This is a genomic window from Winogradskyella litoriviva, from assembly GCF_013249065.1.
GTDB lineage: Bacteria > Bacteroidota > Bacteroidia > Flavobacteriales > Flavobacteriaceae > Winogradskyella > Winogradskyella litoriviva.
Map to the genome: position 1 here is coordinate 461,370 of NZ_JABRWQ010000004.1, position 57,671 is coordinate 519,040.

The following is a 57,671-nucleotide window of genomic DNA, read 5'->3' on the forward strand; positions in this document are numbered from 1 at the left end:
TTTTGCTGTTGTTTAACTTGGTTAATCAATAATTGGTTTTTTCGTTTCTGAAACACAACAAAAAACAACACAAAAGCCGTAACCAATGTTAACGTAATAAAAATAACATAAGAAATTAATGCTATTTCTTCGTTACTAATTGTTTTCTGATATGCAGAGGATAAAGAAATCCAAAAGTATAACATGAGTATAATAATATATTTGCGATAAACAGGTAAAAATATCTAAAATCTAAAAAATCTTTATTGATTGCGTACAAATAGCCATCAAAAATAAATAAAGGACTTACACATAAAAACCATAATAAAATACCTGTACTCAAATAGAAAATTGGTGACTTATAGAAATACAATATTTTATCACTGTTTAACAATTCAAAATAATAGAGCATTACAAAAATAAAAACGGCAAATGTTTGCATTAAAAAATCATATGGTAATGACATTTTAAAAAAATTGCCACTAATAGCAAAATACAATATCGTTGAACAACTAATAAAAACAACTACAAAAACGATAATTTTTTGAGAAACTTTACTTTTGAGTATCCTATTAAAAAAAAGACCCAAAAAAAATATTGTTGAAAAATTATAAATATTATAAAGCCAAGTATTTCTACATAACTCACTATTTTTTATCCAAATAAAAATTTCATTATCGTAATTATTTAGCAAGATGTAACCATACATTCCAAAAGTTTCAACAAAAACAATTACCCAGAGAAACCAAATAAAAGGTTGAACTCTGTTGTCTTTTGTCTTTAAATAGTAGAACGAACCCGACAAAGCCGCAATAAGCTCCATGAGATGAAAAACAAAATCATCAAAACCCATTAATAAACGTTTAAAATACTTTATTGCGGATAATTTGCTCCTGGTGGTTTTCCGTGACCGCCATTATTTAATCCGTCAGAATTAGTTAAATCTCCTCCACCTCCTTGAAATGAAAAGATACTTCCTTTAGATTTTGCATCATATCCTGTTGGTACAAAAAGCAATGTTGTTAAACCAGGAATAGAATCTACAGTTGGATGTGCACCAATATATAGACGTAATCCATCCATAGTTTTCTGATTATCTGCAGCTTGCTGTTTTGCGTACGCTATATAATCTTCTATAACCTCTAATTTAAACCAAGACGATCTATTATCTTCAATTTTAAGAGGGTTAAATAATGAATCATTTATAAGTTTATATCTTTCATTATAAGCTTGAGTCATTGTTTTAATTTTCGCTGGAGATATTATACCAGATGGAGGCTTAACCATTGGAGGTTCTTCAATCGTTCTTAAATCATTCTGAGTATAAAAATACATAACGGTAGCACCCAAAATGATACCTAGGACAAGTAATACAAAATTTTTCATATTTATCTAAATTTAGTTAATAGCTAATGTAAATTATTGATTTTATTTAACATATGGAATTTTTAATCAAAGGTTTTCTTACAATTTTAACCTTTTAGCCTGATTCTTAAAGCATTACCAGTAGCTTTCTGACTTAAGACATTCACAGAGTTTTCTGTTAATTGAAAAATTCTTGGATATCCACCTGTTGTTTGACAATCTCTCATTAAAACAATCAGCTGACCAGATGGTGTTAATTGAACCGTTCCTGGCAAAACTGGCGCTGTTAAAATTGGTGCTAAATTATTTTTAAACTCAGGTATTAATTGATATGCCATTCGATTATTGTATTTAGAAATCTTAAAATCTTGTTTACATATCAATAGTTGTTGTTCTTTTGATAAATTATGAAACTCTGGACCTCTGCTGGCTTCTAAAATATCAGTTTTAAAATGTGAAGAATTATATTTGAGCTTTGCGTTTTTTTGATTGACAATATTAGAAGAACTTGAGTACTCTATAATATCATTTTTAGCAATTTTTACAGTTGTTGTAATCTCTTTTGCCATGCTTCTACTTCCTAATACAAAATCTGACAACAATCCACCTTTTACGGCAAGATACGTTCTAAATCCACCTTCAGCATGTCTAAAAGAAATAATGTCATTAGCCTTAACTAAAATTGATTTAAACATTTCAATGGCATTTCCGTTTAACACTGGTCGCATATTTGCACCTGTAATGACAATTGTGGTAGGTTTTAAAAATTGAAGTTCAGCACCAATCATAGTCATCTCTAAAACAGCACAATCTATATCATTCCCTAAAAGTCTGTTTGCAAATTCACCTGAATAACTATCCATAACACCAGAAACAGGCACACCAAAATTACGATATCCATAACGTCCTTGATCTTGCACTGTAGAGTAAAATCCTGCTTTTAATACTTTAATCATTAATTAAAAGTGTTTTTGCATCAAACCTTGAATGTGCTATTTCATTTTGAATTTCTAAATATTTAGATTTTGAAATAGCATGAAACTTTACTTTATCACCAGCTTTAATATAACAAGGTGGATTCTGTTTTGGGTTAAATAATTCTATAGGAGAATTACCAATAATATGCCATCCTCCAGGACTGTCTTGAGGGTAAATTCCTGTTTGTTCTCCACCTATCGCAACCGAGCCTTTTTTAACGTTAAGATTAGGTGTTTCTTTACGATTTAAATGTAAGCTAGAATCAAGTCCACCCAAGTATAAAAATCCAGGTAAAAATCCGATAAAAAAAACAGTATAAATAGGTGCCGTGTGACGCTTAATAATTTCAAGTTTTGAAAGCTTTTTTTCTCTAGAATATTTCTCTAAATCTACACCAAATTCAGCATCATAACACACAGGAATTTTAAAAGTAAGAGATTCTAAATAGTTAGTTTCTAACAAGCCTAGATATAATTGTTTTAAGTCTATAAACCTATCATTGACATTATCAATAGTAAAATCATAAATTACTAATAATGAATTATATCCAGTTATTATCTCAACAATTAATTTACTATAATTAAGTTGGATTTTATTTTTAAAATTCAGTATATCTTTTAACATAAAATCATCAATAATCGCTGGCCATTCTATTAAAATAGAACGTTCACTATACTGCGAATATCGAAGTTTATATTCCAAAAAAAGTTATCGAATTTTAATATTATTAATTTCTAAATTAGTCGCTAAATAGCTTAAAATTTCTAGTGCATTTTCGGTGTCACCATGTACGCAAATCGTTGTTGCTTTTAACATCACATCTACTCTATTTATAGACGTTATTTTTTGATGTTTTATAATACCTAAAACATGATTCAAAGCTGCTTCTTTTGAATGCAATATAGCATTGCTTTTTTGACGTGAAACCAAAGACAAATCATCATTGTAATTTCGGTCTGCAAAAGCCTCATAAGCCACTTTAATCCCTTCCCTTTTTGCCTGTTTTGCTATTACAGAATTAAAAGGTGCATATAACTTTATAGGTAAAGCTAATTCTTTAACTACATCAATAATCACTTTTGCTGTAACTTTATCTTTTGCCGCCAAATTATATAATGCTCCATGAGGCTTAATATGATGCAAGAGCAAACCTTCTGTTTCAACAATTGATTTTAATTTTAAAACTTGACACAATAGACTTTTAAACAATGTATTGTCTGACATTTCCATAATATGTCTGCCAAAATTATCTTTATCAGGAAAAGAAGGATGCGCTCCTATTTTAACCTTGTATTGTTTTGCAAGTTTAATGGTATTAATCATGCTTACCTCATCGCCTACATGTCCACCACAAGCTATATTACAAGAAGATAGAAATGGCATTAAATCGTTTTCATTCCCAATTCCCTCTCCAACATCCGCATTTATATCAATGGTATAATTATCCATATTACAACAAATTAAACACGCTTAATATCCCTTTTAAGCCTAAAAAGATTGTGATTACTAAAATAATAAGCCCTAAGAGATTCTGAAGTTTAGTATTTTTATAAGTTCCTAAAACTGATGATTTATTCATTATCCAAAGTAAAAAACCAGCTATAATAGGCAGTAATAAGCCATTTGCTACTTGTGCAAATTGTATAATCTCAATAGATTTAAAACCACTACTAGAAAAAATAACACCTAATAACACAATTGATATCCAAACCGCTTTAAATTTTTTAGATTTTAAATCAGCATCCCAACCCAAGCAACCACTCGTTACAAAGGACGCAGCTAAAGGAGCTGTAATTGCACTTGTTATTCCGGCTGCAAATAATCCTATTGCTAAAAAGTATTTTGCAAAACGACCAAACAACGGTTCTAATCCTAATGCTAAATCCGACGCATTTTCAATAGTTTCTTTCTGTATAGCTGAGGCTGCAATGATGATACACATTGAAACAATTCCTCCTAAAACAACAGCAACTAAAGTATCCTTTTTAGCGAGTTTTAAATCTGTCTTGTCACTCCACTTTGTTTTTGCCAAAGAAGCATGCAAAAAAATATTATATGGCACTACCGTTGTGCCTATAAGAGCTATAACAGATAAAACACTACCAACAGGTGCTTTAGGGATAAAAACACCTTTAACAATTTCTATAAAATTAGGTTTGGTAATAATAGCTGTAGCTATAAATGCAAAACTCATTAATATCACTAAAAACACGAAGATTTTTTCTAGCATTTTATAACTTCCTATGTAAAGTAAAATAAAGGCTATTGCTCCAATAATTAAACTCATCACATTGAGTTTTAGGCGTCCTATTTCCCACACTATACTGCCAACAATAGCTTCCACACCTAAGGCGCCTCCACTAATGTTTCCGGCTTCGTATGCAGCATTTCCAATTACAATTGCACTTAGTATTAGTAAAATTGCCAACACCTTAACAACAGGATGTTTTATTTCTTCTCTAATAATTTCAGACAATCCTTTTTGAGCCACTATACCTAATCTAGCTGCCATTTCTTGTAATACAATAGTTGCAAAAATAGACAATGCCATAGCCCACAAAAGAGCATAGCCAAAATTAACACCTGCTAAAGTGCAAACTGTTACTGTACCAGGACCAATAAATGCAGCAGCAATTAATGGACCTGGACCAATATTTTTAAAAAACTTTGTTATCATTTACCAATGGAATTCAATGCATAAATAGCAAAACTCCCTAACCAATGACCACCTTCATAACTATCACCAACAATACTTGGTAAAGAATAATTGATGTGTTTATTAGCTAAGTTTTTTAAATGTTTAAACTCAGGTAAATCTTGTGCTATATAATTTAAGCTCCATGCTCTAGAAAAATTTACGCCATCTAGATGTACTAGCTTGCCATCGGTTCTGTCTGAAACTTCGCCTACCGACCAATCAAAAGTTTCATCATTTAGTTCTGGTAAAAAATCGTTAATCCATACATTAAAATCAGCATGGTCTAAGACGCGCTTCATTAAAGCAGCCTCCTCCAAACAAGGAGATAGAAAATCGAAGCCACTTGGCTCCCATTCTATCGGACAATTTTGGTCATCTTCAAAAAAATATTTTGCACGTTTTGTTATTAACATAGCCAATTCTTCATTATTAACAGTTATAGCATAATCATACGCAAAACTCATCCCAAAAGCTGTATTAGGATGTTCACCAACACGAATAGGATATTTTAATTTTGGTAAAAACTCAATATACTTCCCAACAATTAAATCTGTTAATGGCTGTAAGTTAGCTTCTAACTCTTTAGCAACTGCACTATCCCAAGTATGTAACTCTTCGGCTAGTTTTAACAACCAAGCCCAACCGTATGTTCTTTCGAAAGACTTATTGTGTTCACCCTTAAAATACAACAATTCCTGAGTTATGTTTTCTTTTGAAATATTATACAGAAGCTTTTGTTGTATTTCAGCTTTATTCTCCAAATTTGGAAACTGTTTTAAAAGCGACACTAAACTCCAATGCCCATGAACAGCAGAATGCCAATCGAAACATCCATAAAACGCAGGATGTAGTTGGCTAGGTGTTTTTAAATCAGATACATTACCAATGGTTTGATTGAGTTTATTTGGATATTCTGTATTAATACAGTTAATAGGTAATTGTGCTAAATGATTTGCTTGTTGTAGGTTTAAAACCGGAACCTCAACAGCCTCTACAATAGCACTATCTTTTAATTTGCCTTTTTTTTCCTCAGATGTGTTACAACTTAATAATATGAATGTAAGAATAAAAATAATACAGTATTTGGTCATAAAAATAGCTTTAGTATCTAGTAAAAATACAATAATATACTAGATGACAATTAATATGAAAACCAAAGTAAGAAATATAACTCTAGAACATATTTGCTACAGCGTAACCTGTTATTTTCAAAACTGAATAAGGTATTTTTAAATTTAAAACTTATATCGCAATCCAAACAATGCTCTAAATTGGGTGTTTTTAAAGGATTGGTTGATATTATCTACTGGTTTTTCGAAATAATTATAACTAGGCTCTAAAAACAGAATTGTTTTTTTCGCCAAGCTATACGAAATAGTAGAGTTCATTGTTGCTCCAAAAATGGTGCTATTTGCACCTAAACTCTCTCCTATCCGTTCATTATCAATAAAAACTCTATTATCTGTTAAAAAATTTACATTGCCACCAAAACCAACTGATAAATCAATTTTTTTAGCCTTCAATAAATTATATGAAAATTCTAAAGGCACCTGAACATATCCAAATTGCTGCTGTAAAGTACCCTCTTCTGAAAATCCTTCTATTGTAGACGTATCGTTAAAAGACGTCTCTGTTAATAAAAATAATATGTCCGGATTATTTACAATACTAAGAGCATTACCTCCTGAAAAAGAAACACTTGTACTTGTGTAGTTAATATTACTTATTTTTTGACCTAATATATTCTTACCAATCCCAGATTTTACAACAAGTCTATTTGATAAAGCATAACCGACCTTTAGAGCATATACAAAGTCATTTTGAGATGCTGTATTTATTGATGTATTCTGAATAGACGACTCAGAACTAGTATTCGCCAAACCTCCCAAAACTTCTACGGACCATTTTAAGTTCTTATTTACAGCTTGCGTACTATCATTTACATTTTCGTTTTCAGCTATAATTGCAGTACTTAAATCTAAAACACCTGTATTATTAACCTTACTTGCAGAATCATTACTCACAATTATTTTTTCTTTCTTAAATTTAATTAGAGCTTTATTCTTTATTTCTAATTCGTTATTAATCTTGTCATCCGCTTCTTTAATAACATTTTTATTTATTGCGTTTTTAGAATATTTGTTAGTGAACTTGTAGATTTCATTAACATCGTTTCCATTTTTTAAATCAAGCACATTCTTTAATTCTCCGGTATTATCTTCTTCGATTTGCAATAATTGATTATTAGTGCTAGTAAGTTGATTTTGATTTTTATTAAATTTTGATTTTTTATTTCCCTCTGTTAATAGCCTCTTAAACTTTTCATTACTTAATGTTTCTTTCTCAACGCTAAGTTGCTCTGTTAAAGAATCCTTATTAGTATTATTATATGTTGTACTTACCGCAGTTTTAATTGTTTCTTGATTTGATCTAATAGGTTCTTCACTCTCAATAGATTGTTCTACATCTGTAATTATGTTTATAGAATTACGATCATTTTCAAACAAATTTGTAAAAAAATACCCAATAAAAAGAACTAATACCGCAGCTGAAGAACCCCAAAAAATCAATAAACGCCTTTTCTTTTTTTCAGGATGTAGTTTAGCCTCAATATTATCCCACAACTCCTCAGGAGGTGCTTTGGAGAACCCTTCTAGTTCGCTATATAAATCTTCTATATCATCTTTCTTCATGATGCGTTCTTATTTAATTCTTCATTAATTTTTGTCCTCAGCATACTTTTAGCCCTACTTAACAAGGATTTTGAGGTTCCTGCTGCCATATTTAATTTATTAGCTATAGCTTTATGACTATAACCTTCAAAAACATAGAGGTTAAATATCATTCTGTAATTATCTGGTAATTGCTGTATATGCTTTAAAAGCTTATCGTGAGAGACCATAAGACAAGGCTCTTCTATTTTGTCCTCCACAGAATTGTTTAGGTTAGAATTTTCAATTGCTACGTGTAATCGACGTTGTTTTTTTCTTAAAACCTCTAAAGCTTCATTTACAAAAATACGTTTTGCCCAACCTTCAAAACTTCCTTCAAATTTATATTGATTTATCTTTTGAAACAGAATAATAAAGGCGTCTTGAAAAACATCGTCTGCCTCTGTTTTATTCTTCATATATTTTAGACAAATTCCGTACAATACTGGAGATAGTAACGTATATAATTCACGTTGCCCTTTCCTATCATTCTTAACACATTTTTTAATGATTATTTGTAGTTCTTTATCCAAATTGATACTAATCTATAGACTTATGATGATTTTTAAATTATAATTCACATAATTAAACTACTGAAGATATTAGCTAATATAAAGGCGATATACCTTTTAAATTTAATGTTACTTTATTTTAGAACTGAATTGTACTAATCAGCTCTAAACCAAAGTTATCAACATAATTATATTGATAAATAACATTTTCTCCTACTGCAATTAAGTGAGATGGTAATGGTATTACATCTTTAGTTGTAGATTCATAAGTGTTTTCTAAAACTATTTGGTTTGGGTTTTGAGCATTAAAAACATTTAGACCATCGTCATTACACACATATAATATCTGATCTTTTATCCCTAAACCATATGGACTAGATAAAAAGTAAGTAGAATGTTCTGTAGGCATAGTTATATCTGTAATATCGATTACATTAATTTGATCTTCTATTGCACCACATGGATTTCCTCCTCTTATGGTTATATAAGCAGTATAATCTTCTGCAACTACAGGATCACAGCCTGTACCATGCGTAAAAGATGACAAATAAGTTGGATTTAGCTCATCTACCAAACTAACAATATGCATACCATCAGTTGCACCAATAAATAAATTTTCTTTTAGAATAAAGGTAGTTTCTAACACACCACCAAACCAGCCACCTAGCCAAGTCTCAGATACTAGAGAAATAGAATTATAATCAGAAATATCAAAAGTATTTAACTTATAATCATCTAACGTGTATAATGCGTCATTAAAAATCTGAAACTTTGCATAAGATCCTCCTGTACCAATATTTACACCTGCATTAAATGCAAGAGCATCACTTTCAAAAATTGAAATTGTACTCCAGTAAATCTCTAAATCATTCTCCACCTCAGCTCTTTCCATATAAACTGTAGTATATTCTGATATAAACTCATTCTCGTTTGACGGGTAAGTATTATACTGATAATACATAGAATCTTCTGGAAATTCAGGGTTAAACAATAACATATCCTCCTCCACATTAACAATTTGTATATCAGTTATATTACTAATATCAAACACTACTAAATCCATAAAATTGTCTGCATACAGAATATCATTTTTTATAGAAATATCATGCACGCCTTCTAATTGTATAAAGGCAATATTTTGTGGAGATACAGGGTTTTGATTATTAAATACGTGAATTCCAGAATTCTGAGCGATATAAAAAAGGAAATCATCATAGACATATATTTTACCATCAGAATTTGTAGGTTGAGCACTCATTATCGCAATTGAGTTACGCACTTCTGTTTTAGACTTAACAACAGGCACTGTTACAGCAACAGGATCTATAAGCTCGTTATTATCGTCATCTGTATTACAATTTGTGAGTTGTAAACATAAAATTACAACTAGTACTAAGGGTAAAATTTTGTTTTTCATGATTATTGTTTATTAATAAGATGAAAAAAACACAAAAGGTTGCAGTAAATTGAAAAAAAATTAACCCAACCAACCTTCTCTATCTAAACTTCTGTATTGTATCGCTTCACTAATGTGGCTTCCCAAAATATCTTTAGACCCTTCTAAATCTGCAATTGTACGCGAAACTTTAAGAATTCTATCGTATGCTCTTGCGGATAAATTTAGGCGTTCCATAGCTGATTTTAATAATTGAAGAGACGTTTCTTCTAATTTACAATATTTTCTAATTTGTTTAGTATTCATTTGCGCATTGTAATGAATATTTTCTAAATCCTTAAAACGTTCCGTTTGTTTTTCTCTAGCTTTAGTAACTCGTTTTCTTATGTCCACTGAAGACTCTGCATACTGTTCATCTGCTAGTTTTTCAAATGGTACAGGCGTTACTTCTATATGGATATCAATACGATCTAATAACGGCCCAGAAATTTTACCCATATAACGTTGCATTTCCGCAGGAGAAGAGGTTATCGGTGCATCTGGATCATTAAAATAACCACTAGGACTTGGATTCATGCTTGCCACTAACATGAATGACGATGGATAAGTAACCGTGAATTTTGCTCTAGAAATAGTGACTTCCCTATCTTCTAAAGGTTGACGCATTACTTCCAAGACTTCGCGTTTAAATTCTGGTAATTCATCTAAAAACAAAACACCATTATGAGATAAGGAGATTTCACCTGGTTGCGGATAACTTCCACCTCCAACAAGTGCTACGTTGCTTATTGTGTGGTGAGGACTTCTAAATGGACGTTGTGCCATTAGCCCTGCATGTGCTTTTACGCGACCAACAACAGAATGAATCTTAGTGGTTTCTAACGCCTCATGTAAGGTCATTGGTGGCAAAATACTTGGTAATCGTTTTGCTAGCATCGTTTTACCAGAACCTGGTGGACCAATTAAAATAATATTATGTCCTCCTGCGGCTGCAATTTCCATACAACGCTTTATAGATTCTTGCCCTTTTACATCTGCAAAATCAAATTCTGGGAAATCGAGATTTTTATAAAATTCTTCTCTAGTATTAATGATAGTTTGCTCCAAAGGTTCACCATTATCAAAATGATTAATGACCTGCATAATGTTCTCTACACCAAAAACCTTTAAATCATCAACTATCGCGGCTTCTTTTGCATTCTGAATTGGTAGAATAATATGTTTAAAACCTTCTTCTCTTGCTTTAACTGCTATTGGCAAAGCACCTTTAAATGGCTGTAAGCTTCCATCTAAGGATAATTCTCCCATAATAAGGTAATCCTCTAAATTTTCAGCTTTAATTTGATTTGATGCGGACAAAATTCCTATAGCTAAAGTCAAATCATACGCAGAACCTTCTTTACGCAAATCGGCAGGTGCCATATTAATAGTAATCTTTTTACCTGGAATTCTGTAACCGTTATTCTGAAGTGCTGCTGCTATTCTGTAATTACTTTCTTTGATAGCATTATCTGGAAGTCCGACTAAATGATAACCAACACCTTTATCTACATTAACTTCAACAGTGATGGTTGAAGCTTCCACACCAAAAACGGCACTGGCAAAAACTTTTTTAAGCATGAATTGTTATTTCTTTAAAAATAGAAATAATTCGTTTATAAAAAAATTGAAATACAGAAATTACCTGATAACCAGTTAAATCACAACAGTAATTACCGTATTGACGATAGTTTTAATAATTTTATTTTTTAAATGACCCAATCGTAGTTTTGAAACACCAGCTTGATAAAGTGCGTTTAAAATTAATAAATCTTTTTGGCTTCCTAACAACCATTTATAATCCTCAACAGTTAATTCTCCTGCTTGTAATAACTTTGTCCAACGTTCTAGTTTAACTTTAGACAACGTTAAAAATGCCTCGACGTCTGCTTTAGTTTCTTTTTTATAATCACCATAACTCTCACCTAAAACCAACAGTAATTCTTCTTTTAATAGTTTTAATAATTCTTCTATATCCATAATTAATCAATGCTTAAAAAGTTAAGAATATTGGTCTCGTTAGTTTTATTTTTATTGGCTTCATACTTAATTATAAGATCTATAGCTTCTGAAACCTGAATTTTTGCCTCATTTATAAAAACCTGAGACAATTGATTTTTTTCTTTCCAACGCTTTAGAAATCCTGTTAATAAATTACGGTCTTTATTAGCTATAGTTTTCCACATAGCATAACTGACTTCATTGTCTGGCTTGTTCTTTTCGTACTCTACCATTTTCTGAAGATCTAATTGAAGTGTCTCCACATCTGACTCATGCTCAGTGTAAAGAGCTAAAGCTTCATCCATTAAATTAAGACTTTCCACTTTAATAGAAATGGCTTGTTGATAAGAATATTGGTCAAAGACGGCTGTTTTTAAGCTATTGCAAGACACTAATACCATTGCTATGAAAGCAATTCCTAAAATAGACTTTACAGAAAAGGATTTCAATACAATTTTGTTTTGAAATGATTTGAGGTGTTTCATGTTAATTGATTTATATGATTTTAAAGTTATGAAAAGATTTTTACTCAAAGAAGCCCATTCACAAAATCCAAAGCCCGTTTTTCGTTATAATACACATTGTTTTTTCCTATAAACCCAACATGCCCTCCATATTTTGGCATTTCTAAAAAGAGATTTGAATTCTGTTTAGCTTCTTTTACAGGATAACATTCTGCCGATAAAAACGAATCATTAAGGGCATTAATTATTAGTGACGGCACCTTAACATTTGGCAGAAATTGTAAACAACTGGCTTTCTCATAATAATCAAAAGCATCCTTAAAACCATGCGCTTTTGAGGTGTATACATGGTCAAAATCAATTAAAGTCTTAATTGACTTTAAATCCGTAACTGATATACTATTAGGAAATTGTACTAATTTAGGTTTCAATTTATCTTTTAAATGTTCTAAAAACCGAATAGCATAATGCTTATTCTTTAAACTTAGTAATTCGTCACAAGAGCCTTTTAAATCACAAGGTGTAGAAATGGCTATTACTGCTTTCAACTCACTTGGTAAATCATTTCCTTCTCCAACATATTTTAAAACCATATTAGCACCAAGACTAATGCCTTTTATATATATTTCATCATAAATACCTTTTGACAAAACATGCTTTATAACAGCATCTAAATCTTCTGTGGCACCAGAATGGTAACTCCTAAATAACAAATTAGGTTCACCACTGCAGCCTCTAAAATTTACACCAACTGCATCAATACCATTATCATTAAAGAGTTTTGCAGTGCCTTTTATATATGGTCGTTGCGCACTACCCTCTAACCCATGTAATAGAATAATCGCTTTATTTGATTTTTGTTCCGCATAACTCCAGTCTAAATCAATAAAATCAGTATCTGGTAACGTTATTCGTTCTCTAGTTTGCTCAATACCTTCAACTTTTCTTGCTAAACCCGAGAATACGGTTGAGACAAAACTTGTCTTTGCCCAAAATGGTGGTTTGTAGGTTGATTCTATTACTGGCATAAATAAGCCCCTTTAATTCCCCAAAGGGGAAAATTCATTATTTAAATTATTGCAACAGCTACGTGAAAGCTTTGCGTCTTTGTAACTCAACGAGAAACCTACTTCAATAGCGTAAACTCAATAGATGAATCATTATAAACTTTATGCGTTTGTTTCTGAAAATCAGATTCCTTTGCTTCAAAAATATTATCGACATAAGTCTGTGGATTTGCATCTATATAAGGAAAAAATGTGCTTTGTACCTGTACTTGAATTTTATGTCCCTTTTTAAAGGTATGAAACACGTCTTGCAACTTTAAATTCACTGCCGTTTTTTCATTAGGCACAAATGGCTCTGGCTTAGACATACTATTTCTAAAACGTCCTCTTAAGACTTCACTCCTAACCATCATGTGATAATTACTAAGTTTTAAATGATCTTGAACATCCTCAGTATTTTCTGTATCTGCAGGAAACACATCAATAACCTTTACTATCCAATCTGCAGCTGTTCCGGTTGTAGAAACATTTAATTTTGCTAATATATCGCCTGCTAAGGTTATATCATTCTCTAAAATTTCAGTTTCAAAAGTTAACACATCTGGCCGTCTGGATGCAAAACGCTGATCATCTGTCATGAATTTTCTTGGTGTAAATCCAACTTTAATATCTTCTGTATATGGTACTGGCTTTTTAGGGTCACTTAAAAAATCTGAAGACGCATACATTTTATTTGGTTGCTTTGTCAAACGCTCATAAGGCTGCATATAGTAACTTTCTTTATATACATTTTCAGGTGGCCAAGATTTAAACGTTTCCCATTGTTTTGTTCCTGTATTAAACATTTGGGCTTCTAGCAAATCAGTTTTTCCATTAGCTTCACCTTTTAAATAGTGATTAAAGAATTTAGTTTCAATATTTTTCTGAAAATAATCTGAAATACTATCTCCAAAATGGATATTACCAACCACTTGTCTTTCTTTATTTCTTGCCCAATCACCATGACTCCATGGTCCAAAAACAACTGTATTATAATTGTCGCTATTGTTTTCTATACTTTTATAGGTATTAAATGGTCCGTATAAATCTTCAGCATCAAATAAACCACCTACAATCATTGTTGCAGGTTTTATATCTTTTAAATGTTGAATTATCCCACGAGATTTCCAAAACGCGTCATAGGTAACATGTGTTTTTAACTGCTCCATAAACACATTGTCTTCACCATAAAATTTATTAAGCTTACGCAATGGCATATGGTCTAAGAAAAATTGATGCTGATCTTCTGTTCCAATATCAGGAAAGGTGTACCACGATTCCGTTGTTGGAGTTTCTTTCATATAACCAAAAACCGATGTTGCTCTCCAATAACTCAGTAAAAAAGCACCATTATGAATAAAATCGTCAAAAAAGAAATCACCAATACAAGCCTGAGGCGAAACTGCTTTTAAAGCAGGATGTGCATCTAACAAAGAATAGGTTGCATAAAATCCTGGATAAGAAATACCATAAGTGCCAACCTTTCCATTATTATTTGCTGTGTTTTTAATTAGCCATTCAATAGTATCATAAGTATCACTAGCTTCATCAACTTGTGTTCCTGTTTTGTTAGGAATATAAGCTCTCATATTATCATAAACCCCTTCACTATTCCAACGACCACGTACATCTTGGTAAACCATAATATTACCTTCTTCCATGAGGTATTTGTTAGGACCTATTTTACTTTTAAACTCATTTACACCATACGGTCTGCAACTATAAGGTGTTCGCATCATTAAGATTGGATACGTTTTAGTTGTATCCTTTGGTGCGTAAATCGTTGTATGCAATTTTATACCATCTCGCATTTCTATCATTACTTCTTGCTTTGTGTAATAATCTTTTACATTATAAACTGAAGAAACCGTTTGTGGTTTATTTACATCACCTCTAATCTCTCTTGCAGCTTTATTTAAAGCTTCTTGAGCTGGTGTACAACTTATAATTATTACAAAAACTATTAGTAAGAGGGAAATTCTTTTTAATATCATTTAGTATTAGTTTTTAGATGGTTTAAACTATTGATTTATAAAACTTAAAGCTTAATAAATTTATAAATCTGACTTTTACCATCTGATTCAATTTCGGCAAAATACATACCTGTGTTAAATTCTGAAATGTTTAATTCGAAAGATGAATTTTTAGATTGAAATGTTTTCAAACTTCTACCATTAACATCAAAAATGGTTATTTGGTTAAATCCTGTTAATCCATTAATATATATTTGTGTTGAAGCAGGATTAGGATAAAGTTCTACAGAAGAAGACTCTACATCGCTAATAGACAATACACTACCTGTAAAAGCAATTCTTCTAACAACAGCACCATCTCCACCTATTGCAGACAACGAAAAATAATCTTTTGTTCTACCAACATGTTGTAACTCAAATGTAATAACGTCACCTAAATAAGGCTGTAAATCAATATTAACCGTAGTTAATGGATCTTGATATCTAGTAGTTGGATTATAACTAGGTCCATACTGAGTACCATTAATTAAGATTCTAAACCATGAGTTTGCAGGTGTAGAACTATAGTGATGTAATTGCCTAAAAGTAATATCTACTTCACCCTCTTCTAAAGTTGTTCCATCAATTTTAAATTTTAATCCTGTTAAAAAATCTTTGTTATCATTCCATGCTTGTACTTCTGTTGTTGCATCTCCTCCAACCCACTCTGCATTAGAATCTCGCTGATGGAGAATTAACCTTTCATTAGAAAAATAATTAATAAATTCTGCTTTAGATGATTCACTATTTATAAAAGCAAACAAATTTTCACCCAAAGACGATTCATTGTTAATATAATTATCAAATCCAACCTGTAAAAATTCTGGATCCGTAGTAGTATATGTTTTTTGCCAAGGCGAAGCAGAAAAACCGCAAATATTCCTAACAAAAAGCTTATAAGATGTAGCTGATGACAAGTCTGTGAATGCATAACTATTAGTTGTTGTTGGCAAATAATCTACACCAACATTATCTTCAAATTCTGCCGCTATAACCTCATAAGATTCACTACTATTAGAATCCCAATTAATTGAAATACTATTTGTTGATTCTATACTAGATATATTTGATATATTTTCACAATCGTTTTCTATAAATTGTATATTATCTAAATAGGTTTTTCTTGTTGAAGATTTACTAACATGTTCTAGCTTTATTGTAATGATTTCACCAACATATTCAGATAAATCTATTGAAACAGTTTTAAATTCATTATCATCAAAAGCTGCATTGTATATAAAATCTTCCGCTACTCCTGTATAAATATTATCGTCAGCATAAGGTTTTACTTTTACTCTTAAATATGCTTCAGATGTCTGGCTAATATCAAACCTTAACAATGGGTTAATAGCATTTTGGGTTAAATCTACATCTACAGAAAAAGTTCTTAAAAAATCAGTATTTTCTTCAAAAGGGTCACCATAATCTACCCATTGAAGATATTGCGGATAACCTGGTCCAAAAAACATTAAACCGTTTGTACTAAGATTAGCAGCTTCTGTATTAATTTCGGCACCAAAACTAGGTATTGCATAGTCGCGAAGAAAATCTGACTCAAAATCGATTGTGTACGGAACTGTTAATGCATCTGGCCTAGTTTTAAAATAATAACTACGATAACCAGAGGTTACTCCAAAAGCATCGCAATCTGTTTTAACATTTATGTAATAGTCTTGAGATGGCAATAATTCTGAAACTGAAAACGTTTGATCATTAGTTATATCATAGGTTTCTGGAATTTCTTCACCCAATTCAGTGACAACATATCTATAATGATTTGCAGTAGAATTGTCATTTAAAGTAAACTCTGCTGAGGTATTTGTTACATTATCAATATTAGTAACAGATAAGGTTTCACACTCCTCAAGATTACCATCAAAACGGGTTTTCGCATAAGAATTTTGTAATAAAACTGATGTAGAGGTTGATCCATCACTAAATTCTTCAGTTATACTCACTCTACTTCTCGTTGGCGGATTATTAAAGTTTTCCGTACCTCTCCAACCCGCTAATGCACTTGTTGAGTAACCTGGATTAATGTCTTCTACGTCTATTACCAAATTATCTATTCCGTTATAATTAAAAGACTCATCAAATATCACAATATACTCATAGGCATTGGCATAATATGTTGAAATACCTATTTCTGTTAATTCAGAATCTGGAATAAAACCATCTCCAGATACAAACTCTTCTTTTGTAGTATGCCCAATTTTAAAAACTAAACTAGTATTAGGTGAAGGTGATGTTGTAGAATTAGAAAAAGGCGTATAAAACCGTAGTCCTGTTATTTCTCCTTGAAACTTCAGTTGATCAGGATAATACAAAGTTTGGGTCCGCGAAAATTTAGCCTGTGGTACAAAAGGCTGATTTGTATAATCTCCACCACCACCTACGATTACATTATCTGTAGGTATTAATTGTCCATAACTGCAATAGCAAACAATAAAAGACAAAATCAAAAATACTTTTTTCATATTTTAATAATTTTAAACAAATCTAAGATTAAAAAAAGATTCACAAAACTTATAGATTTTAAGCTTCAACTGAAGTAAATTCAAATTTACCTCCATCAAAAAGCCCTTTGTCACTTAGTTTTAGCGCAGGAATCACTAACAAGGCCATAAAAGACAAACTCATATATGGTGCATGAAGCTTGCTTCCTAATTGTTTAGCCATTTTGTCTAATTCAGAATACTGTTTTCCTATAACATCAGCGCTTTTATCACTCATAATACCAGCCACAGGAAGCGCAACTACTTTTTCTTCAGAATCTGAAACCGCACAAATACCGCCTTCATTTTCTATTAACAAGTTCACAGCTTTACAAATGGCTTCATCCGAAACTCCTACTGCAATGATATTATGAGAATCATGACCAACAGAACTCGCTATTGCGCCTTCTTTTAGTCCATAGTTTTTAATAAATGCAATAGCTGGTGCATCATTTTGATAACGATTAACTACAACCATTTTTAATACATCTGTTTTAGTATTTGAAACCAAGTTCCCATCCTTAATCGTTGCATCTTCAATAAGTTCATTGGTAACTAACTCACCATCTACACATTCAATTACTCTAATTTTTTTTGTTTGAGATGCAAATCTAAAATCTGAAACTTCTTTTTTATTGGTGTTGAAATTATTTAGATTTTCAAATTCAACATGTTTTATCTTAGAAATTCCATTATCTGAAACCAATTCACCATTAATATACGTTTGAAGCGTTTTAAAATCTTTTAAATCTTGTACAACAATACAATCTGCATGGTCGCCAACATTCAATAAGCCTACATCTAAATTGTAGTGCTTTACAGGATTTACACAAGCGGCTTGTAATACTTTAAAAACATCGATGCCTTTAGCAACTGCTCTTGCACAAACTTCATTTATATGTCCTAACAATAAATCATCTGGATGCTTATCATCACTACAAAACATCATATTCTCGTAATGCGTATCTAGTAAATCGATAAGCGCATTAAAGTTTTTAGCGGCACTGCCCTCTCTAATAATCACTTTCATCCCTTTTTGAAGCTTCTCTAAACCTTCATCATAAGAAAAACACTCATGGTCTGTAGAAATACCAGCCGAAATATATTTGGTTAAATCATTACCTCTCAATCCTGGTGCATGTCCATCAACTGGCTTATTGTAATATTTTGCCCATTCTATTTTCTTAAGCACCTCGACATCATCATAAATAACTCCAGGATAATTCATCATTTCAGCCAAATACTTTATATCTGGATTTTCTAATAACGTTTTAATATCGTTAGAATCAATCACAGCTCCTGCAGATTCAAAACTAGTTGCAGGCACGCAAGAAGGTGCCCCAAAATTGAATTTAAAAGGCGTTTGCTTTCCGTTTTTAATCATAAACTCCACTCCTTTAACACCAAGCACATTGGCAATTTCGTGTGGGTCAGAAACGGTAGCAACTGTTCCGTGATTTACAGCAATTTTAGCAAATTCACTTGGCACCAACATAGAGCTCTCTATATGAATATGCGCATCTATAAAACCTGGTAAAATGAAATGATTTTCTTTGCAATCCTTTTCTATGATAGATTCAATTTTACCATTTTTAATAGTCACTTCTCCTTTGTAAATTCTTCTATTATGAATATCTACGATGTTTCCTTTTAATTTCAAATTATATGTTTATATGTTTAAAACAAATTATGGTTATTTTCAATTAATGCTATTATAAGTTCAAGTTCCAATTTGCAATAAATTTTATAGTATTGGTTTTAGTTTGAGAAATTCCACCAAACTTGGTATCTCCAATATCACTAATTCCATAATCACCTCGAATTTCTAATGCTAAATTATTTTTTTCATTTAATTTAAAAGTCATTCCGATTCCTAATGAAAATCCATACTCCTTATCTTTAAATAGCTCATTAAAATCTAAATCACTAACATCTTCGCCTGTTTCTTTATTTATCATTTCGTTTGAAACATCAAAAATGTGATTATAAAATAAACCTCCATTTATAAAGAATTCTTTTTCAAAACCAAATTTATATTTTAAAAGTAATGGAATATTTAAATTCTTAATTTTAGTTTTATCTTCTACTGTAAAAGTATTTGTCCAAACTAGGTTAAAACTTTCATATTCGGATTTATATGATCTGTTTTCGTAATTGAAATTGGTCAATACCGAAAAGTTCTCATTGATGCTATACTCAAAAGACAACCCTATAAAATAATTATACTGAGCATCATATTTTTCTGCAAAAGAATCTCCTCTTAAATGGTTATTATTTGAACCAGCGTTTATTCCAATAGAAAAAGCATTTGTTTTTTGATCTTGTGCTCTTACATAGTTAGTAAATAGCATAATCATAAATAAAAATAAGCTGGCTCTCATTATAAGTTCTTTTAACATTTACTAATTTTAAATAAATTCTTGGTTCTTTTAGCAACTTTAAATCGTTCGTCTGCACGCTTACCAACGACCCAAACTACTTTATTATCTGAAGTTAAAACCCATGTATTTTCCTTTTCTACTAATGAGGCTTTTTCGTCTTTTAGGTATTTACTAACTTTCTTTTTTCCTGTCATTCCTATAGGCTGAAAGACATCTCCTTCTTTCCATAATCTGAATTCTAGCGGAAATTTCAATACATCTTTATCAACAAAGATTGTGTTTTTTGAAACATCAAAAATACCATCAACATTAGTAAAAGAAAGCTTACCTATTGGTGTTTCTATTTCTTTATTATCTTCATTAATAAATATAGAGTCTTCACTTCGCTCCGAAACTTTCAAATCCGTTAAAATTAAACACTCGCGATGCTTTATTAACCGATGCGAATTGGAGGTTACCAACTTACCAGATTGCGCATCTAATAAATCTAAGATATCATTCCACTCTGTAAATCCATAACTCTTAAACATCTCATACAAAAAGGCTTTAGGATTGTTTACTTTTTTAAATTCGGAAATCTTAAAAGTAATCCCTAAATCATCTTCAGATTCAATAGCTCGTTGGGTAAAATTAGATAATTGCTCTTCCACAATTAATGCCGTATCGTTGAGATTACTCAATGTATTTTGAAAACTATCTAACAGCTGAGGATTAATTTCTTTTAAAATTGGGACAACTTCGTGTCTTAATTTATTTCTTAGGTATTTCCGAGAAGCATTACTGGCATCTTCTCTCCAAGAAATTTGATTCTCTTTAACGTAACCTTCAATCTGTCTTCTAGAAAACGGTAACAATGGTCGTACAACATTATTATTAATAATAGGGATTCCGGTTAAACCATTCAATCCTGTACCTCTAGTAAAGTTGATAAGAAAAGTTTCTAAATTATCATCTGCATGGTGTGCAGTAAGAATATAATGGAAATTTAATTGTTGCGCTAACTCCTTAAACCAATTGTAACGCAGTTCTCTTGCTGCCATTTGTATGGAGCGTTTATGTTGGGTAGCGTAAGCTTCTGTATCAAAATTCTGAATAAAAACTTCTACATTTAAATCGTCTGCTAAATCTATAACAAACGCTTCGTCTTTATCACTTTCTTCTGCTCTTAAATTAAAATTACAATGTGCTAACGAAAAATTTAAATTCAACTTATAACATAAATGTGCCAGAGCAACACTGTCTATTCCTCCCGAAATAGCTATAAGTAATTTACCTTCTTTTAAAAACGAAAGGTTATTTTCTAAATGATTTTTAAGCTCCTTTAACACATTTCAAAGGTATATAAATTATTCGTTCCCTCAGAAGCTCTAAAACTCAATTTTTTATGATTATTAGTCTAATTTCTCTGATGTTAAAATGACTTTTATCATACCAACCTGTTTTCTTTTTTTTTAACTTTAAAAGAATTTAAAAATATTAGGTCATGAGTGTATCAAAAGAATTAACATCGAAAAATGCACGAAATGCCTTTGAAAAAAAGGTGCTTTCTGCTATACCACATTTACATCCATATGTAAAACATAGAATTTATATTGCTGAAACTACTGGCATATTACCAAAAAATATGTTCTCATCTAACGGAATTATTGACGAGAGTATAATTGAACTTTACAATAAAGACTTTGATATTGATGCTGAACCTTTAGCTGTAAAGCTTGAGCTTTTTAAATTAGTAGATAATTACATGAATGTATTATTTAAAAACGAAGCACATCACCAAGATACTATAAGCACAGATCACATGCTTAATAAAGAAATAACAAAACTTGGCGAAGAATATACTGTTGATGGCGATTTTGATTTTATCTTAAACACAGAACTCAATGATATTTCTTACAACCAAAACGAAGGTGAGATTTTGCAACTGTATTCAGATAAAGAAACCTCTATTTTAAGTGCTTTTGAAGTTAAGGATTTATCTACCAAACAATCACCAAAAGCATTTGATAAACTATACCATTGGTTACCTTTTAATGTATCTAACATTATGGATTTATACATTTTTGGGAAATTAGATTTTGAATCTATTGCCAAAATTAAAAACATTGAACAGAAACGCGTAGAAGACATCTTTGATAAAGTTAAGCGTACCTTTAGAAGACATATTGAATAACTAATCTAAAATTTCTTGCAAAGGCGTAAAGAGCATAAGGGTTTATATACTAAAAAACTAAATTCTGTGATTAAAAACTGAGGCTTAGGCTAAAACCTAATTCTCCAAAACCTCACGCATGGCTTTCGCCTTTATGAGACATTCCTCGTATTCTTTTAATGGGTCACTTTTTGCAGTAATAGCACCTCCTACAGAATAAGAAATGTATTTTTTTGATGCGTTGTAGAGAATACTTCTAATTATTACATTAAAATCGAAATCACCATTGGGCATAAAATAACCAACGGATCCTGAGTATAAACCTCGTTTTGTTTCTTCTAGATTTTCCATAATATTCATGGCTGAAATTTTTGGAACACCTGTCATACTTCCCATTGGAAATGTAGATTTAATAATATCTACAGCATTGGTTTCTGGTTTTACTGTAGACTGAACTGTAGATATCATTTGATGCACTTGTAAAAAAGAATAAACTTTGCACAACTCCTTAACCACTACACTTCCTTTTGTTGCTGTGTGCGACAAATCATTGCGTACCAAATCAACAATCATTATGTTTTCACTGCGCTCTTTAGGGTCTTTAGATAAAACTTCTGCAAGTTTTTTATCTTCAGAATTATTTTTAGAACGTTTTGCTGTCCCTTTTATAGGTTGTGAAATAACTGTTGTACCTTCTTTTTTAATATAGCGTTCTGGTGATGCAGACATCATATATTTGTCTTCAAACTTTAAAAAACTGGCAAATGGTGGTTTTGAAATTTTATTAAGCTTATTAAACGTATCAATTGGGTGTATTTCGCTGTTTTCAGCATAAAATTCTTGGCAGAAATTGGCTTCATAAATATCACCTCTATGTATATGAGCTAACATTCTCGTGATTTTCTCAAAGTATTCATCTTTATGGATTCTGAGTTTTATTTTTATAGAATTCAGAGGTTTTTCGATTGCTCTTTGACTAACATTAGTAATAGCCTCTAAATCTTGTTCAATCTCATTATCTACCATTTTTAGATATTGAATTTCAACGTGATTATCTTTAAACAAAAAGAGCTTTTTTGGCTGAAAGAAATACAAATCAGGAAACTCTAAACCATCAAAATTTTCAGATTTTAATTGTTCTGTGGTATTTTTTAAATCGTAGGTTAAATAACCAAAAATCCAATCGTTAGTTGCTACTTGGTATTCTTTTAATTTTTCAAAAGCATCAAAAAAATCTGTACGTAAGGTGGTAAACGCATCAACTGCCAAAACCGCATCGTAGTTACTGTATTGGTCAGTGTGGTTGTTAGAATCTAACCACAAAATATCATCGAATTGTTGCGACCAAAGCAATAGATTTTGCTTAAAGTTCTCAATGTTTTTTGGCTGATGGTTTTGTGTTGTTCTCAATAAAAAAATAATTGCTGCAATTTACCTAAATTTAAACTTGGAAGGAAATAAATTTGACTTCAAAGCTATTTCAATACTTACTTAAGAATTGTATATTTCAAAAAAAATAATCAAGCATGCATACCTTATATAACGACCTCTTAAAAATTAACATTAAGCCTAAAGGTGCTGAATTATGTAACATTACTTCCGCAAAACACAAAACTGAATTTATATGGCAAGCAGACCCAAAATTTTGGGGAAGCCATGCTCCAAACTTGTTTCCTATTATTGGTTGTATGAAAAATAACAGCTACATCTACAACAATAAAACATACTCTATGCCAAAACATGGATTTGTAAGACATAACAATAATTTTGTTGTTAAAAACCAATCAGATTCTAGCATTACGTTTAGTTTATTTTCTAATAACGAGCTTTATGAGTTATATCCTTTTTTGTTTGAGTTTGAGATTACTTATACACTTAATAAAAACGTATTAACCGTTAATCATAACGTTAAAAATATAGATGATAAGACCCTGTATTTTTCTTTAGGTGGACATCCTGCATTTAATTGCCCGATTTCAAAAGAAGAAGATTACACAGATTATTATCTAGAATTTGAAAAAGAAGAAAACAGCCAAACCTACTTATTAAATATAGACAATGGTTTACTAACCAACAAAACCAAACCTGTTTTCTCTAATGGCAATCGCATTAATCTTAGACCTGATTTATTTAATGAAGATGCTTTAATTTTTAAAGATTTAATATCTAGAATTGTTAACTTAAAACACAGAACAAAAGGAAAAGTCTTAACATTAAATTTTAAAGATTTTAAAGAACTAGGGATTTGGGCAAAACCAAACGCGCCTTACGTTTGCATTGAACCTTGGTTAGGTATTGCAGACAACGAAACTACTGACCAAAAAATAGAAACTAAAGAAGGTATTATTAGTCTTAAATCTAGTTCCGTTTTTAATGCTTCTTATAATATTGAAATAGAAAAAAGCCTTTTAGTGTAAGTTGAGCAATAAAATAGTAGCTTTGCAGCAAAACATTGCAACGTGACTTTTCAAGACCTTAATTTAAATACGCCTTTATATAATGCCTTAGATGATTTAGGTTTTACAACACCTACACCTATCCAAGAACAATCTTTTAGTGTTGTTGCTTCTGGTAAAGATGTTGTTGGTATTGCACAAACTGGTACAGGTAAAACACTTGCTTACATGTTACCTATTCTTAGAAACCTAAAATATTCTAGACAAGACAATCCTAGAGTTTTAGTTCTGGTACCAACAAGAGAATTAGTTGTACAAGTGGTAAGTGAAATAGAAAAATTCTCTAAATACATCAACAATCGTGTGTTGGGTGTTTACGGTGGCACCAATATTAATACGCAAAAACAAGCTGTTGCGCAAGGACAAGATATTATTGTAGCTACGCCAGGACGTTTGTACGATTTAGCTGTGAGCAGAGTTTTGCAACTAAAATCAATTCAGAAATTAGTAATTGATGAAGTTGATGTAATGCTAGATTTAGGTTTTAGACACCAATTGATGAATATTTTTGATATTTTGCCGCAACGAAGACAAAACATTATGTTTTCTGCTACCATGACGAAAGATGTTGATGAATTAATTTCCGATTTTTTTATTAATCCTTCTAAAATATCCATTGCCGTTTCTGGTACACCATTAGAAAATATAAAACAAGAGCGTTACGATGTGCCTAACTTTTACACCAAAGTAAATTTATTAGAACATTTACTTCTTGATAAAGATGAATTTTCTAGAGTTTTAATCTTTGTGGCTTACAAGAAAATGGCTGACCGTTTATTTAACAAACTTGAAGAATTGTTCCCAGGTGAATCTTGCGTTATACATTCTAATAAAACACAGAATTACCGGTTACGTAGTATTGAGCAGTTTAGAGAAGGAGAACATCGCTTATTAGTTGCTACAGATGTAATGGCTAGAGGTTTAGATATTGAAGGTGTATCTCATGTTATTAATTTTGACACACCAGATTATCCTGAAAATTATATGCACAGAATTGGTAGAACTGGTAGAGCGGAACAAGAAGGTCATTCTATTTTATTATCTACAGATAAAGAAAAAGAAGGTTTAGAGCGCATTGAAGAATTAATGCAAATGCAAATTGAAGCCTTATCTATACCAGATACTGTTGAAATTTCCACTGAACTAATTGAAGAAGAACGTCCACAGATTAGAGAACGCAACAATCCTATAAAGCGAAGTGATGCTGATGCTCCAGGACCTGCTTTTCATGAAAAATCAGAAAAGAACTCTAAAGAAAATTTAGGTGGTTCTTATAAATTTAAAATTGCCGCAAAATATAAAAAGCCAAAAACGCGAGGCGACAAAAACTATAATCGTAGAAATAAGAAGTAAACTTAGCTCTTGACACTAAAGCATAGACCAAAGTTATCTGCTTTTAATAATTTCTTTTTTGGGGTTCTAGCTTTTTGAAAACAAAACCACAACAAAACCACTTTTTAACGTTTATAAACGGACTTTAAAGTCAATCTCATGCTTATCCATGAAAAAGCATGACATTTATATTTTCCTGTTTATGATTATAACAATTGATAATTATTATTGTTGATTTTAGCATCTCTTATCAACTTAAAGTAAGTTAACTCATTCTGAAGTTTAAACAATTTTAACTAAAAAAAACCCTAATCAAATTAATGAAAAGGGTTTCATGTACCTCAAGTACTTGCAGGATTGTATTCTATGTAAACATAAAATCTATAACCCTAACCTTATAGTTAATCCTGCAGTTGTACTTGATTTTCGATTAAATCTTTTATAGGAACAATAAGTTTTCCTTTTGCGTTTTTTAATATTACCGATATGCTTTGTACTGCTTCTACAGTATATACTTCATCATTAAAAACTATTTTTTGTCCAACTTCGTATGTTTTACGTGCATAAAATGTGCTTAATAGTTTACCAACAACCTCTCTTGCACCTAAACCAAATGCAATTGCAAATGCTAAAAGGAATGCTGCAATAATCATATTAACATTATTGGTAATGATTTCTGTATCAATACCTGCCTGATTTAATGCCGTAATGGAGATAAATGTAAGCAATAAAAAGAATACGACTTGGCTAATCATTTTACCACCCGATAAATCCATTGATTCAAAAAGTGATTTTAATCCTTTCTTTACAAAGTTGGCAAATAAAAGCCCTATCATAAAAATGACTAAAGCGGTAAACAACTTAGGTAAATAATCTAATAACTCTCCTATTTTTAAAGATATAGATTTAAGATTTAAGATATCTAAAATCATTAAGGCAAGCATTATGTACATGATCCATTTTACAAAACCAGAAACCACCTTAATGGTATTAAAACCTAATTCTTTGCCTTCAATTATTTCAATTTCATTAATTTTTTCATCTAGCTTAGATACTTTAGCTAGAGTTAATACTTTTTTAATAATTCTCACTACAATTTTGGTAGCCAATAAACCAAAAATAAAAATAAATAAGGCTCCAATTATATTTGGAAATATTGCAGAAATCTCTAACCACATTGTTGTTAGTGATTGCATTGCTATGTCTTTAAATTCTGTTACTTTATCCATACTAATAATTTAATGTTAGGGTTTATTAAGTATATTATTTAGTTCTATTGCTTGTTACACTGTCTATTATATGACCTATATTATACGAAAACAATTCGGCAATTTCCATAAATAGCTTAGCCATAGCAATATCATGCATAACTCTTCCCTTAAGCTCCGCCGGAACCTCCTTCAAAGGCTTATCTATTTGACTAAATGGATTTTCCATCTTTCGTGTAATTAGTGTACTTATGTACAAGTTTTTCTTTTGCTCTTTTTAATCGCATTTTGACTGCGCTTTCTCCTATATCTAAAGCTTCAGCCAATTCTTTAATTGATAAATTATCTTGATATTTTAATAATAAAATCATTTTTTCATCTGGTGAAATCAATTCCATAACCTTCTTCAACTGATCAACTCTCATACTTTCAAACTCTAAAGTAGAATCGATATCTTCACCTATATTTTCAATGTCAAAGTTTTCTGTACTTACTGACTTTTTTTCAAACTTCTTAGCTGTGTTTCTGGTGACATAATTTACACAATGATTATAAGTAAATGCATATAACCATGTAGAAAATTTAGACTTTCCTTTAAAACTAGCTAATTTAACAAATACTCTTAAAAATACATCTTGTGTTAAATCCTTAGCTTCATCCACACCATTGGCAAATCCATAACATTTGTTATAGACCATGCTTGAATATCTGTCGTACAAAACCTCGAACAACATAGTGTCGTTAGTTTTTACGATAGCTTCTACAAGCGCTTCATCAGTTAGGCTATGAATAGCGTCTTTCGTCAAAGTGATTTTAAGTATGTTTTAGTTAGTTATAGTCTTAAGACACTTAAGTTTTTAATAGGTCACATCTATTAAAAAAAATCTTACTTTTTTAAATTCCCTTCAATATCTCCTAAATGATGCTGTAAAGCCCTTGCTGATATTTGAATCTCCCAAATTAATAAAATTAAAGACATAATTAATAAAATTAATCCAAATCCAAAAGCCCAAATAGCTACTATATTCAATTTTATGTAAATTAAGAACATAGTTAAAACACAGAACAACAAACTACTAATACCAGCAATTTGCATATATCTCGTTAATTTTACTCGTAATTTCAAATTATTAATTTGTCTTAAAATAGATGTATTTTGATGTTGAATATACTTTTCACTAAGGTTTCTTATTATAGCTGCATAGGCTAAAAAACGATTGGTATATGCAAGCATAATTAACGATATCGCCGAGAACAATAATGCTGGAGTTGTGAGTGTTAATTCTTCCATATTTAGATTTTCAACAAAATTAATGAATAAATATTGGTCAGTTAACCTTTTAATGCTGATAATTTTAGTAAAAGGACACCTTTAATCGAAAAGCGCTTTCCATTAATCGAAATTATGAATAGGATATTTTGAATCCTTTATAAAATTCTTAACTTTAAGAAAATAAACACCCAAATCTAATCGTTGTATAGCTAATGCTATTCTATTGAAAACCTGCTAAATGAGTGATTACTTACACAGAACCATCCCAAATTTAAAGCCTTTTTGCTTTGAACATCATCACGATTCTCATTTTATAAATCAACAATGGGTTTTAGTAAATGGTATCTCTAAGAAAAAATCTATTTACACCTTTAAAAAGGATAATGTTCTTGAAATATCTCGGAAAGACAATGTTATTAAAACCACGTGGACAATAAATATTCAAAACAATTTTTCTATTGAAACTGAAGATGGCTTAATATCTGTGCAAGCTTATTTTAAAGATGATGACATTTTGGTATTAAATAATCTAGATAAGGAAGAATTTGCTTTATATATTAATACTACCAATTACGAAGACGAATTAAATTCAGTAGAGGATATCAATACTTTTTTAAAGGAAAAATATAAAAAGAAAGTTAGTAATATTATTTACGATCATAAATTCTATTACATAGAACAATCTAAAGAATATGGACCTTTTAAGGTTGAAGAGTTAGCAGAAAAAGTAAAATCTGGCGAAATTAGTGCTTATTGCTTTGTTAAAGATGTTAACGAGCATGACTATAGTAAGCGTATGCGAATTGAGGATTTACTACACGAACTTTAAAACAACCCTTAATCATTTTACAAAAAAAAGCGAAAATCTAAATTAGAAATTCGCTTGATTATAAAATTATTTGGTAATTTATTCTTGCAATCCTGGAATAGCAACCATTTCATCGACATCTTTATCGTAATCAATGCCATCTACATTAAAACCAAAGAGATTAAAGAAATCAGTTTTATAACCTTCTAAATCACCAATTTCTGGTAAAGTTTCGGTTGTTGCTTCTTTCCAAAGCTCTAAAACTTTAGCTTGTATATCATCTCGCATTTCCCAATCGTCTACTCTAATTCTTCCGGCTTCGTCTAATTGTAAATCTTCTGCATATAAACGCTCATTAAATAAACGTTCTATTTGCTCAATACAACCTTCGTGAATGTCTTCCTCCTTCATTACTTTATATAATAATGAAATGTATAAAGGAATTACAGGAATAGCAGAACTCGCTTGTGTAACTAAAGCTTTATTTACAGAAACATAACCTTTTCCATTAATAGCTTTTAGAGAATCTGTTATTTTAAAAGCAGTAGCTTCTAAATGGTCTTTTGCTCTACCTATGGTTCCTTTTCTATAAACGGCTTCCGTTAATGAAGGACCAATATAAGAATATGCAACCGTTTTAAAATCTTCGGACAAAACGTTTTCAGACATTAAAAGGTCAATCCACATTTGCCAATCTTCACCACCCATTACAGCAACTGTATTGTCTATATCTTCATCTGAACAAGGTTCAATTGAAATTTCTTTTACCACACCAGTATGAAAATCTACTGTATTATTAGTAAACGTATCACCAATTGGTTTTAAAACCGATTTAAAACGTGTTCCAGAATCTGGATGCGTTCTCACAGGCGACGCTAAACTATAAATAAGCATATCTATTTTGCCTAAATCTTTCTTTATTAAATTTAGGGTTTGAGCTTTAATTTCGTGAGAAAATGCATCACCATTTATACTCTTTGCATATAAACCATCTTTATGCGCTTGGGTTTCAAATGCTGCACTATTGTACCAACCTGGTGAAGCTGGACGACCTTCTGTTGGTGGTTTTTCAAAAAACACACCAATGGTTGCTGCTTTAGAGCCATAAGCACTCGTAATTCTTGATGCCAAGCCAAAACCTGTGGAGGCACCAATTACAAGTACATTTTTAGGACCATTTTTAGTAGGTTTAGATTTTATATATTCAATTTGATTTAATACATTTTTTTCACATCCTTTTGGGTGCGCTGTTAAACATATAAATCCTCTTGTTTTTGGTTCTATTATCATATTATCTAAAATCTAAATGTGTAAAGCTCTATCCTCAGTTGCTGCCAAAGCCGCTTCTTTTACAGCTTCTGCAAATGTTGGATGTGCATGAGACATACGAGAAATATCTTCTGCGGATGCTCTAAATTCCATAGCGGTTACTGCTTCTGCAATTAAATCTGCACAACGTGCACCAATCATGTGTACACCTAAAACTTCATCTGTAGATTTGTCTGCTAAGATTTTTACAAAACCATCAATATCTCCACTTGCTCTTGCTCTACCTAAAGCTCTAAATGGAAACTGACCAACTTTATATTCTACATTATCTGCTTTTAATTCTTCTTCTGTTTTACCAACAGCAGCTACTTCTGGCCATGTATAAACCACACCTGGAATTAAGTTATAATCTATATGTGGTTTTTGTCCTGCTATAGTTTCTGCAACAAAAACACCTTCTTCTTCCGCTTTGTGCGCTAACATTGCACCTTTAATTACGTCACCAATAGCGTAAATATTAGACACATTAGTTTGCAAATGTTCGTTAACTTCTACTTGTCCTCTATCGTTTAATTTTACACCTGCAGCCTCAGCATTTAAACCTGCTGTATATGGCTTACGTCCAACAGACACTAAACAATAATCACCTTTAAACTCAACAACTTCGCCTTTCTTGTTTTCAGCTTTTACAACGACCTCATCGCCATTTCGTTCAACGGATTGAACTTTATGAGACAGCATCATTTTGCATTTCGCTTTCTTAAAGACTTTATTTAATTCTTTAGATAAACCAGCATCCATGGTTGGTAAGATTCTGTCCATATATTCAATAACAGTCACCTCAGCACCTAAACGACGATACACTTGCCCAAGCTCTAAACCAATAACACCTCCACCAATGATAATCATGTGTTTTGGAATTTCTTTTAGTTTTAAAGCTTCTGTAGAGGTTATAATACGCTCTTTATCTAAAGTAATAAATGGTAACGTTGATGGTTTAGAACCTGTAGCAATAATAATTTTCTTTGCTTCAATCTCTTGTGCATCTTTACCTTCTATAGTAATATGAGTTGCATCTTTAAAAGCCCCTATTCCTTCAAAAACGTCGATGTTATTTTTCTTCATTAAGAAATCAATTCCACCTGTAGTTTGGTCTACAACAGCTTGCTTACGACCAATCATTTTCTCTAAGTTTACTTTAATGTCACCAGGTATTTCGATACCATGGTCTTCAAAATGTTTTGTAGCTTCTTCGTAATGGTGAGAGGAACTCAACAAGGCTTTACTTGGAATACAACCTACATTTAAACAGGTACCACCTAGCGTAGAATATTTTTCAATAATTGCAGTTTTCATGCCTAATTGTGCGCAACGTATTGCTGCTACATATCCACCAGGTCCAGAACCTATTACTGCTACATCATATGATTTCATAGAGATATTTTTTGTCTAATTAGAATTAATACAAACAAAAGTACAAATGTTTTGCGGGAAGGCAAACGGCTATGACCTTGAATTTATGATTTATGTTTTTTATCATAATAGATTTATTAATCCAAGATTGTGATTTTAGATCTTAATTATAGATTTCATAATGTTATTATATATTGTAGTATGTGTAATTTTATTCTTTAAATATTCTCCACCATTTTAATAAAAAGACCCTTTAGTTTTAATGCTCAGATTCGGCTAGAATCAAATTTTCTTAAAAATACTTAATCGTGAGTCTCTATTGCAAAAGTTATATTTCATTTTATCTTACCAAACTAAAATGACCTCTTAAAATTTTCCCATCTTTATATAAAATTGAATACCAATAATCGCTACTTGGTAAAAGTTTTCCATTATAATTACCACTCCAGCTCCAACCTGTTGAAGAATTATTCATTTTATTCATTGTTTTCCCATAACGATTAAAAATTATAACTTCTGAAACATTGTTTAACTCATTAGGCACAATCCAAAAATCATTAACTCCATCATCATTAGGTGTAAAAAACTGAGGAATAACCTCTTTGTATGATTCTGTTGTAAAACTTTCTTCTGAACAACCTACAGCATTACCATCGGCATTATATGGGATTATTGATACGTATATTGTATTGTCCTCTGGCAAATCTGCTAGTAAATCATAAGTTAACACATTGCCCATATCCAAACTGTTTACTATATCGTTACCGCCAGAACTTGTGCCAACGGTTAAAATATATCCTGTAGCATTAGATACAGCATTCCAAAATAAATCGGTATTTACCAATACACTAGTAGAACCAGAACTTGGTGAATTTAGAGTGGTACAGTTTGGTAGAGCTAAAAGGTCTTCAGTTGTAAAAATCTCTTCTGAACAACCTGTAGCAATACCATCGGCACTGTATGGAATTATTGAAACATAAATTGTAGAATCCTCTGGTAAATCTGTTAGTAAATCATAAGTCAAAACATTACCAACATCTAATCCGTTTATTATATCAGTTCCACCTGTACTAGTTCCAACATTTAATATATAACCTGTTGCTCCAGCAACTGCTGTCCAAGATAAATCCGCATCAATTGCAACATTAGTTGTGCCCGAAGTAGGCGAACTCAAATTCGTACAATTGGGAGGAAACAAAAGGTCTTCAGTTGTAAAACTCTCTTCTGTACAACCTGTGGCATCACCATCGGCACTGTATGGAATTATTGATAAATAAATTGTAGAATCCTCTGGTAAATCTGCTGGTAAATCGTAAGTCAATACATTACCAACATCTAATCCGTTTATAATATCAAAACCTCCTGATTCGGAACCTACAGTAAGTGTATAACCTGTTGCATCTGCAACAGCGTTCCAGCTTATATCTGTACTAACAGAAACGTTTGTTGTTCCAGATAATGGGGAATTTAAATTCGTACAATCTAAGTTAAAAGGAAGGTCTCCTGTAATAAAACTTTCATGTGTACAACCATTAATAGCATCACCATTTGAATTATAAGGAATAATCCTAACAAATATTTGAGTATTTGGAGGTAAGTCAAAAGGTAAATCATAAATTAAAGAATTTCCGACATCAAACTCACCGAAGAAGATAGTGTTAGTTCCTAAATTTATTCTGTATCCAGTGGCATTTATAACTGAGTTCCAATTAAAATTTGTAGCAACAGAAACATCTATATCACCAGCCAACGGACTTATTAATGTTGTACATTCTGGTAGAATTAACGCTGTAACAAAACTCTCTTCAGCACAGCCTGCAGCTTCACCATCAATATTATAAGGTATAACAGTTACAAATATTTGAGTATTGTCTGGTAAATCCGATGGTAAATCATAAGTCAATACATTGCCGACATCTACACCGTTTAGGATATCAGTTCCACCTGAACTAGTGCCAACCGTTAAGATGTAACCTGTAGCTTCTGAAATTGCCGCCCAAGATAAATCAGTATTGACAGAAATATCAACCGAGCCCGAAGTAGGCGAACTTAAACTAGTACAATTTGGAGGAAACAATAGGTCTTCTGTTGTAAAACTTTCTTCTGCACAACCTGTAGCATCACCATCTGCATTGTATGGAATTATTGATACATAAATTATAGTATTCTCTGGTAAATCTGCTGGTAAATCATAAGTCAATACATTGCCAACATCTACAGCGTTTAGGATATCAGTTCCTCCTGAACTTGTGCTAACCGATAAAATGTAACCTGTAGCTTCTGTAACTGCTGTCCATGTTAAATCAGTATCCACTGGGATATTGTCCGAGCCCGAAGTAGGCGAACTTAAACTGGTACAATTTGGAGGAAACAATAGGTCTTCTGTTGTAAAACTTTCTTCTGTACAAGCTGTGGCATCACCATCGGCATTATATGGAATTATTGATACATAAATTGTAGTATTCTCTGGCAAATTTGCCGGTAAATCATAAGTCAATACATTGCCAACATCTAATCCATTTATAATATCTGTACCTCCAGAACTCGTTCCAACTGTTATGGTATAACCTGTAGCACTTGCTACTGCTGTCCATGTGAAATTAGTGTCAATCGCTATATTAATGGAGCCTGACATAGGAGAACTGAGACTCGTACATGCCAACGGTGGTGTAATCGTTAATAAAAATTCTTCCTCAGAAAAACAAGTTGGACTTGCATAATCATAGATATAAAGCGTTATCGGATAACTAGGAAAATTAGCATAATTAATAACATCACTAGCATTGTAAACTGTCCCAGTGCCATCTGGTCCTGTATAATAGGCTTCATTACCTGTTAAGTTAGTTCCTGTTATCACAGGTAAGGTATAACTACCTGATGCCGTTTGGTCTAGTAAACCATCTACTGTTGGGCCAGCAAAACCACCATCAGAAATGCTCCAATTATAACTTGCAATCATATTGGCTCGTGCAGCTGCACCAGCACAATATTCACTGTAGCCTCCATCAAAAGGAACATTTAGGTTTAAATTTTGAGCATTCCAACCAATTAATAAGCTGTCATAATTCGCAATAGACAGGGTTGCATTCATAAATATATTCGTTGCAGTTTGTAAGCTAGTTACATTCCATGCTCCCAAATCCTGATCAAAACTAACAGCAGTAGCAAACATGGTGTCCATAGTAGATACGTTTCCAGTATCCCAATTTCCTATATTTTGATTAAATAGATCTGCATCATGAAACATTGCATCCATCCGAGTTACATTACTAGTATCCCAAGATCCAATATCCTGATTAAAAGTATCTGCATTAAAAAACATCGCAGCCATGTTAGTTACACTACTCGTATTCCAACTACCAATATTTTGATTGAAAAGAAGTGCATAAGCGAACGTACCATCCATTCTATTAACATTTCCAGTATTCCAATTACTAAGGTTTTGATTGAATATATCTGTACGAAAGAACATACTATTCATATCAGTAACATTACTTGTATTCCAATTACCTATATCTTGATTAAAGATTGAAGCTTCAGCAAACATTTCACCCATAGTAGTTACACTACTGGTATCCCATGCACTTATGTTTCCATTAAAATTATTAGCCACCCTAAACATGGTAAACATGTTAGTTACGTTACCAGTATTCCAACTGTTTAAATCCTGATTAAAACTTGAAGCTTCGTCAAACATTCCAGACATATTAGTAACTAAAGAAACGTTCCAAGTGTTAATATCTTGATTGAATTGTTGTGCCAGAGCAAACGTCCTTGACATATTAGTGACGTTGCTTGTATCCCAAGACGTAATATCGTTGTTAAAAACGGTTGCTCCTTCAAATAACGATTCCATAGATTGAACATTTTCTGTGTTCCAATTCCAATTACCTGTACCGTCACCTAGGGAAGTTGCATTGTTAAACATGCGCCACATGGATGTAACACTACTAAGATTAGGTATGTCTGAAGCATTAATAACTAAGTTTGAACAGCCCTCAAAAGCTCTTTGCATAGACGTCCATAGGTTACAACCCCATTGATCTACAGACAATAGTTTTTGCGCATTTGCTGTATTAGAAGTCATATATATTCTTGGAAACGTACCTGTTATAGTGACTTGATAATTGTTAGCAGTTACATAAGTATGACTTGTATCTCCTGTAGCTCCAACAGTTGTATTACCATCTCCCCAATCGATATTATAATTATAAATTTCACCCTCATTGCTAGTTGGTATGGTTATACTTTCATTAGGTGATATAGTTTCCCAAGTGGTGATAAACTCGCAACCATCATCAATAGTTAATAAAAAGGATTCTTCTGAATAACAATCTGGACTTGGACTATCGTAAATATAAAGTGTTATTGGATATGATGGAAAATCTGAATAATTAATAACATCACCAGCAGTATATATTGTACCTGTACCATCTGGACCTGTGTAATAGGCTTCGTTACCCGAAAGGTTTACTCCTGTAATAGCTGGAAATGTAAAACTACCAGACGCGTTTTGATCTACTAAATCATCAATTGTTGGTCCTGCAAAACCACCGTCAGTAAAATTCCAGTTATCACTTGCAATCATATTAGCTCTTGCTGCTTCACCTTCACAATATCTACTAAAGCCTCCATTAAAATATAGGTTAGGTTGTAAATTTTGAGCATTCCAACCAATCAACAAACTATCATAATTTGCAATAGATAATGTATCATTAAAAAATATCGCATCAAAAACAGTGACATTCTCAACATTCCAATTACCTAAATCTTGATCAAAACTTATAGCATTGTAAAACATATTAAACATGTTTGTTACACCACTTGTATTCCAACTACCAATATTTTGATTAAAAACAATAGCATCATTAAACATTCTACTCATATTGATAACAGAACTCGTATCCCAATTTTCTAAATTTTGATTGAATGAACTACAACCGTTAAACATATTTGCCATATTAAGAACATTGGAAACATTCCAATTTCCTATATCTTGATTAAAATTAATGGCATCTTGAAACATATTCTGCATTGCTACCACACTACTAGTGTCCCAAGATCCTATATCTTGATTAAAATTAGTGGCATCGTTAAACATAACTTGCATTGTGGTAACTGAACTAGTATCCCAAGTTCCTATATCTTGATTAAAATTAGTAGCATGGTTAAACATAGTAGACATTATTTCAACACTACTTGTAACCCAAGAACCTATATCTTGATTGAATGTTTCAGCACCAGAAAACATATTATACATATCTATTACACTACTTGTATCCCAACTTCCTATATCTTGGTTAAAAACACTTGCACCATGAAACATCCTGGCCATAGAGGTAACATTACCGGTATCCCAACTCCAATTACCTATTCCTCCTCCTAATGATGTACAATTAAAAAACATAGATTCCATTTCCGTGACAGAATATAAATTAGGAACGTCAGGGGCATTAACAACTAAATCTGTACATTCAGAAAAAGCACTATTCATAGTGATCCAGGAATTACATCCCCATTGATCAATAGCTTTAATTTTTGCTCTATTAACAGCAGTGCTCCCTCCAAAATAGATTCTTGGAAAAGTACCTGAGATAGTGACTTGATAAGTCCCAGCCGTTACATAACTATGTGTAGCATCTCCAGTTTCTCCAGTGGTTATATTCCCATCTCCCCAATCTACATCGTAGTTGTAACCCATGCCAGTAGTTGGTATAGTAATGGAATCGTTTGGTGTAGTGGTTTCCCATGTGGTGATGAAAGGGTCTGGTTCTTGGGGAGTTGATTCATTTATATATAAATTTGAGATTGGGCCAAGACCAGTTATTAAAACATCAAGATCTCCATCATTTTCTATATCTACAAAATTTACTGAAGAATATATGGTATTGACAAAAGGCAAGCCTGTAACTTCCGTAAAAAAACCATAACAATCTTGGGAGTACAGTATGGTGTTCTGGCCTGCATTACTTCCTGTCATTAAAATATCCAAATTTCCATCTCCATCAACATCTGCTATAGCTGATTCACCAGAACCTACATTAAGAAATGAATCCGGAGTGTAATGATTAAAATTTCCTAATCCATCATTTATGAACAAATCTGTGAAATTAGCAGTATTAGAACTACCTGTCATGAAAACATCTTGATCCCCATCATTATCAATATCAGCGAAGTTTACTGAGCTATTGCTAAGCCCAATAAATGGAGTTCCGCTGACCAATGAAAAATTCCCTGACCCGTCATTAGTATAAAGTTTTGTAGACCTTTGGTTAGCAGCTACTATTCCTGAAATTAAAACATCTAAATCTGAGTCCCCATCAACATCTGCAAAATCGACTGAAGAATAACTACTAACAATCTCAAATGGCTGCCCCATAGATTCTATAAAATTACCACTCCCATCATTTATATACAGTTTAGTAACTGGATTACCACCCTCATTTCCAACCATTAGGACATCTAAGTCTAGATCGCCATCTACATCAGCAAATGCAACATGACTACCATAGATACCAACAAAAGATGTCCCTAAGGATAAGGTGAAGTTCCCAAATCCATCATTTAAATAAAGCTCTGTAACACCAGAGATTACTCCTCCATCTTCTCCAGTAATAAGAACATCCATGTCATTATCGCCATCTACATCTGCAAAATCTACAGTTCCATCACCTACGGGAGTAAAAGGTGTCCCTAGTACTAAAGAAAAATTCCCTAACCCATCATTTAAATAAAGTTTTGCATTATAACTAAGGGTGTTGTCATCCCAACCAATTATTAAGACATCCGAATAATTATCACCATTGACATCTGCAAAAGCGGCGTCTCCACTAGTCACAGGTATAAATGGCACAGTAGTATCTTCTACAAAGGCTATTTGAGCGTTAACAGTAAAATAAATAAGTGATATTAAGAAAAAAAGAGCCTTTACGCGAAAAGTATGCATAATTAGAATGTTGGTTAATAGCACTTTAAGTTATTAACAATAAATTAAACCCAAAAGATTTTAATCTTTAAAATTTAATATTATTCGTCCAAATACTAATAATTAAGATGTACGTCTTTAAAGTATGAAAACGATAATTTCTACACACAAAAAATAACAACTAAATTACAAGTAGGACTTGAATCTAATAGTGCTGCATCGCTAGATTGTAAAATGTATTATTCTGAAAAAAACTAATTTCTAAATGATACAATTTACATTACTAATTTACCAATTTTAAAACCTCTTAATTAAAGAACTAGGTATTTAATGCTTTGCTTCTAAATCTTCTAAAACCCATTCTAATTCTGGATCTATATTATTTAATCGGTCTTGATAAGTTGGTATTATTTCAACATCTGGTTTTATACCGTAACCATCTGGACTTACTTTATTTGGTGCATCAATATGAGCTAAGCCAATTCTTGCACGTACTTTTGTGTTTGGTGTTTCATAAATTTTATACATTCCGGCCACAGTACCATTAAAAGCTCCACCAGTTTCTTCGCCTACAAATGTAGCACGATTAGCACCTCGAAGCTTTGTAGATAACACTGATGATGCTGAGAAAGAGTTTCCATTAATTAACACATAAACCTTACCTTTAAAGTTTAAAGGATTTGCTTCTTGTTCTTTAGAAGATTTAAAATTATAGTACAATTTACCATCCTTTTTATTGGTTTTAAAAACTTCAAGAGTTGCTAAAACTGGAGCAAGAATTCCACCTAATACTTTTAATGAATTTGGTGTTGTGTTACTCATCATACTTTTAAGAACTGGTGTTCTAGTATTAACCTCACTTGGATTAATCATTACAAAGTTCTCATCTGTTAAATAACTATACAGATAGGTAATTTCTCTAAGTCGTCCTCCAAAATTGTTTCGTAAATCTATAATTAAAGCTTCAGTTTTTAACGAATCTAAGGTTTTAAAAGTTTCATCATAGAAGTCTTTATATTTATTATTAGAAAAGCCTCTAATTTTTAATAAAGCAACAGCGCTGTCTTTACCAACAAAATTTAGATTTCTAGTATACTCATCTCTAGAAGCAATATAACCATATTTAGAGTTGTGCTTTTTTTTAGCCTTTCGTTCTAATTTTTTTGCCTTCTTTTCAGTTTTAGTCAACTTTATTTTTTTCTGCTTTTTTAATGTTGAATCTGTTGATATAGAATCCTTTTTTACATTTGTAGTATCTTTTTTTAATACGCGTTTATATTGTTTTACAAATGTTGAATCTGCGTTTCTAAATTTAAAACTTATACTATCAAAACGTCCTTTATCCTTAACATAATAACCCAAAAATCGATTACCTGCTACGCGTTGATGAAACGTAGTATTATACCCATCTGAAGCAATCACTTTTTTGTACTTATTAATTAAATGTTGTGGCTTTTCATTTTCAACTAATAATACTTCGGCATTAATTAAAAGAGTATCATTTTCTCTTGCATTAGTTACAAATAACTTGTTATCTAAATATTCGAAATCTAAATTATTAACATCGAATTTTGTATTATTTAAGGCTTTTCTTTCTTTTTTGGTATAACGCAAACTTGGGGGAGATAAAGACATATGACCTTGTCCAACATATTTAGTTACAGCTGCCAACTGTTTGTAAAATGTTCTGCTATCCATTGGCTTGTTTATAGCTTGCTTTAAACTATCGAATTTAAAATCTAGTGTTTCTTTTGATGTAAATTGATATAAATGCGGATGGTTTCTTTTTAGCTGTGTGTAAAGCTTATCTATATCTTGATGTAGCTCTGCAACCGAATGTAATTGTGTAATTTTTTGATTATGTTTTTCTACACTTGCACATGATACCAATAGTAATAGTATAATAAAGGAAAATAATAGTTTCTTAAACATATTCAACGCTTTTGGATTAAAATTCAATTAGTTTTAAAGGTCAATAAAAAAATAAATATAGGTAATATTTATATAGACGTAAAACTATTAAGAATGGTTGCCTGAGTTAAAGTGAGATTGCAGTTGTATGCTTTACTTCATTTATCATAAACATACTATGTGTACTACCAATATGGTCTATTTTCGTTAGTTTTTCTACCATAAATTCCCGAAATGCCTTCATATCTTTTACCAACACCTTCAATAAATAATCGTAATCTCCACTCAGATGATAGCATTCTAACACTTCGTTTAGCAAATTAACTTCGCGTTCAAATTTAACAACATACTCTTGTGAATGCTGCACTAGCTTAACATGGCAAAAAGCCACAAAATCCTTTTGTACTTTGCTTTTATCAACTAAAGCTACGTAATTTTTTAGAATACCATTTTTTTCAAGTTTTCTAATTCGCTCATAAACCGCAGTAACCGACAAATTAAGTTGATGAGCCAATGCTTTATTTGTTTGTTTACTATCGTCTTGCAACAAAATCAATAGTTTTCTGTCTATTTCATCAAAAATCATACTTGTGTTTTTTCGGAATTAATGTACAATAGAATAAAAATACCTAAAATACATCTATAAATTAAACATTTTACCAACAAATAATCCAAAATCAAAAGCATAGATTGATTATTAATCTAAATTTTACGATTTTTGATGTTATATAAATTAGATAATTATGAAATTTAAACCTGCTAACAATATTCAAGATTTACAATACTTCGGAGAATTTGGAGGTGTTAATCCTTCTATTTCGGATTCTTCAACCTATACTTTTTTATCCGCAAAAACTATGTTCGATACTTTTGAAGGTAATGCAGATGGTTGTTATTTATACTCTCGTCATTCATCTCCTTCAAACCTATATTTAGGTGAAGCATTAGCTGCTATGGAAGGTACTGAAACGGCAACCGTTACTGCCTCTGGCATGGGAGCAATTACACCTGTTTTATTACAACTTTGTGATGCAGGAGAACATGTAGTAAGTAGTAGAACAATATATGGTGGGACTTATGCTTTTCTTAAAAATTTTGCACCTCGTTTAGGTATTGAAACTACGTTTGTAGACATCACTAAATTAGATGTCATTGAAGCTGCCATTACACCAAAGACTAAAGTACTTTACTGTGAAACGGTTAGCAATCCATTATTAGAAGTTGCTGACATTAGCAGTTTAGCAAAACTTGCTAAAACGTATAATTTAAAACTCGTTGTAGATAATACTTTTTCTCCTTTATCCATTTCTCCTATTGCTTTTGGAGCAGATATTGTAATACATAGCTTAACAAAGTTTATCAATGGTTCTTCTGATACCGTTGGAGGTGTTGTTTGTGGTTCTCAAGAATTTATTGACGATTTAAGAAACGTAAATAATGGTGCTGCAATGTTATTAGGGTCTACTATGGATAGTTTACGTTCTGCTTCGGTACTGAAGAATTTAAGAACATTACATCTTAGAATGATGCAACATAGCCATAATGCATCTTTTTTAGCCGAGAAATTTGAAAAAGATGGTTTAAAAACTGTATATCCTGGTTTAACCTCTCACCCATCTCATGAATTGTTTAAATCTATGTTGAATGAAAAATACGGTTATGGAGGCATGCTTACTATTGATGTTGGCACATTAGAAAAAGCTAATGCTCTTATGGAATTAATGCAGCAAAATAAAATAGGTTATTTAGCCGTGAGTTTAGGTTTTTACAAAACATTATTTAGTGCTCCTGGAAGCTCTACATCTTCTGAAATACCTGAAGAAGAACAAAAATCTATGGGATTAAGTAGCGGATTAATTCGTTTTTCTATTGGATTGGACGCAGACATTGAACGTACATATATAATGATAAATAAATGTATGAAAGAACTAAATATTTTATAATCCTTAATCTACTAAAATATTAATAAAGGTTAGGTGCTCATAAAGCCCTAACCTTTTATATTTCTATGCCTTAAATATGCAGCGTATTTGCAATTGGTTTAACAAAGTCGTAACATTACAGAAGATAAATAATTAACAAATATTAAATGGAAAGTAAAGACATAAAACCAAAACAACCACAAGACCAACAAATTGTTGAAAATAACGAACTTAACATTTGGGAAGCTCTTATACCTGTGTTTGCCTTGGTTGGAATGCTTGCTTACAACGTATTTGTATATGAAGATAATGCTTTAAGTGGCAGTAATCAATTTATTCTTTTACTTGGAGCTTCTGTAGCGGCTATTGTTGGTTTTTTTAACAAAGTTACTTTTGAACAAATGATTGAAGAGGTTGCCGAAAACATTAAATCTACAGCTGGAGCTTTATTAATTTTATTAATGGTAGGTGCATTAGCAGGTACTTGGCTTATAAGCGGAATTATACCTGCAATGATTTATTATGGGTTACAAATATTAAACCCAACCATATTTTTAACCGCTTGCGTAATTATATGTGCTATAATTTCAGTGGCTACTGGTAGCTCTTGGACCACTTCTGCAACAGTTGGTATTGCTCTAATTGGTATTGGAGATGTATTAGGGATATCCTTAGGAATGACGGCTGGAGCCATATTATCTGGAGCATATTTTGGAGATAAAATGTCACCTTTAAGTGATACGACAAATCTTGCGCCTGCAATGTCAGGTGGAGACTTATTTACACATATTAAATACATGTCTATAACTACGGTACCAACAATTATTGTAACGCTTATTTTTTTTTTAATATTAGGTTTTACCCAAAGCCCTGAAGGTACAGCAGATACAACAACCCTTATTAATGATTTAGACAAAACCTTTAATATTAACGGTTGGCTATTTTTAGTACCAATTTTTGTTATTGCTTTAATTGTAAAAAAAACACCGCCTTTAGTTGCTTTGCTACTTGGTACTTTATTAGGTGCTATTTTTGCTTTAATATTTCAACCTCAAATTGTAGCTCAAATTGCAGGTGTAGAAAAACTAACTATAAGTTCTGCTTATAAAGGAGTTATGGATGCTATAACAGTAAAAACCACTATTGCTACTAATAATGAAACCTTAGCCGAATTGTTTTCTGCTTCAGGTAAAGGTATGTCTGGTATGTTAGGCACTATTTGGTTAATTATTTGCGCAATGGTTTTTGGTGGTATTATGGATGCCATTGGTGCATTAGCTAGAATAAGTAAAGCACTTTTAAGTTTAGCTACAACAACTTTTGGATTATTTGCAAGTACTGTTGCAAGTTGTTTAGCTCTTAACGTAACCGCTTCTGACCAATATTTAGCAATTGTAGTACCAGGTAAAATGTTTACAAAAGCATTCGAGGACAAAGGGCTAGCTCCAGAAAATTTAAGTAGAACTCTAGAAGATTCTGGCACAGTAACCTCAGCCTTAGTTCCTTGGAATACCTGTGGAGCTTACCATAGTGGTGTTTTAGGTGTTGGCGTAGCAGACTATTTTGTTTACGCAATATTTAATTGGTTAAGTCCTTTTACAACTCTATTATTTGCTGCATTCCGAATTAAAATTAAAATGTTAACAAATAAATAGTAGTCAATAGCCTAGGCTTTTTAGTTATTATTTATCAGGTTGATACTTTTTTAGGGGTTATATTATCATAATGATAATATTTAACCCTCTTTTTTGATGCCATATAAACTTGCTATTTCACTATTCTTTATCATAATCAAACCCTATTAAAAAGTACGACTCTACTTACTAAATTTGTATCAGAAAATTAATTAACAAATTAAAATATTATAACATGGCATTAGTAGGAAGACAATTCCCAGATTTAAACGTAAACGCAATGAATGAAATGGGCGACACTTTTAAAGTGAACGTTCTAGAGGAAGCAAAAAACAATAATAAAAAAGTGGTTTTATTCTGGTACCCAAAAGATTTTACTTTTGTTTGTCCAACTGAGTTACACGCTTTTCAAGCTGCTTTGGGTGAATTCGAAAAAAGAAATACTATAGTTATAGGTGCTTCTTGTGATACTGCAGAAGTACATTTTGCTTGGTTAAGCACAGCTAAAGATAATGGAGGAATCGAAGGTGTAACGTATCCACTTTTAGCAGATTCTAACCGTAACCTTGCTTCTGCTTTAGGTATTTTAGACACTTTTAACGAGCAATTTGATGAAGAAACAGGACTTGTAACTGTTGAAGGTGATAATGTTACTTACAGAGCAACTTACATTATTGATGAGGAAGGAACTATACAACACGAGAGTGTTAATAACATGCCATTAGGTAGAAACGTCAATGAATATTTAAGAATCATTGATGCCCTAACACATGTTCAAGAAAAAGGTGAGGTTTGTCCTGCAAACTGGGAAGAAGGAAAAGAAGCTATGCAAGCAAGTGCTCAAGGTACTAAAGAGTATTTATCTTCTCACTTAAATTAGGAATAAATTATTAAACCTATCAGGTTTTGAAAGCCTGATAGGCTAAAAAAACTAAAGGATTATGATTCAAGAATTAGATCAAGATAATTTACAGAATATCATTTCAGAAAATGATACTGTAATCGTTCAATATTCTGCCACTTGGTGTGGAAATTGTAGAATAATGAAACCTAAATTCAAGAAATTATCAACTGAAAACGAAGGAGCAACTTTTGTTATCGCTGATGCTGAAAAATTTCCTGAAAGTAGAAAATTAGCAACGGTAGATAATTTACCAACATTTGCTACATTTAAAAAAGGTGAATTTAAAAGCCAAGTACAAACAAATAAGTTCGATGTATTAAAAGAACTTGTAGAAGAAGCTATTTAAGTATGAAGTTACCTGTAATTAAACACTTAACACAATTTATTGAAGATAATGATGAAGATTATATCATTGAAACGATTGAAACACTAGAAGCTCTTACCGAAGTTCCTTCTTTAAAAGACGAAGAATTAGACGTTATAGGAGAATTAATCTCTAACATGTATGGTGCAATTGAAGTCAATAAAATGATTAAAGATGGTGCTTCTAAAAAAGACGCAGTCAACAACTTTATGAAACGTGTTTTGGGTTCTATAGACAAATAGATATACCGAAAAAGAAAAATATAAAAACCACTTTACTTACGTAAGGTGGTTTTTTTTATGCCGTAAAACCAAAATAACCTTTAGATTTTTAACTGCTCAATTATTTACCAAAATAACATCTACTTATGTGCTATTCCTTATAACATTTAAATAATCAGTGATTCTGTTACAGGCAAAAAAGTAATTTGCTAGCATTTCACAATCCACTATTATAAATTTTTACAATTCAAACCTCAATTAAAGGGTCCTAAAATAATTGGTTAACCAAATTTTCGTTACCTTAGTTTGGTTATTTCAACGCTCCATAATGTTTAACTTTAAATCAACTAAATAATAACTAAAATGAATAGTAAACTAATTAAATCAGTATCAATAGGTTTAACCTTAAGTGCTATATTTACACTGAGTAGTTGCAAAAATGAAACCAAAACTACTGAAACACCTACCGTAACAGAAAGCGAAAAAGAAACACCTAAAACCGTTTACGCAAGTGACGTAATTCCGTTTTTCGATAATTGGAAACTCATCCTAGGTGATGGTTCTAACGTAGGTATCCCAATTGATTTTGAAAACAAAGACTTCTTTTACACCACAAATGATGGTAAAAATAATTGGGTAGTGTTTAAAGCGCCTAATGGTGGTAACACACACGGTACATCTAATAATACAAGAACTGAATTAGCCCAAACAAAAAAATGGTACCCTAAAACTGCTGATGATAAATTAACAGCAACTTTAAAAGTAATGAATGTCTCAGCTACTGGTGACGCTCGTGTTGCTGCAACGCACGCTGTAGTAGTAGGGCAAATACATAGTGCAGATGCCTTTGAAAATGAACCGCTTAAAATATTCTACAAAAAATATCCTGGACAAGATAAAGGGTCTGTATTTTGGCATTATGAAATCAACACTGCTGGTGACGATAATTCTAAACGTTGGGATTATTCTTCCGCGGTTTGGGGAAATGATTTCTCTGTGGTTGGTACAGATGCAAACACATATCCAGAAGAACCAGCTGATGGTATAAAACTAGGAGAAGAATTTAGTTATACTATTGAAGTTAAAGATGGTATTATGAACCTTACATTCTCAAGTCCTGGACATGAGACTAAAACATTCACAAAAAACATCGTAGAATCTGAATATACAACGGTAGCAGATATACCAGAGCAAACTAAAAACCTATTCTTTCCATTAGGTCAAGATGGTTTAGAGCGCAAAGAGGCTTATACAGGTGAAGGTTGTTTCTTTAAATTGGGTTGCTATAACCAAACCAACGGAAAATCTCCAGAGATTAATAAAAACTGGTGTTCTGGTGCAGAAACACATGGTGGAGATATTCAAAAACAATACACAGACGGTAATTATGCAGAAGTTTGGTTTAAAACCGGAAGCATTTCTATAAGTGATGCTGCAGTTTCTAACGATGGTTATTTTGCTAAAAATGATTAAAACAACTTAAACATTTATATTAATATATTAGAAAAACCACTTTAATTTTTTAAAGTGGTTTTTGCTTTTTAAATATCTCATACAGTTTAATAAACTTTTATTTGTTTAATGAACTTGTTCTGTTATTATTTTTTTTAAATTTTGAAATCAATATATCTGCTATTTCACTTTAATAAAGAAATAATCTCATCGAAGCCTTTTGCTTGAGCATAATCTAAGGCTGTTTTACCATCGTTATCTTTCAAAGTCTTATCTGCTTTATACTCTAAAAGTAATTTTACTATATCTTTTTTGTTGTATTGAGTAGCGAAAACTAGAGCTGTTGTTCCTGTATTATTTACAGCATTAACATTTGCACCATTTGATAATAATGTAATTGCTAACGACAAATTGCCTTTAAAACTAATACCAATTAAAGCTGTATTACCTGATGCATCTTTAGCATTTATATCAGCATTATTTTCTAATAGAATGTTTGTAACTTCTTCGTTTTCAAAATAAGTAGCTAAAATAAGTGGTGTAAATCCACGCTGATCCTTTTCATTTACCAATTGCGGATTAATACTCATTAAGGCTTTTATTCGGTCTTTATCTCCTGTACGAATCGCTTCAAAAAAAACGTCTGTATCCTTTTTCATTCTCTAATATTTTTTAAATAAAAAGGAATGCCCGAAAATGAGAATTCCTTTTTTAAATAACGGTGTTTAAAATAATTAAATATCAAATCTATTGGCATTCATCACTTTAGTCCAAGCTGCAACAAAGTCTTTAACAAATTTCTCTTTATTATCATCTTGTGCATATAATTCTGAATATGCGCGTAAAATAGAATTAGATCCAAAAACTAAATCTACACGAGTTGCTGTATATTTAACTTCTCCGGTTTTACGATTTTTAATTTCGTAAGTGCCATTATCTAGGGATTTCCACTCATAAATCATATCCGTAAGGTTCACAAAGAAATCGTTAGTTAAAGCACCTTCATTTTCAGTAAACACACCATGTTTTGTTCCGCCATAGTTGGTTCCCAAAACACGCATTCCTCCAACTAAGACGGTCATTTCTGCCGCTGTTAATCCTAGTAATTGCGTTTTATCTAATAGAATTTCTTCTGGACTAACTACATACTCTTGTTTCTGGTAGTTTCTATATCCATCAGCAACTGGTTCTAAAGATTCAAAAGACTCTACATCAGTCATTTCTTGTGACGCATCTCCTCTACCTGGAGCAAAAGGTACATTTACACTCAATCCTGCATTTTTAATAGCTCTTTCTACACCAACATTACCAGCTAATACAATAGTATCTGCAACACTAATTCCAAATTCTGAAGCAATTGGTTCTAAAACAGCAAGTACTTTTTGTAATTGAGCAGGCTCATTAGCTTCCCAAGCATTTTGCGGCTCTAAACGAATACGAGCACCATTTGTACCACCTCTAAAATCCGAACCTCTATAGGTTCTTGCACTATCCCAAGCTGTAGACACTAATTCTGCAATAGTTAAATCTGTATTTTCAATTTTAGCTTTAACAGCCTCTACATCATAATCTTTATTTCCTTTAGGAACAGGATCTTGCCATATTAAATCTTCTTGTGGTACATCTGGCCCAAACCAACGGTCTTTTGGTCCCATATCACGATGTGTTAACTTAAACCAAGCACGAGCAAAAGCGTCAGTGAAGTAATCAAAATCATTCATGAATTTTAATGAAATCTCCTTATAGATTGGATCCATTTTCATAGCCATATCCGCATCAGTCATCATTGGATTGTGCTTAGTTGTTAAATCTTCAACATCAACAGGCATATCGTCTTCAGCAATACTAACTGGCTCCCATTGTAGGGCTCCTGCTGGGCTTTTACGTAATTCCCAATCATGGTTAAATAACATTTCAAAAAAGCCATTATCCCATTTGGTTGGGTGTGTTGTCCATGCACCTTCTAAACCACTTGTTACTGTATATCTTCCTTTTCCTGATTTAGTTGGGTTAAACCAACCTAAACCTTGCGCATCTACATCAGCACTTTCTGGATCAGGACCTAAAATACTGGCATCTCCATTTCCATGAGTTTTACCAACTGTATGACCACCTGCTGTTAAAGCTACAGTTTCCTCATCATTCATAGCCATACGCTTAAAAGTTTCTCTAACTTGTAAAGCAGTTTTTAATGGATCTGGTTTACCGTTTACACCTTCTGGGTTTACATAAATTAATCCCATTTGCACAGCTGCTAACGGATTTTCCATAGTTGCTGGGTTTTCTACATTTCCGTAACGCTCATCACTTGGAGCTAACCATTCTTTTTCTGCGCCCCAATACACATCTTTTTCTGGATGCCAAATATCTTCTCTACCAAAAGCAAAGCCATATGTTTTTAAACCCATACTCTCATATGCAATTGTTCCGGCAAGGATTATTAAATCTGCCCAACTAACCTTATTACCATATTTTTTCTTTATTGGCCAAAGTAAACGTCTTGCTTTATCTAAACTTACGTTATCTGGCCAAGAATTTAGTGGTGCAAAACGTTGGTTACCAGTTCCTCCTCCACCGCGTCCATCTGGTAATCTGTAAGAACCTGCAGCATGCCATGCCATACGTATCATTAAACCTCCATAATGTCCCCAATCTGCTGGCCACCAATCTTGAGAATCTGTCATAAACTCATGAAGGTCTTTTTTTAGCCCTTCAACATCTAATTTTTTTAATTCTTCTTGGTAATTAAAGTCTACTCCTAAAGGATTTGTTTTAGTATCATGTTGATGTAGAATATCCAAATTAAGTGTATTTGGCCACCAATCTGTCACTGTTTTTTCTGTTGTTGTAATAGCACCTTGTATAAAAGGACATTTACCCGAACCAGAGCTTCCATGTGGATTTAAGTCTTGATTTTCTGCATGTATTGAATCTGCAGAATTATTAGCTGATTTTTCCATATTTTATAATATTTACTGTTTTGCATTTATAAAAATATAAAATAATGAATTTTCAATTAACATATCACATTTTTTTATTTAATATTTTAATAACCAAAAACTATTGCTTTGAAATAAAGCATAGCTAAAAGCAATAAAATTATGAATTATTTAAGTGTCAATCTCAATAAATTTTTGTAACTTTTATTAAATGTTTAAATAAATAATTATGAGCACTACAGAATATACAAGAGTTTATTACGGCAATTTTATTTTAGCAACTCGTGTAAGAGAGGAATTAGAACTTGCTGACATTATCCCAATTATAAAAGACGAAGGTGAATCTCAACGTTTAGGTGGACAAGGATCTTTAAGTAATGGAATTCAAGAAATATATGTACATAATGATGAACTAGGAAAAGCAAAGGTCATCGTTGCACGTGTTGAGGCAGATATGGAAGCGGCTTCCTAACTATTGTTAATGAGATTTATATTTAGCATAATTCTTTTATGTTATATTTTGAGTTGCACATACAACAGCCATCAAAAGATTACTGAAAGTGCATTCCAAAATAAGACATTCTTGTTGTTCGTTGAATCGAAGAACGATTCTATTATTAGGGATTCTATAATCATAGATTTTAAAGATTCAACATATCATCAAATGTACTTTAGAGAAAGGTTTTATAATTGGAATTTAGCATATTATAATACGTCTACTTTTCTTGTATTGAATAATAAAGTCATTGGAATTAATCAAATCAATGATTCTACATACAAGGGCGTTAATTTAAGCTATGAAGACATAGAGTTTGTAATGAAATTACAAAAACCGAAATGGAATAAAGAACAGCTATATGGTAAATGGGTAGAGGAAATCTATATAGATAAACCTGAAAGCTTTTTCCCTCCTCCACCTCTACCAAGACCAGATAACGGTTACAATTGGCCTCCTTTTTATGAGATTTCAGAAAATCTAATATCAAGTAGTCATTATTTTTTTGACACATCTAAGTATGAAATTAGTAATTCTGGTGTGTATATCTCTATGCGACTTAGAAATTATTTAAATGGTGAAGAAATAAAATGGATAATAAAAAATGCAACCGATTCTACAATGGTGATTAATCGTTTGTTTGACAAAACTTTTATTGATAATGGATTAGCGAATGAATATCCTAAAGATATTAAACTGATTAAAGTTGAATAGTCTGCTGTTATTCTAAATTAGTTTTAGAAACTACACTTACTTTACCAAAACAAAAAAAGCTAGTATTTTCATACTAGCTTTTTCTTTTATTCTATATAAGTTTTATACCGTAGTTCCGTACATCTTCTCACGTAATTCCTTTACCTTTTTGTCACTCATGTACTCATCAAACGTCATATATCGGTCTATAACACCATTTGGTGTTAACTCAATAATTCTATTACCTACTGTTTGAGCAAATTCATGATCGTGAGTAGTTAATAATAAAGTTCCTTTAAAGTTTTTTAAAGAATTGTTAAACGCTGTAATACTTTCTAAATCTAAGTGGTTAGTTGGTTCGTCTAACATTAAAACGTTTGCTCTTATCATCATCATTCTACTTAACATGCATCGTACTTTCTCTCCACCAGATAATACATCTGATGTTTTTAAAGCTTCCTCACCACTAAATATCATCTTTCCTAGGAATCCTCTTATATGTACTTCTTCTCGCTCCTCTTCTGTTGTTGCCCATTGTCTCAACCAATCTACAAGCGTTAATTTATTATTAAAATACTCGCTATTATCTAATGGCAAATAAGATTGTGTTGTTGTAACTCCCCAAGAAAATTTACCTGAATCTGCTTTTTCTTTATTATTTAATATTTGATAAAATGCGGTTGTTGCTCTAGAGTCTTTAGAGTATACCACTACCTTATCTCCTTTATTTAAATTGATATCTATATTTTTAAATAACGTTTCTCCTTCTAGACTTGCAGAAAGTCCTTCAATATTTAAAATCTGATCACCAGCTTCGCGATCACGCTCAAAAATAATTGCAGGATAACGACGACTAGAACGTTTTATATCTGCTATATTCAATTTATCAATCATCTTCTTTCTACTCGTTGCTTGTTTTGATTTTGCAACGTTTGCTGAAAAACGACGAATAAAATCCTCTAACTCCTTCTTCTTCTCTTCTGCCTTTTTATTTTGTTGTGCGTGCTGTCTTGCTGCTAATTGAGACGATTCATACCAAAATGTATAATTACCAGAAAAATGATTGATTTTTCCGAAGTCTATATCTGAGATATGTGTACAGACGGAATCTAAAAAGTGCCTATCGTGAGAGACAACAATAACACAGTTTTCATAATTTGCTAAGAAGTTTTCTAACCATGTAATGGTTTCGTAATCCAAATCATTGGTAGGCTCATCCATGATTAATAAATCTGGATTACCAAATAGAGCCTGTGCCAATAACACACGTACTTTTTGTTTACCATCTAAATCTTTCATTAATGAATAATGCAAATCTTCTTTAATACCTAAATTAGATAACATAGCAGCTGCATCACTATCAGCATTCCAACCATTCATTTCTTCAAACTGAACCTGAAGTTCACCAATTTTCTCTGCATTTGCGTCTGTATAATCAGCGTAAAGTGCATCAATTTCTGTTTTTAACTTATATAAAGGCTTGTTTCCTTTTAAAATTGTTTCTAAAACGGTGTCTTCATCATGTAAATTATGATTTTGTTCTAAAACAGACATACGTTTACCTGGTTCTAAATGTACGCTACCAGAAGTTGGGTCCATTTTACCTGCAATTATTTTTAAAAATGTAGATTTTCCGGCACCATTAGCACCAATTATTCCGTAGCAATTACCATTATTAAATGTAGTATTTACTTCATCAAAAAGTACGCGTTTTCCGAATTGAACCGAAAGATTAGAAACTGATAACATAATTTATAACTTTATTCTGTTGACCTCATTATAAAATAAGGTGTTTTTTTTAAGAGTGCAAAAGTAGAAAATTAAACCCAAACTCAACTCATTAACTCAAATAGGAATTTTAAATAATTTCTAATTTTTTAAATATGGAGATAAAAAAGTATCCTAAAGTTAACTCTGTCTATCCAAAAACGTTACCTAAAACAGATAAACACCTTAAAATTATGTGGTTAGACGATATTAACAATCCTTATAACAAGTTTTAACGAGGTATTAACAAGAGTTGCGATAATCAACGTATATTTTTGTTAACGAATTTATACATAAATCCCATGTTTACTAGAAATATAGTAATTGCCCTTACTTTGCTATCGGTTACTTTTGGATGTCATTTCAAAGGTGGTAATACTAATGAGTATGCATATATTGGCGGTGAAATTATAAATCCAAAAAACAAGAGTGTTGTACTCTATAACACAAAAGGGAAAATTGTAGATTCCATAACTCTAGATAAAAACAATAGATTTATACATAAAATAGAGAATCTTCAGCCTGGTCTTCATTCCATTACACATGGTGGCGAATATCAAATGATATTATTAGAACCTAACGATAGCATAATGGTTAGGCTAAACACTTATGATTTTGATGAATCCTTAGTTTTTACTGGTAATGGTGCTAAAAAAAATAATTATCTTTTAAAAACGTATTTATCTAATGAACAAGAGGCTAAACAATTGGTTAAGTATTCTAAAATGGAACCAGAAGCTTTTTATGATTTTGTAGAAACTAGACGATCTAAGCAGTTAGCCGAATTTAATGAGTTTTTACTTAAAAATGAGGAGTCAGAATTCTTTAAATCTATTGTAGAAGCCAATATTAATTACAATACTTATGCTGATAAGGAAATTTATCCTTTTGCTTATTTTGGTAATAATAAAATGATTCACATTAAAGATTTACCAGAAACATTTTTTAATCACAGAAAAGACATTGATTACAACGCTAATCACCTAAGTCACTTTTTTGCTTACAACCGTTTTTTGTTTTCTAATATTGATAATTTGGCTATAAACAATTATTATAAAAACAACCCTTATCATAGTAAATTTGATAGACATGCTATGTGTTATAACAAAGCTAAACTTGATTTAATTGATAGTATCATTAGTGATACTGCAATAAAAAACAACCTATTAAAATATAAAGCTAGAGAATATATTAGCAATAACCACACGGAAGATGAAGCCAATGAATTACTCAATTATTACTTGGCAAAAACTACAAACGATGAAGACAAATCTTACATGAAAGAACTTGTATCTTCTCTAAAACTACTACGTCAAGGAAATCCACTTCCAAATATCGAATTAGTTAATTACAACGATACTGAGCATTATATAGACTCTATAATCACTAAACCCACTATCATTTATTTTTGGTCTTCTAATTCTAAATCGCAATATAGAAATAGCCATTATATGGTAGAAAAATTGAAACTTAATTATCCTCAAATGGATTTTATTTCAATCAACGTAAATGATAATGATGATAAATTCTGGAAGAAAATTATTAACAACTACAACTTCAACACCATTAATGAATATAAGTTTAAGAATTCTAAAGCAGCTCGAAAAATTTTAGCTGTTAATTATCTAAATAAATCTATCATTGTAGATAAAAATGGTATTATTCTTCATCCTAATGTCAATATATTTAATTCGGAATTTGAAGAAACCCTTGAAGAATTATTACAAAAAAAGCATCTTATTGTAAAACAAGATGCTCTTTAAAAATATTTAGTTTAAATACCTTAATTTCCTTTATTATAATCTGCTAAAAACTTAGCCAAACCTGCGTCAGTTAAAGGGTGTTTTAACAAACCTGTTATAGAACTTAAAGGACCTGTCATTACATCAGCACCTAATTTTGCACAATCTATAACATGCATTGTATGGCGTACAGAAGCTGCTAAAATTTGAGTATCAAAAGCATAATTATCATAGATATGTCTAATTTCTGCAATAAGATTTAATCCATCTGTAGAAATATCATCTAATCGACCAATAAAAGGTGATACATAAGTAGCACCTGCTTTTGCTGCTAATAAAGCCTGACCAGGAGAAAAAACCAAAGTTACATTTGTTTTAATCCCTTTGTCAGAGAAGTATTTACAAGCCTTAATTCCATCTTTAATCATTGGTAATTTTATCACAATTTGATCATGCAGTTCAGCCAAAGCCTCACCTTCTCTTACCATACCTTCAAAATCTGTAGAAATTACTTCTGCAGACACATCACCTTCTACAATATTACAAATGTCTACATAATGTTTTAATATATTGTTGGTACCTGTAATACCTTCTTTTGCCATTAATGATGGGTTTGTTGTAACACCATCTAAAATACCCATATCTTGAGCTTCTTTAATCTGCTCTAAGTTTGCTGTATCGATAAAAAATTTCATGTAAAATAGTTTTGAATTGTTGTGTTTTTAGTTGCCGCTAAGTTACGACTTTCAACTATTTTAGATGTATGTTTTTCAGATTAAATTATCCGTAAAATATTAATTAATTATAATCGTAAATTCTTTAGAAGTTGAATAGGAACACAAATTATCTTCCCATTCTTGTGAATCTTGATCATAATATTGTGGTGGATCTACGTACAATTGAATTGTAAATGTAAAACTCCCAGAAACCTCAGGAAAACCTTTAATTGAAACCGTTCTAAAATCAGAATATAATTCTAATCCATCTGGTAAATGTCCTCTTATGTCATAAAAATAATCGTAATAATCATCGTTAGGTTCATTTTTTATTTCTGATGTCAATGCTTCGCTGTAGTAATACCCAATATTACCTACATCAAAAGATTTATCTGGTATTTCAGGCCTTTTATTAATAATACAGTCTACAATGTCATCGCAATTAAAACATAAAAAACAAACTGATAGTAATAGATATTTTAAAGATTTCATGGATGTAATTTGAGGAAAATGTCACAAATAATGTACCAATGCTGTGTTATTTAGAAATAGATTTCCTATTATTCAAACTCATAAAAGTATAATAAACTAAAAACAACGATGCTATTAAGAAAGGTACACTTGTAAAAAATGATATTGCATATAGACTATTGTAACTCCAGTTTCCTGTAGTTAAGATACAAACGGAAATCCATAATACTAAAACACCAACTAAATTAAGAGTGTTCTTAAAGATTTTACTAGAAACAAAAAAGCTTATAATTAAAATGATTTTACCAATGAAAGAAATTAAACCAACCAGATCCAATCTATCTTGATAGTCTCCATCTAAACTAAAAGTTAATTCATTATTAAATAATGAGTTTACACTTAAATAATCTAAAAATACTAAAATTCCAATACCATGTCCTGCTCCTATTATTATAAAGCAATGAATAAGAATTGTATAAATTTTAATCTTTTTTAAGTCTTTCACAAACCCTTATCAACTTTTAGATGTTTAACTTATAACTTATAATGATTCATCAACATTTTCTCGTAAACTGTATCTGGAAGAATTCGTTTTAAAACAATGGAGAATTTCTGTAAAAAAGCACCAACTTTATAATGAATTTTAGGGTTCTTAGATTCAATGATCTTATAAATAGCTTCTGCCATTTGTTGTGGATCACTTCCGCTATCTACGTGCTCGTCCATCATGCTCAGCGTTTTGCCGTAAGTTGCTTTATATGGTGAGTTTTCTAATACTGGTGCGTGAAAACGACCAGCAGCAATGTTAGTTGCAAAATCACCAGGTGCAACATTGGTCATGTTAATATTAAAACCTTTTAATTCCATTCTAAAGGCTTCAGTTATTAATTCTAAAGCACCTTTACTTGCGCTGTAAACGCCTCTATATGGTAATCCCATATAACCAGCAATAGATGTTACATTAATAATTAAACCAGAATTTTGTTTCCGCATAGACGGTAATACTGCTTTGATGACATTGATTGGACCAAAAAAATTGGTTTCAAAATTTCGTTTTATTTCAGCGTCTGGAATTTCTTCAATTGGTCCTGTAATACCAGCACCAGCATTATTAAGAAGCACATCAATTTTAGATTCTTTAGATAAAATATCAAACACACATTTAGAAATAGTTTCAGGTTTAGTAACGTCTAACGCAACAATAGGAAATTTACTATTTGGATAATTATCCGGATTTCTACTTGTACCATAAACCTTAAAACCTTTAGCTTGTAGAAACTCGCCAACCGATTTCCCTATTCCAGAAGAACCTCCTGTTATTAAAACTACTTTAGACATACTTTAATCTATATTATGATTTCGAAAATACAAATTCCTAAATTAGTAGAAATTTACTCATGGTTTATTTTTTGATTTAAAACAAAAAAATCCTGAATAGCTATAGCTGTCAAGATTTGAGTTTATTGTACAAAAAAAGGCAAGCTACCTACATCACACCGCTACGACCATTTACCTTTGCTGCGTTC

At 31.6% G+C, this 57,671-nt stretch carries 48 protein-coding genes and 1 other RNA gene (2 of these 49 cut by a window edge); 13 read left to right on the forward strand and 36 right to left on the reverse strand.

Annotation, left to right across the window (positions count from 1 at the left end):
- From HNV10_RS11015 to tilS, 19 genes are all read right to left on the reverse strand, one after another.
- Positions 1 to 185 carry the 5' end (the start) of a sensor histidine kinase gene (locus tag HNV10_RS11015; protein ID WP_173301404.1) on the reverse strand. 640 nt of this gene lie to the left of the window's left edge, so 185 of the gene's 825 nt are visible here — the first part of the coding sequence; the start codon lies at positions 183 to 185; the stop codon falls past the left edge of the window.
- A 667-nt stretch (positions 186 to 852) separates the two neighbouring features.
- A complete protein-coding gene (locus HNV10_RS11020; protein WP_173301405.1) occupies positions 853 to 1,365 on the reverse strand; it encodes a hypothetical protein in 513 nt (170 codons plus the stop codon).
- Positions 1,366 to 1,451: 86 nt separating this feature from the next.
- On the reverse strand, positions 1,452 to 2,300 hold the full coding sequence (locus HNV10_RS11025) for a 5-oxoprolinase subunit C family protein (RefSeq protein ID WP_173301406.1): 849 nt from the start codon (positions 2,298 to 2,300) through the stop codon (positions 1,452 to 1,454).
- Positions 2,293 to 3,024 carry a 5-oxoprolinase subunit PxpB gene (pxpB, locus tag HNV10_RS11030; RefSeq protein WP_173301407.1) on the reverse strand — a complete coding sequence of 244 codons (732 nt, stop codon included), beginning with the start codon at positions 3,022 to 3,024 and terminating at the stop codon, positions 2,293 to 2,295. The genes HNV10_RS11025 and pxpB overlap by 8 nt, the downstream gene beginning before the upstream one ends.
- 6 nt (positions 3,025 to 3,030) lie before the next feature.
- Entirely contained in the window at positions 3,031 to 3,771 is a 741-nt protein-coding gene (gene pxpA / locus HNV10_RS11035; RefSeq protein ID WP_173301408.1) for a 5-oxoprolinase subunit PxpA, read from the reverse strand.
- A 1-nt stretch (position 3,772) separates the two neighbouring features.
- Positions 3,773 to 4,999, reverse strand: a complete 1,227-nt coding sequence (locus HNV10_RS11040; RefSeq protein ID WP_173301409.1) for an Nramp family divalent metal transporter — start codon at positions 4,997 to 4,999, stop codon at positions 3,773 to 3,775.
- Entirely contained in the window at positions 4,996 to 6,111 is a 1,116-nt protein-coding gene (locus HNV10_RS11045) for a DUF2891 domain-containing protein (RefSeq protein ID WP_173301410.1), read from the reverse strand. The genes HNV10_RS11040 and HNV10_RS11045 overlap by 4 nt, the downstream gene beginning before the upstream one ends.
- Before the next feature lie 144 nt (positions 6,112 to 6,255).
- Positions 6,256 to 7,713 (reverse strand): hypothetical protein, encoded by a 1,458-nt coding sequence (locus HNV10_RS11050; RefSeq protein WP_173301411.1) that lies wholly within the window; start codon positions 7,711 to 7,713, stop codon positions 6,256 to 6,258.
- Positions 7,710 to 8,264, reverse strand: coding sequence for an RNA polymerase sigma factor (locus HNV10_RS11055; protein WP_173301412.1), 555 nt, complete (start codon positions 8,262 to 8,264; stop codon positions 7,710 to 7,712). The genes HNV10_RS11050 and HNV10_RS11055 overlap by 4 nt, the downstream gene beginning before the upstream one ends.
- Before the next feature lie 118 nt (positions 8,265 to 8,382).
- Positions 8,383 to 9,660: an LVIVD repeat-containing protein gene (locus HNV10_RS11060; RefSeq protein WP_173301413.1), complete on the reverse strand. Its 1,278-nt coding sequence runs from the start codon at positions 9,658 to 9,660 to the stop codon at positions 8,383 to 8,385.
- 60 nt (positions 9,661 to 9,720) lie between these two features.
- On the reverse strand, positions 9,721 to 11,259 hold the full coding sequence (locus HNV10_RS11065) for a YifB family Mg chelatase-like AAA ATPase (protein WP_173301414.1): 1,539 nt from the start codon (positions 11,257 to 11,259) through the stop codon (positions 9,721 to 9,723).
- Positions 11,260 to 11,334: 75 nt separating this feature from the next.
- A complete protein-coding gene (locus tag HNV10_RS11070; RefSeq protein WP_173301415.1) occupies positions 11,335 to 11,658 on the reverse strand; it encodes a hypothetical protein in 324 nt (107 codons plus the stop codon).
- A 2-nt stretch (positions 11,659 to 11,660) separates the two neighbouring features.
- Positions 11,661 to 12,164, reverse strand: a complete 504-nt coding sequence (locus HNV10_RS11075; RefSeq protein ID WP_173301416.1) for a hypothetical protein — start codon at positions 12,162 to 12,164, stop codon at positions 11,661 to 11,663.
- A gap of 44 nt (positions 12,165 to 12,208) precedes the next feature.
- On the reverse strand, positions 12,209 to 13,171 hold the full coding sequence (locus HNV10_RS11080) for a YheT family hydrolase (RefSeq protein ID WP_173301417.1): 963 nt from the start codon (positions 13,169 to 13,171) through the stop codon (positions 12,209 to 12,211).
- A gap of 98 nt (positions 13,172 to 13,269) precedes the next feature.
- The gene (locus HNV10_RS11085) at positions 13,270 to 15,183 is read right to left on the reverse strand and encodes a CocE/NonD family hydrolase (RefSeq protein WP_173301418.1); all 1,914 of its coding nucleotides are present in this window, start codon (positions 15,181 to 15,183) and stop codon (positions 13,270 to 13,272) included.
- Positions 15,184 to 15,227: 44 nt separating this feature from the next.
- Positions 15,228 to 17,678, reverse strand: a complete 2,451-nt coding sequence (locus HNV10_RS11090; protein ID WP_173301419.1) for a T9SS type A sorting domain-containing protein — start codon at positions 17,676 to 17,678, stop codon at positions 15,228 to 15,230.
- Positions 17,679 to 17,736: 58 nt separating this feature from the next.
- The gene (ade, locus tag HNV10_RS11095) at positions 17,737 to 19,356 is read right to left on the reverse strand and encodes an adenine deaminase (RefSeq protein WP_173301420.1); all 1,620 of its coding nucleotides are present in this window, start codon (positions 19,354 to 19,356) and stop codon (positions 17,737 to 17,739) included.
- Positions 19,357 to 19,408: 52 nt separating this feature from the next.
- The gene (locus HNV10_RS11100) at positions 19,409 to 20,095 is read right to left on the reverse strand and encodes a porin family protein (RefSeq protein WP_173301421.1); all 687 of its coding nucleotides are present in this window, start codon (positions 20,093 to 20,095) and stop codon (positions 19,409 to 19,411) included.
- A complete protein-coding gene (tilS, locus tag HNV10_RS11105) occupies positions 20,089 to 21,405 on the reverse strand; it encodes a tRNA lysidine(34) synthetase TilS (protein WP_173301422.1) in 1,317 nt (438 codons plus the stop codon). Before tilS ends, HNV10_RS11100 begins: the two co-directional genes overlap by 7 nt.
- A 155-nt stretch (positions 21,406 to 21,560) precedes the next feature.
- Between tilS and HNV10_RS11110 the strand changes: the two genes are divergently transcribed.
- On the forward strand, positions 21,561 to 22,250 hold the full coding sequence (locus HNV10_RS11110; RefSeq protein ID WP_173301423.1) for a hypothetical protein: 690 nt from the start codon (positions 21,561 to 21,563) through the stop codon (positions 22,248 to 22,250).
- Positions 22,251 to 22,346: 96 nt separating this feature from the next.
- Here the strand turns inward: HNV10_RS11110 and HNV10_RS11115 are convergent, their stop codons facing one another.
- Entirely contained in the window at positions 22,347 to 23,639 is a 1,293-nt protein-coding gene (locus tag HNV10_RS11115) for an anthranilate synthase component I family protein (protein WP_173301424.1), read from the reverse strand.
- Between the two features lie 116 nt (positions 23,640 to 23,755).
- Between HNV10_RS11115 and HNV10_RS11120 the strand changes: the two genes are divergently transcribed.
- Positions 23,756 to 24,646 (forward strand): aldose 1-epimerase family protein, encoded by an 891-nt coding sequence (locus HNV10_RS11120; RefSeq protein ID WP_173301425.1) that lies wholly within the window; start codon positions 23,756 to 23,758, stop codon positions 24,644 to 24,646.
- Positions 24,647 to 24,688: 42 nt separating this feature from the next.
- The gene (locus HNV10_RS11125) at positions 24,689 to 26,038 is read left to right on the forward strand and encodes a DEAD/DEAH box helicase (protein ID WP_173301426.1); all 1,350 of its coding nucleotides are present in this window, start codon (positions 24,689 to 24,691) and stop codon (positions 26,036 to 26,038) included.
- A 380-nt stretch (positions 26,039 to 26,418) separates the two neighbouring features.
- Here HNV10_RS11125 and HNV10_RS11130 read toward each other — a convergent pair whose 3' ends face one another.
- The 3 genes from HNV10_RS11130 to HNV10_RS11140 all read right to left on the reverse strand — a co-directional run bounded on the left by HNV10_RS11130 (position 26,419) and on the right by HNV10_RS11140 (position 28,516).
- Positions 26,419 to 27,246 carry a mechanosensitive ion channel family protein gene (locus tag HNV10_RS11130; protein ID WP_173301427.1) on the reverse strand — a complete coding sequence of 276 codons (828 nt, stop codon included), beginning with the start codon at positions 27,244 to 27,246 and terminating at the stop codon, positions 26,419 to 26,421.
- A 191-nt stretch (positions 27,247 to 27,437) separates the two neighbouring features.
- A complete protein-coding gene (locus tag HNV10_RS11135) occupies positions 27,438 to 28,031 on the reverse strand; it encodes an RNA polymerase sigma factor (RefSeq protein WP_173301428.1) in 594 nt (197 codons plus the stop codon).
- A gap of 80 nt (positions 28,032 to 28,111) precedes the next feature.
- Positions 28,112 to 28,516 (reverse strand): DUF2721 domain-containing protein, encoded by a 405-nt coding sequence (locus HNV10_RS11140; protein ID WP_173301429.1) that lies wholly within the window; start codon positions 28,514 to 28,516, stop codon positions 28,112 to 28,114.
- Positions 28,517 to 28,736: 220 nt separating this feature from the next.
- Here HNV10_RS11140 and HNV10_RS11145 point away from each other — a divergent pair, with 220 nt between their 5' ends.
- A complete protein-coding gene (locus HNV10_RS11145) occupies positions 28,737 to 29,327 on the forward strand; it encodes a hypothetical protein (protein WP_173301430.1) in 591 nt (196 codons plus the stop codon).
- 78 nt (positions 29,328 to 29,405) lie between these two features.
- Here the strand turns inward: HNV10_RS11145 and fabV are convergent, their stop codons facing one another.
- From fabV to HNV10_RS11170, 5 genes are all read right to left on the reverse strand, one after another.
- Complete coding sequence (gene fabV / locus HNV10_RS11150; protein WP_173301431.1) at positions 29,406 to 30,596, reverse strand: enoyl-ACP reductase FabV; 1,191 nt, start codon at positions 30,594 to 30,596, stop codon at positions 29,406 to 29,408.
- Between the two features lie 12 nt (positions 30,597 to 30,608).
- On the reverse strand, positions 30,609 to 32,009 hold the full coding sequence (gene lpdA / locus HNV10_RS11155; protein ID WP_173301432.1) for a dihydrolipoyl dehydrogenase: 1,401 nt from the start codon (positions 32,007 to 32,009) through the stop codon (positions 30,609 to 30,611).
- Positions 32,010 to 32,328: 319 nt separating this feature from the next.
- Positions 32,329 to 38,934 (reverse strand): BspA family leucine-rich repeat surface protein, encoded by a 6,606-nt coding sequence (locus tag HNV10_RS11160; protein WP_173301433.1) that lies wholly within the window; start codon positions 38,932 to 38,934, stop codon positions 32,329 to 32,331.
- Between the two features lie 306 nt (positions 38,935 to 39,240).
- A complete protein-coding gene (locus HNV10_RS11165; RefSeq protein WP_173301434.1) occupies positions 39,241 to 40,845 on the reverse strand; it encodes a S41 family peptidase in 1,605 nt (534 codons plus the stop codon).
- A gap of 106 nt (positions 40,846 to 40,951) precedes the next feature.
- On the reverse strand, positions 40,952 to 41,410 hold the full coding sequence (locus HNV10_RS11170; RefSeq protein ID WP_173301435.1) for an Lrp/AsnC family transcriptional regulator: 459 nt from the start codon (positions 41,408 to 41,410) through the stop codon (positions 40,952 to 40,954).
- Positions 41,411 to 41,567: 157 nt separating this feature from the next.
- On the opposite strand from HNV10_RS11170, the gene HNV10_RS11175 reads away from it, so the two are divergent.
- From HNV10_RS11175 to HNV10_RS11200, 6 genes are all read left to right on the forward strand, one after another.
- Positions 41,568 to 42,767: an aminotransferase class I/II-fold pyridoxal phosphate-dependent enzyme gene (locus tag HNV10_RS11175; protein WP_173301436.1), complete on the forward strand. Its 1,200-nt coding sequence runs from the start codon at positions 41,568 to 41,570 to the stop codon at positions 42,765 to 42,767.
- Positions 42,768 to 42,913: 146 nt separating this feature from the next.
- Positions 42,914 to 44,401 carry a Na+/H+ antiporter NhaC gene (gene nhaC / locus HNV10_RS11180; protein ID WP_173301437.1) on the forward strand — a complete coding sequence of 496 codons (1,488 nt, stop codon included), beginning with the start codon at positions 42,914 to 42,916 and terminating at the stop codon, positions 44,399 to 44,401.
- Between the two features lie 214 nt (positions 44,402 to 44,615).
- Entirely contained in the window at positions 44,616 to 45,260 is a 645-nt protein-coding gene (locus tag HNV10_RS11185; RefSeq protein ID WP_173301438.1) for a peroxiredoxin, read from the forward strand.
- A 61-nt stretch (positions 45,261 to 45,321) separates the two neighbouring features.
- Positions 45,322 to 45,630, forward strand: coding sequence for a thioredoxin family protein (locus HNV10_RS11190; protein WP_173301439.1), 309 nt, complete (start codon positions 45,322 to 45,324; stop codon positions 45,628 to 45,630).
- A 2-nt stretch (positions 45,631 to 45,632) separates the two neighbouring features.
- Positions 45,633 to 45,890, forward strand: a complete 258-nt coding sequence (locus HNV10_RS11195; protein WP_173301440.1) for a DUF6952 family protein — start codon at positions 45,633 to 45,635, stop codon at positions 45,888 to 45,890.
- A 342-nt stretch (positions 45,891 to 46,232) separates the two neighbouring features.
- A complete protein-coding gene (locus HNV10_RS11200; RefSeq protein ID WP_173301441.1) occupies positions 46,233 to 47,342 on the forward strand; it encodes a polysaccharide lyase family 7 protein in 1,110 nt (369 codons plus the stop codon).
- Between the two features lie 164 nt (positions 47,343 to 47,506).
- On the opposite strand, the gene HNV10_RS11205 is transcribed toward HNV10_RS11200, so the two are convergent.
- Positions 47,507 to 47,980 carry an ankyrin repeat domain-containing protein gene (locus tag HNV10_RS11205; protein WP_173301442.1) on the reverse strand — a complete coding sequence of 158 codons (474 nt, stop codon included), beginning with the start codon at positions 47,978 to 47,980 and terminating at the stop codon, positions 47,507 to 47,509.
- Between the two features lie 75 nt (positions 47,981 to 48,055).
- Entirely contained in the window at positions 48,056 to 50,281 is a 2,226-nt protein-coding gene (katG, locus tag HNV10_RS11210; RefSeq protein WP_173301443.1) for a catalase/peroxidase HPI, read from the reverse strand.
- A 208-nt stretch (positions 50,282 to 50,489) separates the two neighbouring features.
- Here katG and HNV10_RS11215 point away from each other — a divergent pair, with 208 nt between their 5' ends.
- A complete protein-coding gene (locus HNV10_RS11215; RefSeq protein ID WP_173301444.1) occupies positions 50,490 to 50,732 on the forward strand; it encodes a putative signal transducing protein in 243 nt (80 codons plus the stop codon).
- A gap of 192 nt (positions 50,733 to 50,924) precedes the next feature.
- Positions 50,925 to 51,470, forward strand: coding sequence for a hypothetical protein (locus tag HNV10_RS11220; protein ID WP_173301445.1), 546 nt, complete (start codon positions 50,925 to 50,927; stop codon positions 51,468 to 51,470).
- Positions 51,471 to 51,572: 102 nt separating this feature from the next.
- On the opposite strand, the gene HNV10_RS11225 is transcribed toward HNV10_RS11220, so the two are convergent.
- On the reverse strand, positions 51,573 to 53,198 hold the full coding sequence (locus tag HNV10_RS11225; RefSeq protein ID WP_173301446.1) for an ABC-F family ATP-binding cassette domain-containing protein: 1,626 nt from the start codon (positions 53,196 to 53,198) through the stop codon (positions 51,573 to 51,575).
- A 320-nt stretch (positions 53,199 to 53,518) separates the two neighbouring features.
- Between HNV10_RS11225 and HNV10_RS11230 the strand changes: the two genes are divergently transcribed.
- Entirely contained in the window at positions 53,519 to 54,979 is a 1,461-nt protein-coding gene (locus HNV10_RS11230) for a TlpA family protein disulfide reductase (RefSeq protein WP_173301447.1), read from the forward strand.
- Positions 54,980 to 54,999: 20 nt separating this feature from the next.
- On the opposite strand, the gene fsa is transcribed toward HNV10_RS11230, so the two are convergent.
- The 5 genes from fsa to ffs form a co-directional block, all read right to left on the reverse strand.
- Positions 55,000 to 55,653, reverse strand: coding sequence for a fructose-6-phosphate aldolase (fsa, locus tag HNV10_RS11235; protein ID WP_173301448.1), 654 nt, complete (start codon positions 55,651 to 55,653; stop codon positions 55,000 to 55,002).
- A 99-nt stretch (positions 55,654 to 55,752) separates the two neighbouring features.
- Positions 55,753 to 56,166, reverse strand: a complete 414-nt coding sequence (locus HNV10_RS11240) for a hypothetical protein (protein WP_173301449.1) — start codon at positions 56,164 to 56,166, stop codon at positions 55,753 to 55,755.
- A gap of 46 nt (positions 56,167 to 56,212) precedes the next feature.
- Complete coding sequence (locus HNV10_RS11245) at positions 56,213 to 56,650, reverse strand: hypothetical protein (protein WP_173301450.1); 438 nt, start codon at positions 56,648 to 56,650, stop codon at positions 56,213 to 56,215.
- A gap of 29 nt (positions 56,651 to 56,679) precedes the next feature.
- A complete protein-coding gene (locus HNV10_RS11250) occupies positions 56,680 to 57,483 on the reverse strand; it encodes an SDR family oxidoreductase (protein WP_173301451.1) in 804 nt (267 codons plus the stop codon).
- Positions 57,484 to 57,617: 134 nt separating this feature from the next.
- Positions 57,618 to 57,671: signal recognition particle sRNA small type (gene ffs / locus HNV10_RS11255), an RNA gene on the reverse strand; it runs 45 nt beyond the window's last position.

Bases quoted from the DNA above. Each gene is read 5' to 3' on its own strand.
- HNV10_RS11220 (WP_173301445.1), top strand. From the start codon at position 50,925: ATGTACTTTAGAGAAAGGTTTTATAATTGGAATTTAGCATATTATAAT.
- pxpA (WP_173301408.1), bottom strand. From the start codon at position 3,771: ATGGATAATTATACCATTGATATAAATGCGGATGTTGGAGAGGGAATT.
- HNV10_RS11130 (WP_173301427.1), bottom strand. From the start codon at position 27,246: ATGGATAAAGTAACAGAATTTAAAGACATAGCAATGCAATCACTAACA.
- HNV10_RS11065 (WP_173301414.1), bottom strand. From the start codon at position 11,259: ATGCTTAAAAAAGTTTTTGCCAGTGCCGTTTTTGGTGTGGAAGCTTCA.
- HNV10_RS11060 (WP_173301413.1), bottom strand. From the start codon at position 9,660: ATGAAAAACAAAATTTTACCCTTAGTACTAGTTGTAATTTTATGTTTA.
- HNV10_RS11090 (WP_173301419.1), bottom strand. From the start codon at position 17,678: ATGAAAAAAGTATTTTTGATTTTGTCTTTTATTGTTTGCTATTGCAGT.
- HNV10_RS11100 (WP_173301421.1), bottom strand. From the start codon at position 20,095: ATGTTAAAAGAACTTATAATGAGAGCCAGCTTATTTTTATTTATGATT.
- HNV10_RS11075 (WP_173301416.1), bottom strand. From the start codon at position 12,164: ATGAAACACCTCAAATCATTTCAAAACAAAATTGTATTGAAATCCTTT.
- fsa (WP_173301448.1), bottom strand. From the start codon at position 55,653: ATGAAATTTTTTATCGATACAGCAAACTTAGAGCAGATTAAAGAAGCT.
- lpdA (WP_173301432.1), bottom strand. From the start codon at position 32,009: ATGAAATCATATGATGTAGCAGTAATAGGTTCTGGACCTGGTGGATAT.
- HNV10_RS11195 (WP_173301440.1), top strand. From the start codon at position 45,633: ATGAAGTTACCTGTAATTAAACACTTAACACAATTTATTGAAGATAAT.
- HNV10_RS11020 (WP_173301405.1), bottom strand. From the start codon at position 1,365: ATGAAAAATTTTGTATTACTTGTCCTAGGTATCATTTTGGGTGCTACC.
- HNV10_RS11230 (WP_173301447.1), top strand. From the start codon at position 53,519: ATGTTTACTAGAAATATAGTAATTGCCCTTACTTTGCTATCGGTTACT.
- HNV10_RS11045 (WP_173301410.1), bottom strand. From the start codon at position 6,111: ATGACCAAATACTGTATTATTTTTATTCTTACATTCATATTATTAAGT.
- HNV10_RS11200 (WP_173301441.1), top strand. From the start codon at position 46,233: ATGAATAGTAAACTAATTAAATCAGTATCAATAGGTTTAACCTTAAGT.
- HNV10_RS11190 (WP_173301439.1), top strand. From the start codon at position 45,322: ATGATTCAAGAATTAGATCAAGATAATTTACAGAATATCATTTCAGAA.
- katG (WP_173301443.1), bottom strand. From the start codon at position 50,281: ATGGAAAAATCAGCTAATAATTCTGCAGATTCAATACATGCAGAAAAT.
- HNV10_RS11240 (WP_173301449.1), bottom strand. From the start codon at position 56,166: ATGAAATCTTTAAAATATCTATTACTATCAGTTTGTTTTTTATGTTTT.
- HNV10_RS11205 (WP_173301442.1), bottom strand. From the start codon at position 47,980: ATGAAAAAGGATACAGACGTTTTTTTTGAAGCGATTCGTACAGGAGAT.
- HNV10_RS11110 (WP_173301423.1), top strand. From the start codon at position 21,561: ATGAGTGTATCAAAAGAATTAACATCGAAAAATGCACGAAATGCCTTT.
- HNV10_RS11080 (WP_173301417.1), bottom strand. From the start codon at position 13,171: ATGCCAGTAATAGAATCAACCTACAAACCACCATTTTGGGCAAAGACA.
- HNV10_RS11215 (WP_173301444.1), top strand. From the start codon at position 50,490: ATGAGCACTACAGAATATACAAGAGTTTATTACGGCAATTTTATTTTA.
- HNV10_RS11140 (WP_173301429.1), bottom strand. From the start codon at position 28,516: ATGGAAGAATTAACACTCACAACTCCAGCATTATTGTTCTCGGCGATA.
- HNV10_RS11225 (WP_173301446.1), bottom strand. From the start codon at position 53,198: ATGTTATCAGTTTCTAATCTTTCGGTTCAATTCGGAAAACGCGTACTT.
- nhaC (WP_173301437.1), top strand. From the start codon at position 42,914: ATGGAAAGTAAAGACATAAAACCAAAACAACCACAAGACCAACAAATT.
- HNV10_RS11145 (WP_173301430.1), top strand. From the start codon at position 28,737: ATGAGTGATTACTTACACAGAACCATCCCAAATTTAAAGCCTTTTTGC.
- HNV10_RS11250 (WP_173301451.1), bottom strand. From the start codon at position 57,483: ATGTCTAAAGTAGTTTTAATAACAGGAGGTTCTTCTGGAATAGGGAAA.
- HNV10_RS11085 (WP_173301418.1), bottom strand. From the start codon at position 15,183: ATGATATTAAAAAGAATTTCCCTCTTACTAATAGTTTTTGTAATAATT.
- HNV10_RS11165 (WP_173301434.1), bottom strand. From the start codon at position 40,845: ATGTTTAAGAAACTATTATTTTCCTTTATTATACTATTACTATTGGTA.
- HNV10_RS11120 (WP_173301425.1), top strand. From the start codon at position 23,756: ATGCATACCTTATATAACGACCTCTTAAAAATTAACATTAAGCCTAAA.
- HNV10_RS11025 (WP_173301406.1), bottom strand. From the start codon at position 2,300: ATGATTAAAGTATTAAAAGCAGGATTTTACTCTACAGTGCAAGATCAA.
- fabV (WP_173301431.1), bottom strand. From the start codon at position 30,596: ATGATAATAGAACCAAAAACAAGAGGATTTATATGTTTAACAGCGCAC.
- HNV10_RS11175 (WP_173301436.1), top strand. From the start codon at position 41,568: ATGAAATTTAAACCTGCTAACAATATTCAAGATTTACAATACTTCGGA.
- HNV10_RS11185 (WP_173301438.1), top strand. From the start codon at position 44,616: ATGGCATTAGTAGGAAGACAATTCCCAGATTTAAACGTAAACGCAATG.
- HNV10_RS11160 (WP_173301433.1), bottom strand. From the start codon at position 38,934: ATGCATACTTTTCGCGTAAAGGCTCTTTTTTTCTTAATATCACTTATT.
- HNV10_RS11170 (WP_173301435.1), bottom strand. From the start codon at position 41,410: ATGATTTTTGATGAAATAGACAGAAAACTATTGATTTTGTTGCAAGAC.
- HNV10_RS11050 (WP_173301411.1), bottom strand. From the start codon at position 7,713: ATGAAGAAAGATGATATAGAAGATTTATATAGCGAACTAGAAGGGTTC.
- HNV10_RS11070 (WP_173301415.1), bottom strand. From the start codon at position 11,658: ATGGATATAGAAGAATTATTAAAACTATTAAAAGAAGAATTACTGTTG.
- HNV10_RS11040 (WP_173301409.1), bottom strand. From the start codon at position 4,999: ATGATAACAAAGTTTTTTAAAAATATTGGTCCAGGTCCATTAATTGCT.